Source organism: Ruegeria sp. AD9, from assembly GCF_056542305.1.
The window spans coordinates 281,797-337,397 of the sequence record NZ_JBQFZP010000002.1 but is presented as its reverse complement, the minus strand read 5'-3'; the positions used below and the strand labels follow the sequence as shown (position 1 = coordinate 337,397).

Genomic DNA, 55,601 nt, shown 5'->3' with positions numbered 1-55,601 from the left:
TGCGACACCGCCTTCCTTTTCAAGGCCGCCACAGATCCATCGGATCTTTTTGAACGCCATAAGCGCTTTCAGGGCGCTGTCGACATTGGTCGCCTTGGAGTCGTTGACATAGGTAACCCCGTCGGCCTCGGCGATGATCTGGCTGCGGTGGGGCAGGCCCGGGAACGAGTGCAGCGCGTCTTCGATCACGCGTGGCGCAAGGCCCAGCGACCGGCAGGCCGCATACGCCGCGCAGGCGTTCTGGTGGTTATGGGCACCGGGAAGGCCCTTGATCGCGCGCAGGTCGATGGACCCGGCCTGCCGCCCCTTGCGGTATTCCGACAAAAACCCCTTGCGCGCAAAGACCTGCCATCCCGGCCCCGTCAGCTTTCGCGTTACCGAGATACGAATTACGCGGTCATCCGCTGGCCCTTCGGCCAGTTGGCCAGCAAGAAAGGCGCCTTCGGTTTCATCGATGCCGACGATCGCGCGGTCCGGGCCGCCTTCGGCAAAGAGGCGCCGTTTGGCCGCGAAATATCCCCCCATGCCGCCGTGGCGGTCCAGATGATCTGGCGAAAGGTTGGTGAACACCGCCACATCCGGGGTCAGCGCACGGGCCAGTTCCGTCTGATAGCTGGAAAGTTCCAGCACCACGACCGAACCATCGCCACCCGGATCTATATCCAGGACCCCGCGCCCGATATTTCCGGCCAGCTGCGCCTCGCGCCCGGCCTCGGTCAGGATGTGATGGATCAGCGCCGCGGTGGTGGATTTCCCGTTCGAGCCGGTGACCGCGATGACCCGTGGTGGAGTGTCATAGTTGCTCCATTCCGGCCCCGCAAAAGAGCGGAAGAACAGCCCGATATCATTGTCCACAGGCACGCCTGCGTCCAAGGCTGCGGCAACCACGGGGTTGGGTTCGGGATAAAGATGCGGAATGCCCGGCGAAACGATGAGCGTGGCAATGGTGTCAAACGCCCCCTGTTTGCGCAGGTCGGCACAGGAGAATCCTTCGCCCTCGGCTGTGGCGCGGGTTGTCGGGTTGTCATCCCAGCACACCGGATCTGCCCCGCCTGCGCGCAAGGCGCGTGCGGTTGCCAGACCGGACCGGCCCAATCCCAGAACCGCAACTTTCTGCCCTGAAAAGCCTTTGACCGGGATCATTCTAACCACCTTCTTTGATTTGGATTTGGAGGCCACACTGCACTGAAGAAAATCACAATGACAAGGGGCGTGTCAGGCTCGCGCGGCGGCGCGAGCCGGGCCCAACAGGTGGCAGGAGGGCCGCAGGCCCTTCGAACCTGGCGGGAGCGTCACCGGACCTTCAGCGTTGCCAGACCGATCATCGCCAGGATCAGCGAGATGATCCAGAAGCGGATGACGATGGTAGGCTCGGCCCAGCCCTTTTTCTCATAATGATGATGGATCGGGGCCATCAGGAAAACCCGCTTGCCGGTGCGTTTGAAGTAGAGAACCTGAATGATCACGCTCAACGCCTCGACCACGAACAGGCCGCCGACGACGGCCAGAACCAACTCGTGCTTGGTGGCCACGGCAATAGCGCCCAGCGCGCCGCCCAGTGCCAGCGATCCGGTATCCCCCATGAACACCGCCGCCGGGGGGGCGTTGTACCACAGAAATCCCAGACCCGCACCAAAGAGCGCAGAGGTGAAGATAAAGATCTCACCCGTGCCCGGCACGTAATGCACGTCGAGATATTCGGTAAAGTCGACGCGGCCCACGGCATAGGCGATCACGCCCAGCGTCGAGGCGGCGATCATCGCTGGCATGATGGCCAGACCGTCCAGACCGTCGGTCAGGTTTACCGCGTTGGCGGCCCCTACGATCACGACAATCGAGAACGGGATATAGAAGATACCCAGATTGACCAGCGTGTCCTTGAACACCGGCACGGCCAGTTGATTCTGCAACGCTTCGGGGTGGTGCAACGTCGCCCAGAGCGCGGCCAGCACCGCGATGATCACGCCCAAGGCAAGGCGCATCCGCCCCGGAACGCCCTTGGTGTTCTGTTTCGACACCTTGGCATAGTCATCCGCGAATCCAATGGCCGCATAAGACAGGGTCACGAAAAGCACCATCCAGACGTAAGGGTTGTCCAGACGTGCCCAGACGAGGGTCGAGGTCACAAGAGCACCGACAATCAGCAACCCGCCCATTGTTGGCGTGCCTGCCTTGGAAAAATGCCCCTCGGGGCCATCATTGCGGATCGGCTGGCCCTTGCCCTGCTTTCTGCGCAGCACGTTGATCAGGGGCTTTCCGAAGATGAACCCAAAGATCAGTGCCGTCATGAAGGCACCGCCTGCGCGGAAGGTGATATACCGGAAGAGGTTCCAGAAATCCCCGCCATCCGACAGGGCGGTCAACCAGTACAGCATGACAATACCTTTCTCACACTAGGCGCATGGGCGTGATCACCCATCAAGCGCGCCCCCTTGCCCCATTTTGCGCAGACCGTCAACAATCGAGGCCAATCCCATGCTTAGAGAGCCCTTGGCCAGAACAGTATCGCCGTCCCTGACCAGCGACGGCAACCGTCCGGCCATCTCGGCGCTGGTTTCGGACCAGAGACCGCGTTTGGCAGGGGGCAGCGCGTGGTGCAGTGCCCGCATCAACGGGCCGATACAATGCACCTGATCGACATGTGCCATCGCTTCGGCATCGGCCATGGCGGCGTGCATCGCCACTTCCTGTGTGCCCAGCTCTTTCATGTCGCCCAGAATGGCGATGCGGCGTTTGCCTTGTGAGGCAGCGAGTACATCCAGCGCGGCCTCCATCGAGGTCGGGTTGGCGTTATAGCTGTCATCCAGCAGTTCGATCTGCCCGCCGCCGGGCAGAGGAATGCTTTCCCGTACGCCGCGCCCCTTGACCGGGGACCATGCGCGCAGACCTGCGACGGCGTCATCGAGATCAACACCCAATTCAACGCAGGCTGCCAAGGCCCCCAGCGCGTTCATGGCGAAATGCGTACCGGCAGAGTTCACCTCAAATCGGATTACCTGTTCACCAACGGCTGCCTCGGCTTTCACGGTGTTCGCCGCCTGCTGAACGTCGGTCAGCCGGTAATCCGTTGCGCCTTGGCCGAAATCCACGATCCCGGCCCCCTGCCCAAGCGCCGTTTGGCGCAGGATGTCTGCGTGGTCGATATCTGCATTGACGATTGCCGCGCCACCGGGTTCGAGCCCTTCAAAGATCGCTGCTTTTTCATGGGCGATACCAGCGACGGACTCGAAGGCTTCCAGATGCACCGCCGCCACGGTTGTAACCAGCGCCACATGCGGGCGGGCCTGCCGGGCCAGCGGGGCAATCTCGCCCGGATGGTTCATTCCGATCTCGATCACTGCGAATTCAGTGTTACACGGCATCCGTGCAAGGGTCAGCGGAACGCCCCAGTGGTTGTTGTAACTGGCCACGCTGGCATGGGTTTTGCCTTGTGTTTCGAGGATCACGGCCAGCATTTCCTTGGTCGACGTCTTGCCGACACTGCCGGTCACCCCCACCACACGCGCATTCGTTCTGGCGCGTGCCGCCTGCCCCAAAGCCTCGAGCCCCGCCTGAACATCATCGACGATCAGCAGTGGCGCATCAGGCGATACGTTGTCGGGAATATGCGAGACCAAAGCCGCGCCCGCGCCTTTCTCAAGCGCTTGGGCCACGAATTCATGCCCGTCCCGCGCCGCTTTCAGCGCAACAAACAGATCACCGGGTTGAAGGGTTCGCGTGTCGATGGAGACACCATCAGCGGTCCAATCGGTCGTGACCCGCCCGCCCGTTGCCTGAGCGGCCTCGGATGCTGTCCAGAGCGTCATGCGACCCTCCCGTCCAGCGCGGCGACGGAAATGCTGGCCTGTTCCACATCATCAAAGGGCAGTACCTGATCGCCGACGACCTGCCCGGTTTCGTGGCCCTTGCCCGCAATCAGCAGTGCGTCGCCGGGTTGCAGGGCATCGATGCCGCGCAGAATGGCTTCGGCGCGGTCGCCGACCTCGGTCACGCTGACGTCGCCCGCTGCCTCGAGTGCACCTGCCATGACGGCGGCGCGGATGGCGGCGGGGTCTTCGCTGCGCGGGTTGTCATCGGTGACGAAAACCATATCCGCATAGTTCGAGGCCGCCCTGCCCATCAGCGGGCGTTTCGTGGCATCGCGGTCGCCGCCCGCGCCGACAATGGCAATCAGGCGGCCCATCACATGCGGACGCAGCGCCTTGAGGGCGGTGGCCACGGCGTCGGGGGTGTGCGCGTAATCCACAAAAACTGTCGCGCCGTTGTCGCGGGTTGCGGCCAGCTGCATACGCCCGCGCACGGTGGTCAGATGCGGCAGTGTTTCAAAAACCCGTTCGGGGCTGTCGCCCGCAGCAATCACCAGACCGCAAGCCAGCAGGATGTTTTCGGCCTGGAACCCTCCGATCAGGTTCAGGCGGGTCTGGAAGGTTCGGCCCTGCCACGCAAATCGCAGGTCCTGCCCGGTGGCATCGAACCGCTGGTTGATCAGGCACAGATCGGCGTCGCCCAACCCGACGGTCAGCACCGATTGACCGCGCGCCTCGGCGATCCGGCGGACCCGAGACCCCTTGGGATCGCTCAGATTGATAACCGCGGTGCCATCCTGTGGCAGAACCCGGTCGAACAACCCGGCCTTTGCTGCGAAATACGCTTCAAAAGTCTCGTGGTAATCCAGATGGTCCTGCGTGAAGTTCGAAAACCCGGCAGCGGTCAGGTGCACGCCATCCAGGCGGCGCTGTTCGAGGCCGTGGGACGAGGCCTCCATCGCGGCATGGGTCACGCCGTTTTCGGCGGCTTCCGCCAGACAGCGATGCAAGGTGATCGGCTCGGGCGTAGTATGGGCCAGCGGCGCGGTCCATGCCCCTTCGACTCCGGTTGTCCCAAGGTTGACGGCCGCGTGGCCCAGTTCGGTCCAGATCTGGCGCACAAAGGTGGCAACCGAGGTTTTTCCGTTGGTTCCGGTGACTGCGACAATGGTCTGCGGCATCGCGCCGAACCACAGGGCGGCGGCCCCGGCCAGCGCCTGACGCGGGTCTTCGACAACCACCAGCGCCGCATCCGACACCGCAAGTTCAGCTGCTGCGATTCTCGCCCCTTCGGCATCGGTCAGGATGGCGGCGGCCCCCATGCGCAGGGCGTATTGGATGAACGAACCACCATGAACCCGCGTGCCCGGAAGGGCTGCGAACAGGAAACCGTCTTTCACCTCGCGGCTGTCAACGGCCAGCCCGGTGATCTCGGGGTTTACCCCGCCTCGCGCGGTCAGGGCCAGTTGGCTGAGTTTCTTTGACCTTGTGCCCATGACCCACCTCTTGCCGGACAGCCTAGTTTGAGGTCAGCGTTATAGCAGCGCCCGCCTCAGGCTCAAGCCGGGGACGCAAGCCCAGCAGAGGTGCCACGCGACCGATAAGTTCGGCAGCTACAGGCACTGCTGTCCAGCCTGCAGTTCGGCGTTTTTCACCGTAAGCCACGATCGAGGGTTCATCCAGCGTGACGATCAGAACATATTTCGGATCGTAGGCCGGGAAGATCGTTGCGAAAGTGGCGATGACCTTGTCTTCGTAATACCCGCCGCGTGGCTTGGGCTTGTCTGCCGTGCCGGTCTTGCCAGCCACGTCATACCCTTGCACTTCGCCAAAGCTGGCAGTGCCATCCGTCACCACCTTGCGCAGCATTTTCTGCGCCTGACGCGCGGTTCCCTGCGACATCACGCGGGGGCCGTATTGCGGACCGTTCTGGCGCAGGATGGTCGGGCTGACATAGTGCCCGCCATTGGCAATCGCCGCATATCCCGCCGCCAGATGCATCGGGCTGGTTGACAGGCCATGGCCGTAGGAGATGGTCACGGTGCTCAGCTCGCCCCATTTCTTCGGCATCAGCGGCACACCACCCTTGGCTTCGACAATCTCGAACGGAGTCGGTTCGAACATGCCGAGCGCATTCAGAAAGTCCTGCTGCCGCTGCGCACCGATCTGCAACGCCAGACGCCCGGTGCCACGGTTCGAGCTGTGGACGATCACATCCGCCACGCTGATCTTGCCGTAATTCTTGCCGTTAAATTCACCAATCGGGAAGCGCCCGATCTTCATCGGGCCGGATGTATCGATGATGGTGTTCGAGTTTACCAGCCCAAGCTCGACCGCCTGCGCGGCGGTGAAAATCTTGAAGACCGACCCCAGTTCGTACACGCCTTGCACATAGCGGTTGAACAGCGGGCTGTCTGAGGGATCAAACCCCGAGGTCGGCGGGCGCGGACGATCATTGGGATCGAATGAGGGCAGCGAGGCGGCGGATACAACCTCGCCCGTATGCGCATTCATCAGAACCGCCGACGCGCCCTTGGCATTCATGATCTTCATACCGCCATAGAGCACTTGTTCGACCGCGGCCTGAATGGTCAGGTCCAGCGACAGTTGCAGCGGCTTGTTGCCGTTGGCGGGATCGCGCAGATAGTCGTCAAACTGCTTTTCCACCCCGGCCACACCGATCACCTCGGCGGCGCTGACGCCCTCGCGGCCAAAGCCGGAGCCGCCAAGGATGTGCGCGGCCAGCTTGCCATTGGGATAGAGGCGCATTTCGCGCGGGCCAAACAGGATGCCGGGATCACCGATGTCGTGCACGGCCTGTTTCTGTTCGGGCGAGATGCGTTTCTTGATCCACAGGAACTTGCGGTTGCCGGTGAAGTCCTTGACCAGACGCTCTTTATCCAGATCGGGGAAGATCGCGACCAGCTGATCTGCTGCCGCAATCGGGTCGATCATCAGCGGTGGCTGCGCGTAGACGGAATAAGTGTCCAGATTGGTTGCCAGAATGCGCCCTTCGCGGTCGACGATATTGGCGCGCTGCATGGCAATCGCAGCCCCCGGCGCATTGGCCAGCGGCTCCTGCGCCTCGGACGTTGCCAACATACCCATGCGGACGCCAACCACCGTGAAAGCGCAAAAGAAGAACAACCCCAGCACCAGCAGACGCCCTTCGGCGCGGGCGCGGGCGCGGTCTTTCATGTCTTCGTGGCGCTTGCGGATGTTTTCACGCTCGATCGCCTTTGGGTTTTCGCCCCGGGCGCGGGCGTCAAGGATACGGGCCAGTGGGCGAAGGGGCGTGCGCGTCATGGGATCTGCACCTCGGCCAAGGCCTGAATGTCGGTGATGGCCTGCAATTCAATCGGGTCAACGATGGGCAGGTCAGGATCCTCGGCAAAGGCAATCTGGTCGGCGCGCCCGAACTGTTCGGCCCGCAGAGGCAGCAGACCAAGACGTTCAAAATTCAGGTCTGCCAGTTCTCGCAGCCGGTCCGGGCGGTTCAAATAGGCCCATTCGGCGTTCAGGACCGCCAGCCGCACCTGCGCCATGCCGATCTCGCGTTGCAGGGATTGCGTTTCCTTCACCACCTGTTGGGTGCGATAATTCTCCTGATAGGCCCAAAGCGCCAATCCGAACACGGACAGGGCAGTCAACACATACAAAACACTCTTCATCTTGCCCTTCCCCCAAGTTGAGGCGTTCCAATGGCGCGGGCCTCAATTTCCCCCGCCGGAGCATCGGTACGGATCGCAACACGCAGCTTGGCCGAGCGCGCGCGCGGGTTTTCCTGCAATTCCTGTTCGTCGGGCCCCACCGCCTTGCGGGTCTTCAGCGTAAATTGCGGCCGGTCCTGTTCCATCTCGGGCGCATAGCGGTTCGCACGCCCTGTCTTGCCCGCGCGCGACTGAAAGAACCGTTTGACCATCCGGTCCTCGATGGAATGGAAGGTGACAACGGCCAGCTGCCCACCAGGTTTCAGCGCACGTTCGGCAGCCATAAGGCCCTGAAACAGCTCTTCATATTCGGCATTCACCGCGATCCGCAGGCCCTGAAAACTGCGCGTTGCGGGATGCGATTGCCCCGGTTTCGGACGCGGCAGGCAGGATTCGACAATCTCGGCCAGTCGCAGGGTTGTTGTGATCGGCGCCTCGGTTCGTGCCCTGACAATCGCCTTGGCAATCCGGCGGCTGGCGCGTTCTTCGCCATAGTGGAACAGGATATCGGCCAGTTGCGCCTCGGTCGCGGTGTTTACCAGATCGGCGGCGCTTTCGCCTTGCTGGCTCATCCGCATATCCAGCGGACCGTCCTTCATGAAGGAAAACCCGCGCTCGGCCTGATCCAGCTGCATCGAGGACACGCCAAGATCCAGTACAACGCCGTCCAGGTCCTGCGCATATTCGTCCATGCGCGAAAATACGCCGGGCTGCATCACCAGCCGGTCGCCGTAATCCTGCGCCCAATCTGCCGCCATTTCAAAGGCCAGCGGATCTCGGTCTACACCGATGACCTTGTCCGCCCCGGCCTCCAACAGCCCGCGCGTGTAGCCGCCCGCGCCAAACGTGCCGTCCAGCCAGATGCCCGTGACCGGCGCAACCGCAGCCAGCAAGGGGCGCAGCAGAACGGGAATATGTGGTTTTTCTGATGAGGACGCAGCGCCGGCCATGCCGTTACGCATCCCCGGTGCCATCTAGGAACTGCATCGGATCAAAATCGTCCGGCAGATCATCCATCCATTCTTCGGTCTTGGCCAGTTCCTCGACCTCGTAGGTCTCGGGTTTCCAGATCTGAAAGGTGTCGCCTGCGGCAATAAAGAACGCCTCGCCTTCCAGACCGATCTTGCTGCGCAGCTTGGCGGGTAGCACAAGACGCCCGGTTTCGTCCACGTTGGTCGGGAAAGACTGACCATGGAACATGCGCTGCAACATCCGCCGCTGCATCGAGCCACGCGGCAGGGCATCGATCTTGGCATCAACCTCGTCAATCGCCTGCATGGTATAACATTCAAGGAACTTGCGGCGGTGGTCACCATAGACAATCACCAGTTCAGGGTTGTCACCGGGCTGCCAGTTGGGATCGGACGATTCAAGCACACGGCGAAACGAGGCCGGGATCGACACCCTGCCCTTCGTATCCACCTTGTGGTGGCTCTCACCTCTAAACCTGCGCGCCAAGACGACTGTCCCTTTCGCTTGCGCCCCACCTTGAATTCACGGTCCCCCCGGATGAAAAACGGCGGGTTGATCTGCTGCCACTGATCAACCCGCCGCATTGACCCGCTAAGCGGGATGTCCAGCTGCGCGCGCCACCTGGGGGGATGTCTGCTCGCCCGCGCGCCGGATCTCTTGGTTGATGAAAGCGAGATGCCTGTATGAAACCTGAATATTTTTGGTCGGGGTCGTTTGGTGCCCCTGCTGCCTCGTCCTCATCGGATGTATTAGGGATGACATGGGAATTCATGGAAATCAATAGGAAATTTGCGCAGCGTGTCATGCGGAACACGGCCAGAGCGGAATATCATTGAAGGATTCGAGCCCCACGACACCAGTTTTAGCGTGCGATGAAAAACACGCCCCAATATATAGAAAATTCTGCGGCCGAATTTTTTCCCGCGATTTCCCAAGAATTTTGCCAGCTTTTCTTTTGGACTGGAAATATTGGCCCCAAATGCACAATCAGCCCTTCGAATCGTTCAGAATTTCGGATCGCTTTCCAGTATTCTCCCCCGCGCGACCACATCGCCCCATGATTTCCCACGAGCGATTTACCCATGCCTTGTCAACATCAGAACGGATATGTTTTGCCCATTTTCCCGCCGAGTGCGCTCAATTCAAAGGCAGGCTATCGGGAAGGGCCAGATGCCGCCGACAAAGCTGACCTAGGGTCGACCCCATATTTTCAAGGCGCATCGCGGCAGGAAGAAAAAACTGAGCCAATCTATGCATTTGCTGCATAGCAGCATTGATGTCGTGACCTATTGTGCAATTGCAGCATTTGCCTATCTTCAGTCTCAAGCAAGGGCCGGACGATACCGGCAAGACAAAAAGATACGGATGAAGAGCATGGCAGTCGCAAGCACGCATACAGCAGTAAAGAACGCACCGGCGTTTGGTTTTGGCGCAGTTTTGGAAAACGCAAAGACCCGGTTCGTACGCTATCGCCTGTACCGCCAGACCGTCAATGAACTTTCCGCTCTGTCGAACCGCGAGCTAGCCGATCTTGGCCTGCACCGCTCGATGATCCGCCGCGTTGCCATGCAGGCAGCGAGCGAACAATCCGCGCGATAAGCGCAACACGCATACTGAGATCAGGCCCTTCCTCCTCCCTTAGGGTCTGTAATCAGCGGCAGCGTCTTCCTCCTCCCTGACGTTGCCGCACCTTATACCGGCCTCAACCTGCCGGACACGGATACATCGGGGCTTCCTCCTCCCTGCCTTGATGTTGAAAGCGCGCGGCGATGTCTTCCTCCTCCCTGACATCGCCGCGTCTTCCTCATACCGGGTTCAAACCCGGGTTCGCATACATCAGGGCTCTCCTCCTCCCTGCTCTGATGTTGACAAGACGGCGGTTCCCTTTCCTCCTCCCTGGGAACCGCCGTTTTTTGTTTTTCAGACACTGGTGTAGGATGGCATCCTGACTTCTGATGCGGAGGACGCCATGGCCGCCTATTTCATTGCGCAGATCAACATTCACGACCCCGACGGGTACCAGGGCTATCTGGCAGGTTTCATGCCGATCTTCGACCGCCACGGCGGTCGCCTGCTGACGGTCTCATCCAAACCGGTCGAACGGATCGAAGGCGATTGGCCAGAAGGCGGGATTGTGTTGATGGAGTTTCCGGATCTTGCAGCGGCGAAAGCCTGGAAGGACGACCCGGATTACATCGAACTGGCGAAGATCCGAAAGGCCACCGCAACCACCAATCTGGTTCTGGTCGACGGGATATGACGCCTCAGAACGGGACGTCATCCTTGTTGGTCAGAAAACGCGAGACCACTTTCTTGATGCCCGCCTTGTCGAAATCGACCTCGACCTTGTCACCTTCGATCCCGATCACCGCGCCATAACCGAATTTCTGGTGAAACACCCGCTCGCCCAGCGTGAAACTGGCCAGTGCGGTGGCGTCGATCACCGTGTTGCGGCTTTCGCGGGGTTGCGACATGCCATATTGGCCCTGCCGCGCCTGCAGCCGTCTCCAGCCCGGCGAGTTATAGACGTTGGCTTCGGCCGCGCGGGTTTCTATGCCCGCCGTCTGATGACCGCCACCATAAAGGCCCGGAGGTGTCAGCACCTCGACATGGTCCTCGGGCAACTCGTCAATGAACCGTGACGGCATCGAGTTCTGCCATTGCCCGAATACCCGCCGGTTAGCGGCGAAGGAAATCGTACAAACCTCTTCGGCGCGGGTGATGCCGACATAGGCCAGACGGCGTTCTTCCTCGAGTCCTTTGAGGCCGGTTTCGTCCATCGACCGCTGCGAGGGGAACAGCCCGTCTTCCCACCCCGGCAGGAAAACGACGGGAAACTCCAGCCCCTTGGCCGCGTGCAGGGTCATGATCGAGACTTTAGCGCCGTCACCATCCTGCTCATTGTCCATGACCAGGCTGACATGTTCCAGAAACCCTTGCAGGTTTTCGAAATTGTCCAGTTGGTTGACCAGTTCCTTGAGGTTTTCCAGACGCCCCGACGCTTCGGGGGTCTTGTCGTTCTGCCAATGGGCCGTATAGCCGGATTCGTCGAGAATGATCTGGGCCAGTTCGATATGGGTATGCTCGGGCGCGCCATATCGGATCGGCGAAACCCCATCATCGATAACAGTGTCATCATCGACCTCAATCCGGGGACCGCGTGTCATCGCATTCCACCGGGCCAACCCGTCGATCAATTCGCGCAGCGCTTTGCCGCCCTTGCCCTTGATCAGCCCATTGTCGACTGCGATCCGGGCACCTTCGACCAGAGACACGCCGTTCTCGCGCGCCACAATCTGAATGGCCTGCTGCGCCTTGTCGCCCAATCCGCGTTTAGGCGTATTCACGATCCGCTCGAACGCCAGATCATCCTCGGGGCTGGTCACCAGCCGGAAATAGGCCATGGCATCGCGGATCTCCATCCGCTCGTAGAAACGCGGGCCGCCGATCACCTTATAGGGCAGACCGATGGTCAGGAACCGGTCCTCGAAGGCGCGCATCTGGTGCGAGGCACGGACGAGAATCGCCATCTCATCAAGGTTCATCGGACGGATACCGCGCGTCCCGCCCTGCATCGCGTCGATTTCCTCACCGATCCAGCGGGCCTCTTCCTCGCCATCCCAATGGCCGATCAGGTTGACCTTGTGGCCGTCTTTGGCATCGGTCCAAAGCTCTTTACCCAAACGGCTTTCGTTGCCCCGAATGACGTTGGAAGCCGCCGCCAGAATATGTGGGGTCGAGCGGTAGTTTTGTTCCAGCCGCACCACGTAGGCACCGGGAAAGTCCTTTTCGAACCGCAGGATGTTGCCGACCTCGGCCCCGCGCCAGCCATAGATCGACTGGTCGTCATCGCCCACGCAGCAGATGTTCTTGTGACCCCCGGCCAGCAGCCGCAACCACAGGTACTGGGCAACGTTGGTATCCTGATACTCATCCACAAGGATGTAGCGGAACCAGCGCTGGTATTGTTCCAGAACATCCGGATGGGTCTGAAAAATCGTGACCATGTGCAACAGCAGGTCGCCGAAATCCACCGCATTCAACTCGCGCAGGCGGGTCTGGTATTGAGCATAGAGCTCAATGCCCTTGTTGTTATAGGCCCCGGCATCCGCCACAGGCACCTTGTCGGGCGTCAGCGCACGGTTTTTCCAGTCGTCGATGATCCCCGCCAGCATCCGCGCCGGCCAGCGTTTGTCATCGATATTGGCGGCCCGAACCAATTGCTTGAGCAGGCGCAGCTGGTCGTCGCTGTCCAGAATTGTGAAGTTCGATTTCAGATCGACCAGTTCCGCGTGGCGGCGCAGCAGTTTGACGCAAATGGAATGGAAGGTGCCCAGCCATGGCATTCCTTCAGCTGGCTGGCTCAGCAAGCGGCCTACTCGTTCCTTCATCTCGCGCGCGGCCTTGTTGGTGAAGGTCACCGACAGAATCTCGTTCGGGCGCGCGCGCGCCGTGTTGAGCAGATGCGCAATCCGGGCCGTCAGCGCCTTGGTCTTGCCAGTCCCCGCCCCGGCCAGCATCAGAACCGGGCCGTCCAGACGTTCGACCGCGTCACGTTGCGCCGGGTTCAGATCATCCAGATAGGGCGAAGGGCGCACGGCCATAGCCCGCGCCGACAGGGATGCGCCTTCGAAGGCGTCCATTTCGTCAAAACTGCTCATGCCCCCAAACTACGCCGGATGATCGCCAAGGGAAAGAGTTTGTTCACGGCTTGTTCGCGGGGATTTTTCACGTCTTTTTGCATTCAATTCTAAACAAAGATGCCGCTGCCCTGTAGGGCTGTTAACCCTCTGTCAAGTCCTGACCCGGATGCTGGTTCCATGGCTGCGGGAGTGGAACAGATGGAAGCGACGGAACTGGAGGGCGGGTCGTCACGTCTGAAACTTGTGGGTGTGACCTTGATTCTGATCGCGCTGACAGCGGCAGCGGGATGGGGGATTTATGCGACCCCTGCCCCGGTTGTAGACCGCATGTTGGAATCGGACCTGCGAAAAGACGCCATGCGGTTAAGCCGTCAGGTCGAAAGCCATCTGAACAATCTGGATGCAACGTTTCGGTTCCATGAGTTGAACGAGCATGACGCGGAATTCCTGATGCTGTTGCCCGAAACCTCGGATATTTATCGGTTCAAGCTGTTTGACGCATCCGGTCAGGTGTTCTGGTCGACCCGGGCAAACGATATTGGGGCCGTGAATACAAAACCTTACTTCCAGTCGGTCGTCGCCGCCGGAAGGGTCTACTACAACCACGAAGAAAAGCCCGCGACAGAGGTTGATTCATTTGACAACGACCCCGCCAAGCGAACCGGCCCGGGCAGCCGCCATGTGGCAGAAGTCTATACGCCGATCACCGTGGATGGCGTATTCCTGGGCGCTATCGAGTTCTATTCGGACATCACCGATCTCAGGACCCTGTTCATTACCCGTGTGCGTTGGTCGTTGGTGTTTCTTAGCGGTGTCGCGCTGCTAGCACTGACCACTGTCATACTGATTGTCCACCGCACCAACCGCCGCCAGATGCGTGATTTGCGCAAACGGGCCGTGAAAGAACGCGAACTGATGGGAGAGCAGCTTCGCCTGGCGCGTGAGGTGCGCCTGCTGGGCGAGTTGAACGAATGGCTGCAATCAAGCCGCTCACTGGATGAGCTTTTTGACATGGTGGCGCGCTTTATGACCCATATCCTGCCCGAGGCCGAGGGAAGCGTGTACGTCTATTCCAACTCGCGCGATGTGCTGGACGGATGTGCCAGCTGGAACGGGGGAACGCATAAATCTCATATCCATCCGGAAGGATGCTGGGGTTTGAGGCGCGGCCGGACTTATGAGTTCGGTGCCTCTGAGATCGATTTTGTCTGCGAACATGCCGAACCGCATGACGGGCGTCCCTATTTCTGTTTTCCCATTCTGGCCCACGGGGAAACCGTTGGTCTGTTGCATCTGCGTGCAGCTGAGGGGCGTGAGGCCTGTTTCCACAAAAGCCGCAAGCTGGCGCAGCTGTGCGCCGAACAGATCAGCATGGCAATCGCCAATGTCCGTATGCGCGATCAGCTGCATGACCAGTCGGTGCGCGACCCGCTGACCGGGCTGTTCAACCGCCGCCACATGACTGAGACATTGCGCAAGGCCATCAGCCGCAGCCAACAGACCGGCGCCGCGCTGAGCCTGATTGCCGTGGACGTCGATCACTTCAAGAAATTCAACGACACGCATGGTCATGACGCCGGAGACATGGTGTTGCGCGCGGTCGGCGCGGCGCTGGAACAGGGCTGCGACCGGGACGAGATCGCCTGCCGCATCGGCGGTGAGGAATTCATGCTGATCCTGCCCGACAACAGCCCCGAAGATGCCATGACCCGGGCCGAGCAGTTGCGCCAGTCGGTTGAGGCGGTCATTGTCCGCTATAGCGAAAAGGCCCTGCCCCGTATCACAATCTCGGTCGGGGTCGCGCATTACCCCGCCCACGGCACCATGCCGCAGGATCTGATGCGTGCCGCGGATGATGCGCTGTATGTCGCCAAGGACAAGGGGCGCAATCAGGTTCACGTCGCCGCCGGAGCGCTGGAGCAGGCCGGGCGCGTTCCCGCAACGGATAAACGCCCATCGCCGGAAGCCGCTTGAAAACCTTGCCGAATCGCCCCGCAGGTCGGATCAAACCTTATGGACCTGCACAGCACTTATCCCGGTATTCCCGATCTGAAACGCCGCGCACGCCGTCGGCTGCCGCACTTCGTATGGGAATACATCGACAGTGGCACCGGGATAGAAACGGCGCGGCATCGCAATCGAAAGGCGCTGGATGATGTCCGTCTGAGCCCCTCGATCCTGCATGGGGAGCTTGAATTCGATACGTCAGTGAAAATCTTGGGCGGCACCTGTCCTTTGCCCTTCGGTATTGCGCCGATCGGGATGTCCGGGCTTGTCTGGCCTGATGCAGAGCGGTTGCTGGCACAGGCCGCCGCCAAGGCAGGCATTCCCTATTCGCTATCGACGGTGGCCAGTCAGAGCCCCGAAGACCTGGCCCCCTATCTGGGCGAGAACGCGTGGTTCCAGCTGTACCCGCCAAGGGACCCAGAAATTCGCATGGACATGCTGAACCGGGCGCGCGGGGCCGGATTTCGAACTCTGGTTCTGACCGCTGACGTCCCTGTCGCCTCGCGCAGGGAGCGGCAGACGCGCTCGGGCCTGCGGCAGCCGCCGAAACTGACACCGCGCCTGCTGGCACAGATCGCCCAAAGACCTGCATGGGCCCTGGGCATGCTGCGCAGCGGCGTTCCGCACATGCGCACACTGGACAAGTATATCGATGACCCTGGTGATCTGCCGCCGACGGCCCATGTCGGATACCTGCTGCGGACCTCGCCGGATCTGGATTACGTCAAATGGCTGCGCGATAATTGGGACGGACCGTTCGTCGTGAAAGGCATACTGCGCCCCGAGGACGCAGACAGGCTGGAACAGGTGGGTGTGGACGCCCTGTGGGTGTCGAATCACGGGGGCCGACAGTTCGATGCAGCCCCGGCCAGCATCGAGGTTCTTCCCGCAATCCGGAGCGCGACCCGCCTGCCGCTGATTTTCGACAGCGGTGTCGAAGGCGGGCTGGATATCCTGCGTGCGCTGTCGCTGGGCGCGGACTTTGTCATGCTGGGGCGTGCTTTTTTGTACGGTCTTGCGGCACTTGGCGCCAAAGGCCCGGCGCATGTGATCGAAATCCTGAGGCAGGATCTGCACGCGAATATGGGCCAGATGGGACTGGCCGATCTATGTCAGTTTGAGACGAAACGCTAAATTATTGATGCTGCAACGCGGCATCCCTATAAGTGTGCCGAGGCCAAAGGGCGTTTGCGAGCGATAACATGCCGGTTCTACCCAGAAGAACGGATGTACCTGTGCGTATTCTCCGCCCAATAAGACGCCCAAACACCAAAGACCGGGACCTGATATGACAGACTTCAACAAGATCCTGATCGCCAATCGCGGCGAGATTGCCATCCGCGTCATGCGCGCAGCAAACGAGATGGGCAAACGCACCGTCGCTGTTTACGCTGAAGAAGACAAACTGGGCCTGCACCGGTTCAAGGCGGATGAGGCCTATCAGATTGGCGAGGGCATGGGTCCGGTCGCGGCGTATCTGTCGATTGACGAGATCATCCGCGTGGCCAAGCATTGCGGTGCGGATGCGATCCATCCGGGCTATGGCCTGCTGTCCGAAAACCCCGATTTCGTGGATGCCTGTGTCAAGAACGGCATCACCTTCATCGGCCCCCGGGCCGAGACCATGCGCGCATTGGGTGACAAGGCCAGCGCGCGGCGCGTGGCCATTGCGGCCGGTGTGCCTGTCATTCCGGCCACCGAAGTTCTGGGTGATGACATGGACGCGATCCGCAAGGAGGCCGCCGAGATCGGATACCCGCTGATGCTCAAGGCGTCCTGGGGCGGCGGCGGACGCGGGATGCGCCCGATCCAGTCGGAAGACGAGCTGGAAGAAAAGGTTCTGGAAGGCCGCCGCGAGGCTGAGGCCGCCTTTGGCAATGGCGAGGGTTATCTGGAAAAGATGATCACCCGTGCCCGCCATGTCGAGGTGCAGATCCTGGGCGACAAGCATGGTGAGATCTATCACCTTTATGAACGCGACTGTTCGGTCCAGCGCCGGAACCAGAAGGTCGTCGAACGCGCCCCTGCCCCTTACCTGAGCGAAGAACAGCGCGCCGAGATTTGCGAACTGGGCCGTAAGATCTGCGCCCATGTGAATTACGAATGCGCAGGCACTGTCGAGTTCCTAATGGATATGGAGACCGGCAAATTCTACTTCATCGAGGTGAATCCCCGGGTCCAGGTCGAACACACGGTCACCGAAGAAGTCACCGGGATCGACATCGTTCAGGCGCAGATCCTGATTGCCGAGGGCAAAACGCTGGCCGAAGCTACCGGTGCCGCAAGTCAGGCCGAGGTGCATCTGAACGGTCACGCGCTGCAAACACGGATCACCACAGAAGACCCGCAGAACAACTTCATCCCCGACTATGGTCGGATCACCGCTTATCGCTCGGCCACGGGCATGGGCATTCGTCTGGATGGCGGAACCGCGTATGCGGGCGGTGTCATTACGCGGTATTATGACTCGCTTCTGACAAAGGTCACCGCCTGGGCGCCGACGCCCGAGAAGGCGATCAGCCGGATGGACCGCGCCCTGCGCGAGTTCCGTATTCGCGGCGTCAGCACCAATATCGATTTCGTCATCAACCTGCTGAAGCACCCGACCTTCCTGTCGAATGAATACACCACTAAGTTCATCGACACGACGCCGGATCTGTTTGCCTTCAAGCGCCGCCGCGACCGGGGCACCAAGGTTCTGACCTATATCGCCGATATCACGGTGAATGGTCATCCCGAAACCAAGGGCCGCCCCGAACCTCGTGCCGACCTGAAAGTCGCCAAGCCCCCCGCGCCGAAGGCTGAGCCGCGGATGGGCACGCGCAACCTGCTGGAGCAGAAAGGCCCGCAGGCTGTGGCCGACTGGATGAAGGCGCAGCGGCAGCTGCTGATCACCGACACCACCATGCGAGACGGACACCAGTCGCTGCTGGCGACCCGGATGAGGTCGATCGACATGATCAAGGTGGCGCCAACCTATGCCGCGAACCTGCCGCAGCTGTTTTCGGTCGAGTGCTGGGGCGGTGCGACCTTCGACGTGGCCTACCGGTTCCTGCAGGAATGCCCATGGCAGCGACTGCGCGACCTGCGTGAGGCAATGCCGAACCTGATGACGCAGATGCTGCTGCGGGGTGCGAACGGGGTTGGTTACACCAATTACCCCGACAACGTGGTGCAGGAATTCGTGCGCCAGGCATCGAAAAACATTGATGTCTTCCGCGTCTTCGACTCGCTGAACTGGGTCGAGAACATGCGTGTTGCGATGGATGCTGTTATCGACAACGGCAAGATCTGCGAGGGCACCGTTTGTTATACCGGCGATATTCTGGATCCTGATCGCGCCAAATATAACCTGAAATACTATGTCGGCATGGCCAAGGAACTGCGCGACGCAGGCGCGCATATTCTGGGTCTGAAGGATATGGCGGGCCTGCTGAAACCAGCCTCGGCCAAGATTCTGATCCGGGCGCTGAAGGAAGAGGTTGGACTGCCGATCCACTTCCACACCCATGACACGGCCGGCATCGCCAGCGCCACCATCCTTGCCGCCTCTGAGGCGGGTGTGGACGCGGTGGATTGCGCAATGGACAGCTTCAGCGGCAACACGTCCCAGGCGACGCTGGGCACCGTGGTCGAGGCCCTGCGCCACACCGACCGCGACACCGGGCTGGACATCAAGGCCATCCGCGAGATCAGCGATTACTTCGAGGCCGTGCGCGGTCAATATGCGGCCTTCGAATCGAGCCTGCAGGCCCCGGCGTCCGAGGTGTATCTGCACGAGATGCCGGGCGGTCAGTTCACCAACCTCAAGGCGCAGGCGCGCAGTCTGGGTCTGGAAGAGCGCTGGCACGAGGTCGCGCAGATGTACGCCGATGTGAACCAGATGTTCGGCGATATCGTAAAGGTAACGCCGTCGTCGAAAGTTGTTGGCGACATGGCCCTGATGATGGTCAGTCAGGGCCTGACCCGCGAACAGGTCGAGGATCCGGCGACAGATGTGGCCTTTCCCGACTCGGTCGTCGACATGATGCGCGGCAATCTGGGTCAGCCTCCGGGAGGATTCCCGAACACCATCATCAAGAAGGTGCTGAAGGACGAGGCCCCCAACACCCAGCGCCCCGGTAAGGACGTGCCTGCCGTCGATCTTGAAGCCACCCGCGCCGAGTTGTCCAAGCAGTTGGAAGGCAAAGAGGTCGATGACGAGGACCTGAACGGGTACCTGATGTATCCCAAGGTGTTTCTGGATTACATGGGCCGTCACCGGATTTACGGCCCGGTCCGTACCCTTCCCACGCGCACCTTCTTTTACGGTATGGAGCCCGGCGAAGAGATCACGGCCGAGATCGACCCCGGCAAGACGCTGGAAATCCGGTGTCAGGCCATCGGCGAGACGGATGAAAAAGGCGAGGTCAAGGTGTTCTTCGAACTCAACGGCCAGCCGCGTGTGATCCGGGTGCCGAACCGGATGGTCACATCAACCACACAGGCGCGCCCAAAGGCCGAGGTCGGCAACCCCGATCATGTCGGTGCGCCGATGCCGGGTGTTGTGGCCACGGTTACCGTCACCGCAGGCCAGCAGGTCAAGGAAGGCGACATGCTGCTGACCATCGAGGCAATGAAGATGGAAACCGGTATCCATGCCGAGCGTGATGCGACAGTCAAAGCCGTGCATATCCAGCCCGGCGGCCAGATTGACGCAAAGGACCTTCTGATCGAACTGGAATAAGACGGAAAACAACCTAATGTTCGTCAGGCCGTGTGGGAGACCGCACGGCCTTTTTCTATGATTGAGCGGAGACCCATTATGCTTGCAATCACCCCGATCTATGCGGCCTTGGTCGCACTTCTCTACGTCGCACTCAGCGTCAAAGTGATCCTGCAACGACGCAGCGATAAGATCTCGGTCGGGGATGGTGGCAGCAAGCTGATGATCAAGGCGATACGGACACACTCGAACTGCGCCGAATACGCCCCGATTTCCCTGCTGCTGATTGCCATGGTTGAGCTTCAGGGCGCGGCCGGAATATTGGTCCATCTGCTGGGGCTGATGTTGCTGGCGGGGCGTCTTTTGCATGCGTACGGATTTGGGCGAACGCCGCAGATCGTCATCCTGCGGCAGGCCGGCATGAGCCTGACGTTCCTCGCCATTCTGGGGGCGGCTTTCGCAAACCTGATTCTGGCGCTTTAGGCCGTCTGGCGGGTGTTACCCTGCCAGAACGGTTGTTTCGATCTGCGGTGCACCCAGCAGAACCGGTGTGAACTGATCATGTTCATGCAGGTCCGGCTTCAGGATGGCAGCGCCGATCAGAATCATCGCGGCAAGTGTCACGATCTTCAGGTCTGCAACGGATATCATGACGGCACCTCCTGCCTGTGTTTTAATGATTTGCATTACGGGTTGAACGGATCACGGGCCGGATTCCGTCGAAAAGATTTTTCCCGCTTTTTGTGTTTTTCCGCTTGCAGCCCCGCGTGGGAATTTATACATCCCTCCTCACTCAACGGCGCGGGCGTAGCTCAGGGGTAGAGCATAACCTTGCCAAGGTTAGGGTCGGGCGTTCGAATCGCCTCGCCCGCTCCATTGAGAGGTCTTCGGACCACATGTGTATCTGATGCGGGCGTAGCTCAGGGGTAGAGCATAACCTTGCCAAGGTTAGGGTCGGGCGTTCGAATCGCCTCGCCCGCTCCAGATACCAAACCTTCCAAACATGCTGGTTCTTCTGCCCCGGTTGCGGCATTCTGAATGCAATTCGCAACACGGGATGTTCGCATGTCTAATTATGTTATCCGCCCCTTGTCCGCTGATGAGTTGCAGGAGGCTGTGGATTGGGCCGGGCGCGAGGGGTGGAATCCGGGTCGTCACGATGCCGAGTGCTTTCGTACAACTGATCCCGATGGGTTCTTAGGAGGTTTTCTGGATGGCGAATTGATCGCGTCTGTCTCGGCGGTGAACTACGACGATGATTTTGCCTTTTTAGGTTTCTACATCGTCAAGCCAGAATACAGACACCATGGCCACGGGCTTGAGATTGCGCAGCACGCGCTGGCCCACTGTGCCGGGCGCAACATGGGTCTGGATGGCGTGGTCGAGCAGCAGGACAACTACCGGAAATCCGGGTTCACCTTTGCCTATAACAACTACCGCTTTTCAGGGCGGGTTGCAGATATCCTAGGCGCGCTGGCACCGACCGCTGGTGTTGATGTGCTGAGCACCGTTTCAGATGCGTTAAGGGACTATGATCGTCAGCTTTTCCCAGCCCGGCGCGATGCGTTCCTGCATGGTTGGCTGAGCGCAAGCGGCCATGTGTCCCGCATGTTTACCGAAGACAGGCAGATCAAAGGCTATGCCACGCTGCGCCCCTGTCGGACCGGATACAAGGTCGGGCCGCTGTTTGCGGACCGCGCCGACATTGCCGAAGCACTGCTTGCAAGCATGTTGGCGGCACTGCCCGAAGATCAAAGTGGGCAAGAGGTGTTCATCGACATGCCACAACCCAACAACGCCGCCTTTGCACTGGCCGACAAGCTGGGTCTTACGAAAGTGTTCGAAACCGCCCGGATGTATTCCGGCGATCAACCGGATATCGACCTGACCCGCATCTATGGCGTGACAACGTTTGAGTTGGGTTAAAACGCCTTGAACGTCATCGTCGTCAGCGAGCGTTCGATATTGGGAATCACCAGCAGGTGTTCGTTGATGAAATGGCCTACATCCTCGGTTTCGGGGATGTAGAGCTTGAGCATCAGATCAAACTCACCACTAGTGGAATAAAGCTCTGAGTGTATTTCGCGCAGCGCGATTTCCTCGGCGACCTTATAGGTGGTGCCGGGTTTGCAGCGGATCTGGATGAATACGCAGGTGGACATGGCGTGGCCCTGTTGGTTCGTGTTGTCTGCAAGCTGACATGGTGCCGGGCCGGTTGCAATCCCTTGCAACAGTTTGCAGCGATTGCAACGCATGGTCTGGATCAACCGGCCCCACCCCGTCTATAAGCGCGCCTGTAGCAAAAGGAATTCGCCCATGCGCACCGCTTCGATCAGCCGCAAGACCGCCGAAACCGAAATTTCGGTCGAGGTCAATCTGGATGGCACCGGCACCTATGACAATCAGACCGGCGTCGGGTTCTTTGACCATATGCTGGACCAGCTGGCGCGCCACTCGTTGATTGATATGACAATCCGCGCCAAGGGTGACTATCACATCGACGATCATCACACGGTCGAGGATACCGGCATCGCCCTGGGTCAGGCTTTGACACAGGCCCTGGGCGACAAGAAGGGCATCCGGCGCTATGGCGAATGCCATCTGCCGATGGATGACGCTCAGGTGCGCTGTGCGCTGGACCTGTCGGGCCGTCCGTTCCTGATCTGGACTGTCGATCTGCCGACGCAAAAGATCGGTACGTTCGACACGGAACTGGTGCGCGAGTTTTTTCAGGCGCTCAGCACCCATGGCGGCATTACCCTGCATATTGACCAGTTGCACGGCTTCAACAGCCACCACATCGCCGAGGCTGCGTTCAAGGCTGTCGCGCGCGCGTTGCGTGATGCGGTTGAGACCGATCCGCGCAAGGCGGATGCGATTCCGTCGACCAAGGGCGCGCTGTAAATGCTGACAGCCATCATCGACTATGAAAGCGGCAATCTGCATTCAGCGGAAAAGGCGTTTCAGCGCATGGCGCAAGAGGTCGGCGCTGGTGACGTTGTCGTCACCTCTGACGCGGATGTGGTTGTGCGTGCGGACCGACTGGTTCTGCCCGGAGATGGCGCTTTCCCGGCCTGTGCCGCCGAGCTGCGCGGCCATAAGGGTATTTATGACGCGATGGTCGAAGCGGTCGAACAGAAGGGCCGTCCGTTTCTGGGTATCTGTGTTGGTATGCAGCTGATGGCAACCAAAGGCCATGAATACACAGAGACCGATGGTCTGGGCTGGGTGGCAGGTGATGTTGTTCGGATCGAACCGTCAGATGCCGCGCTGAAAGTGCCGCATATGGGCTGGAACGATCTGGTTCTGGAAAGCGATCACCCGATCTTTGCCGGGGTGAAATCAGGCGATCACACCTATTTCGTCCATTCCTACCACTTCCGTGTAAGCAACCCGGCGCAGCGGTTGGCTTATGTGGAATATGGGCAGGACGTCACGGCCGTGATTGGACGCGACACGATGGTTGGGATGCAGTTTCACCCCGAGAAAAGCCAGGATGTTGGCCTGCGCATGCTGGGCAACTTCCTGACCTGGAAGCCCTGAGGCTTACTGAACCCGCGTCCAGGTTTGCCCGCGACAGATCAGGCCGCCCGCCACGCATCCCTTGACGGTCAGCTTGTTCTGGCCGTCCAGTGACATCTTCGAGTTGTAGGTTTTGTCCCGGTCGGGGGCCCAGATTTTACCACTGTCATAGCTGCCGCCCCCTTCGGGAACCATCTCCCAGATGATCTTTTTGCCAAGGTTCTCATATTCCAGCTGCTGGTTGCCATCGGCGTCGAACGCGCTGTCGATGGTGCCGCAGATCGCACTGCCGCATTCGGAAATCGTCACATGCAGATAGCCACCTGTGTCGCCCGGCGCGGTTTTCCACAGGCCGTCAACCGGATCGTCTGCAAAAGCAGCTGTAGCAAGCAGCATCAGGCCCGCGGAAAGAGTAAAAGTCTTCATGATTTTCTCCCTGTTTTGAAGGCAGTCTGACCCGCCAGTGGGCGACGGGCAAGAATGACCCAGCGTCGCGTTGCATCCCCTGCCCTGCTTGTGCGATATCCCGCTCGTGTAACAGTGATATAGGGCCGCCCGACATGATCCTCTACCCCGCCATCGACCTCAAAGACGGCAATGCCGTACGCCTGCTGCGTGGTGAAATGGACAAGGCCACCGTGTTCAACGAAGACCCGGCCGCTCAGGCCCGTGCTTTTGTCGAGGCAGGGTGCGAATGGCTGCATCTGGTCGACCTGAACGGCGCATTCGCAGGCGAGCCGGTCAACGCAGCGCCGGTTGAGGCAATTCTGAAAGCGTGCAAGGTGCCTGCGCAACTGGGCGGCGGCATCCGTGACATGGCCACGATCGAAACCTGGATCGAGAAAGGGCTGGCGCGGGTCATTTTGGGCACTGTCGCTGTCGAAAACCCCGACCTAGTGCGCGAAGCAGCCAAAGCCTTTCCCGGCAAGGTCGCCGTCGGCATCGACGCACGCAACGGCATGGTGGCCACCAAGGGCTGGGCCGAAGAAACCGACGTTCAGGTCACCGATCTGGCCCGTAGTTTCGAAGACGCAGGCGTTGCGGCAATCATCTACACCGATATCAATCGCGACGGTGCCATGCAGGGCCCGAACATCGAAGCGACCGCTGCCCTGGCACAGGCCGTTTCCATCCCGGTGATCGCCTCGGGCGGTGTCAGTTCGCTGGACGACCTGATCGCCCTGCGCGATTGTGGCGTTGCGCTGAACGGCGCGATTTCGGGTCGGGCGCTTTATGATGGCGCGATTGACCTGGCCGAGGCCATCCGCGCCCTGTCGTGATCGGTTATTGCGCGGCTGCGGCGGTCAGCTTGGCCAGCGCACCGCGCATCTTTTCGATGACCGGTGATTTGTCGACATCGTTCAGGTCATCCAATGTCTCTTTCGGGTCTTCATAGATCAGCCACACCTGGCCATTGGCGTCTTCGTAAGCCTGCACCTTGAGAGGCAGAAACAGCCCGGCACGCGGGTCGATCTGCATGGCTGGCGTACCCAGCGCAGGGTTGCCGAAAATCAGTACCTGATTGGCGGGAATGGGCGTGCCGATCTTTTCCGCCCCGGCCGCGTGGTCGATGCGGGCAAACACGGTTGCGCCTGCATTTCCGACGGCAGCTTCCAGCGCGTCCAGCGCCTCGGCCACGGATTTGTCGGTTTGAACCTTTATGATGTCATCTGCCATAGCGGTCAGCGCGCCTCCGAACGAAAAAACACAAGCCAGTATCAGTCTACGCATATCGATATTCCTTCTGTGAAATTCACCCCAATTCTCACAGATTTGAGACCGCTCACAATCACAAGTCTGGCATCGGCAAGGCTTTGCCAGAATTGAAAACGCCCATTTTACCCTTGCTTTCGAGAACAATCCAACCAGAAGCCAAACATTTTACTGCGTTGAGCCATAATTCGGGCGGAATCTCCGCTTAACTCCTTCGTCAAACACAACAACCCGGGTGGCAAACGTGAGTATTTCCAACCTAGACGTTCCCAAAACGTCCAGATTCGGATCGGCAACCATTGCGATCTTCTGTGCGGCGGTTTTCACAAGCGCCAGTCTGCTGTTCTTTGTCCAGCCGCTTTTTGCCAAACTGGTTCTTCCCAAAATCGGCGGTGCCCCGGCGGTCTGGACAACCGCAATGCTGTTTTTTCAAGTGGTGCTGATAATCGGGTATGTTTACGCGCACCTGTTGACCAAGTTTCTGCCCCTGCGCTGGCAGATCATCACCCATTTTGCCTTCTGGGTGGCGGCGCTGACTTTCCTGCCGCTGTCCACCCGCGAAAGCTGGAGCTATGACGCTTCGACCTCGACCGCGCTGCAAACGCTTGGCCTGTTCGCCGTAGGTGTGGGTGTACCTTTTGCGGTATTGTCGGCAAATGCGCCCCTGTTGCAGGCCTGGTACGCCAAGTCGGGCGGGCCTTCGGCGGATGATCCGTATTTCCTTTACAGCGCCAGCAATGTCGGATCCTTGCTGGCGCTGTTGGCCTTCCCCCTGGTTGCAGACCCATTTTTTGGCGCTGCCGAGATCAGCCACGCCTGGCTGGTCGGCTTCGTGCTGTTCGGCGCGCTTTTGCTTGGCAGTGGCATGATCGCCTTGCGGGGATCACAGCATACAAAATCGTCGGTTCAAACGGCGCTTAAGGCCAGTTTTCCCGCCCTGCGGCAAATCGCTGTCTGGGTGTTCGTCGCCTTCATTCCCTCTTCCTTGATGCTATCCTTTACAACGCGGGTCAGTACGGATCTGGGTGCTCTCCCGCTGATCTGGGTAGTGCCACTGGCAGTCTACATCCTGTCCTTCATCATCGCCTTCGCCAAATGGAAGCACCTGACGCTTGACGCCTTGAACCTTCCCATGCTGGCGGCATTGGCAGCGGGTGTCGTACTGGTGTCCGACGTGGTCAGCGAGCATGACGCGCCGGTGGTTATTCTGCTCTATGTCCCGGTGTTGTTCGTCATCGCTCTTTATGCGCACCGCCTGCTTTACGACATGCGCCCATCCGCCGAGCAGTTGACCGTGTTCTACATCGCCCTTTCCGTGGGCGGAGCGATTGGCGGGCTGTTCAACTCGATCCTTGCACCGATTGCCTTCACACGTGAGTTGGAGGTGCCAATCACCATGATCCTGGCCGGAGGATTGTTCCTTGTCCGCACACCGGGATTTGCCTTTCGCCACGTCATCATGGGCATCGCGGCAAGTGTTTTCATCTTCGTCATCGCAGGTGCGACACGCGGCGTCGCGGCCCTGAGCGCGGACATCCCGCGTGCAGGTGCCCTGTTCGTGCTGATATTCGGAGTGCTGTATCTGTTCCGGGCACAGGCCATGCGTATCCCTGTGGTTCTTACCGTCGTTCTGCTGCCCGCATTTGCGGTAAAGAACAATCCTGTGTTCGAAGATCGCAGCTTTTTCGGCGTGCATTCGGTATATTCAAGCGAGGGCTACCGCGTCTACAAGAACGGCACCACGGTGCATGGCTGGCAACGCGAATCCGAATATGGCACTCGGCCCACACCGCTGTCCTATTATCACCCCGAAGGACCGATGGCACAGGTCATCACGTCGGACTTCGGCAAGCAATCCAACAGCATCGGAATTGTTGGTCTGGGAACAGGTGCACTGGCCTGCTATCGGCAGCCTTCGCAAAACTGGGACTTTTTCGAGATCGACGCGACCGTAGACCAGATCGCACGCGATCCTTCACTGTTCACCTATATGTCGGATTGCACGCCCGATTCCAAAACCCATCTGGGTGACGCCCGGATCGTTCTGAAGCAAAAGCCTTTTGCCTTCGATATCCTGGTTTTGGATGCATACAGCTCGGACGCGATTCCGCTTCACCTGATCACACGCGAGGCGGTAGAGATGTATACCAGCCGCCTGACTGACGATGGGGTTCTGGTGTTCCACATCACAAACCGGTTCTACGATCTGGTCCAGCCTTTGGCCCGAATTGCCGACAGCTTGAACCTGACCGCTGCGCATCAGCGGCTGGCCGTGGGTGAAGAGCAGGTTGAAACCGGAGCCGCCACCAGCAGCGTTGTGATCCTGAGCCCCGACAAATCCCGAATTGAGAATTTTGCGCAGGATGGAAATTGGCGAATTGTCGAGACCGACGGAGCGCTGCCATGGACCGATGACAAGGCAAACCTGCTTTCGGCGCTGACGCTGCTGAAGAACCGGGATCACTAAGCCCCCCGCGCCGCCCATGGCCATTGCTACCAGGGCCAAGGATGGCAAAACGTCTGTGGCATCGGCAGCGCTTTGTCGGTAAAGGTCCGGCAACGAAGGACGATCAGATGCTGAAAACCCGGATCATTCCCTGCCTTGATGTTGCTGATGGCCGTGTGGTCAAAGGCGTGAATTTCGTGGGCCTGCGCGATGCGGGCGACCCGGTGGAATCGGCCAAGGCCTATGATGCTGCCGGAGCGGACGAGATCTGCTTTCTCGACATTCACGCGACCCATGAGAATCGCGGCACCATGTTCGATGTGGTGCAGCGTACGGCGGAACAGTGTTTCGTGCCACTGACCGTGGGCGGTGGGGTGCGAACAAAAGACGATGTGCGCGCCTTGCTGCTGGCGGGGGCGGACAAGGTCAGCTTCAACTCGGCCGCGGTTGCCAATCCGGATGTGATTGCCGAAGCGGCAGATCAGTTCGGCAGTCAGTGCATTGTCTGCGCCATCGACGCCAAGACCGTCAGCCCCGGCAAGTGGGAGATCTTTACCCATGGTGGGCGCAAACCCACCGGCATTGACGCGGTTGCCTTTGCAAGAACCGTGGTCTCCAAGGGGGCCGGTGAAATCCTGCTGACCTCGATGGACCGCGACGGCACCAAATCCGGGTTCAACCTGCCGCTGACCCGCGCCATTTCCGACGCGGTGGATGTGCCCGTGATCGCCTCGGGCGGTGTTGGTACTTTGGACCATCTGGTCGAGGGCGTCACCAAGGGCGGTGCAAGCGCCGTGTTGGCGGCATCGATTTTCCATTTCGGCGAATACACCATCCGCGAGGCCAAGGAACATATGGCCGCAGCTGGCATCCCCATGAGGCTAACATGAGCATCTTGCACGATCTGGCCGCCACGATCGAGGCACGCAAGGGGGCTGATCCCGAAAGCAGCTGGACGGCCAAGCTGCTTGCGAAAGGCCCTGAGAAATGCGCCGAGAAATTCGGTGAAGAGGCCATAGAGGCCATCATCGAAGCCGTAAAAGGGGATCAGGTTAAGCTGACCTCGGAAGCGGCGGACGTGTTGTATCACCTTCTGGTCATGCTGGCCGCGCGGGACGTGGCGCTGGATGATGTTCTGGCCGAGCTGGACCGCCGTCAGGGCACCAGCGGTATCGCCGAAAAAGCTGCCCGCCCCAAAGGGTAACGTCCGGGTTCCGCACTGGCTCCTGGGCCGTTATACTCGGATGCCAGACTGTCAGGCTGAAGGCGCGATATGATCCGAGTTTTGATGCTTGTGGCAACCCTTGCCATCGTTGCTGGCTGCGCCGCGCCGCCGCGCTCGACCGGGGACGAGGTGCAGCGGCTCGCCTCGGAGATTCAGGGCCTTGGTCCGGATATCGACCCAGAGGAGGCCCAACGCGCGGCGAGAATCGCTTACGCCTATACCGCCCAGCTGGTCGAGGAATACCAGATCACAGACCCGCCCCTGATCCATAATATGAAGGTCAACAAGGGGCTGCGCCCGCGTGGGCTGTGCTGGCATTGGGCCGAGGATATCGAGCGGCGGCTGAAACAGGAAAACTTCCGGACGCTGGATCTGCACCGTGCCATCGCAAACGCGGACAACCCGACGCGGATCGACCACAGCACCGCAATCATCAGCCGTAAAGGCGCGACGCTGTATGACGGTGTCGTATTGGACCCGTGGCGTTATGGCGGCGTGTTGTTCTGGTCTCCGCTGGTCGAGGATACCCGGTATGACTGGGTCCCGCGCGACGTGGTGCTGGAAAAGCGGCGGAAGGAACAGGTCGCCCGCCTGAAACCTTACGTCCCCGCCAAACCCTAAAGCTTGGACGAAATGATCCCGGTCGAAAATCCACCCATGCGCAATTCGCCAAACAGGCGCTGATATTCAATTTTGGGGCAGCGGTTCATCACCACATCGACCCCACGGGCCTTGGCCTTTGCCGCCGCTTCAGGGTGTTCCACACCAATCTGCATCCAGATCGTACCGAGCGACGGAAACGCATCCAGCGCCTCGTCCACAATAGGTGGCACGGCCTCGGACCGCCGAAAAATGTCCACCATGTCCACAGGCTCGGAAATTTCTGACAGGCTGCCGCGAACCGTCTGACCAAACAGGTCTTTGCCCGCGTGGCCCGGATTGACGGGAATCACCTTGAACCCTTTCAGCGACAAATAGCGCGCCACGTAATAGCTGGGTCGCACCGGGTTCATGGAAACGCCGACAACGGCCACCGTCTTGGTGCGTTGCAAAATGGCCTTGAGGTACTGATCGGAATAGTCTGGCATGCCCTATCCTTAACAGGGTTCCAAAAAGAAAAAAGCGCCCAAGAATGCTTGGGCGCCAGTTGTTGGAACGAGGGACAGTGAAATGACCCGCGGCAGTTCCGTTCCGCGGTCACTGTGACATTTAAGCATGGATCCGTTAAAAAAAAGAGGGGTGGCGCATTTTTGTGATGACTTTTCACAATCAGCTGAACCTTGCCTACTCCCCATAGAGAATTGCGGGCCAGTTTTCTTCTGCCATCGCAATGTATCCTGTTTGATTCTGCTGCCAGATTTCCTCGACCGCGGGTGAATGCGTCAGGTAAAGACGCCCATCGACCACCTGCCACGCATTCGGATCCGTGCTTTTCAACACACCCATCGCCATCCCGTACGAGCAATAACCACCGAACTGCGGCGCAAAGGCGCGCGGGTTGCCTTCAAAGAGCTCGCGATTTGCCTGCGATTTGAAATGCCACCGGGCGCCCTTCCACATGACCGCGTTTTCGGGTGCCCCTTTTGAAGGCGCGTCGCTGTCAAAATAGGACACGGGATCATACCCTGCCAACGCCACACCGTCAGTGGCGTAATACACGGGGTTGTCCTGCGCAAACACGGCAGGAGCCAGCAATACAGTGCTCAGCGAGCTCATAAAAGTACGTCGGTTCAGCATCGTCATATGGGAATCTGCACATTCAAGACCATCAAGATGCAACTTTTCGCGTTTTTCGGAACCCCTGTTGACGCGGATGTGAACGAGTGTTCGCCAGTTGAAACTTAGTCAAAGATGTCTTCGATCACGTCCCATGCTTCGTCGAACACGCGCGCAAGCATGGTCTTCTTCCTCTTTTTGCGCTTTGCTTTCCGAGGGGCAGCATGAGACACAGCTACGCGCAGCGGTTCGGGTTTGTGTACTTTCCGCGCGGGCAGCATCTTCAGGTTGTGCAGCGGCGCTCCACAGTTGGAGCAGCTAAGCTCGTGCCGTTCCTTGCCTTTCAGGATCAAGGCAGCCCGGGTACCGCAATAGCAGCAGGTCGCGATTTTGGCAGGACCGGGAATGACGCTCTCCTTTGCTCAGGGTCGCGATGCATATAAGGCGATTGCCGCAGCATTTGAGACGTTCAGCGAACCAAATCCCCCGGCTGCGTCAATTTTAACCAACTGATCCACGGTTTCCTTTGTCTTCTGCCGCAAGCCCGGACCTTCCGCGCCCAGCACAAGCGCGACAGGGCGGTCACGGCCATCGCTTAGCGCACCTTCGATTGTCATGTCGGCTTCTCCGTCCAGCCCAAGGACCAGAAAGCCCATGCCCTGAAGCTCGACAATCGCGTCCGCAAGGTTGCGCACCCGCAGATAAGGCTGCCGCTCAAGCGCACCGCTGGCGGTTTTTGCCAGTGCCCCGGTCTCGGGCGCGGAATGGTGGCGTGTGCCGATCACAGCACTGGCCCCCAGAACTTCGGCCGAGCGCAGAATCGCCCCGACATTGTGCGGGTCGGTGACCCGGTCCAGCAGAATGACGCGAGGGTTTTCGCGACCGATGCAGTTATCTGCCAGACTGCCCCATTCCAACGGCTTGACCTCCAGCGCTGCGCCCTGATGCACGGATCCAGCATCGATGGGCGCAGAAAACTTGCGCGGGTCGACCATCTCGGCCTCGATCCGCGCAAATTCAATAGCTTCCGCCAGTTTGTCACACGCATTCCGCGTCACCATCAGGCGTAGTTTTTGCCGTTTTGGGTTCATCAGCGCATCGCGAACCGCGTGCAGGCCAAACAGCCAGACTGTTTCCGCAGCAGCAGCTTTGCGCGCCTGTTCCTTTTCGACGACCCATTTGGGTTTCTTCATTTTACGGGCCTCCGGGCCGGGAATTCGGTTTCCTGCGTCAAAGGGAAATTTTCCTGTTGACGCTCCTTTGGTGCGCTAGTAATCACGCCTCCACGTCAGGTGCAACGCCTGACAGTGGGCGACAGGCCGCAAGGTGTGGCAGGGGACTGTAACTCCCTCGCGGAGACGCACGCCTGGTTCGATTCCAGGGTCGCCCACCATCTTTCCAGCGTATTCCGAAGATGGTCAGGACTCGTGTCCCGCACTGCGTTATTGTCTGGCAGCTATGTTATTGCTGTTGGTCTGCCCCCATTCTCAGATGCGACAGACCTGATCCGTTTTACACATCTTAAACCGGCGCTAACGCGACCGGATTGTGAACGAAGGGTGCCGCGTGGCCTTCGCCACCACATGTCATGACGTTCAGATCAATGCGCCGGTCGATTGCGCACCTATTCCGCAGCCGGGCGCATCTGCGCTATGCGGTTGAACCAACGCACGATTTCGTCCAAGTCCGCAGGCAACTCCTCGGCCGCGCCTTCGGCGAAGGCGTTGAACTTTTCGGCGTTCAGCCCGTTCACGCCGACCAGCACCGGAATTTCCAGCGCCAGCGCTTCGCCGATCACCGGGCGGAACCCCCGCCCATCAGACTCATGTTTACCGAATTTGTTTATAATCAACAGGTCCGGCGCGTTCGCAAGCGAGGCGGTCACATACCCAACCGCCTGTTCCAGCGCTGCGGGGTCCAGACGGCAGCCACGGGACTGGGTGCCCAGTGATTGCGAGATACGGATGGTTTCGCCGTTAGGCAGCACGCGCACGTCCATATCGCATTTGCTGCTGTCGGTGCATTCTGTGTTTGTTTGCACGACACCGGCCAGTTTCGCGCCGGACGCCAGCAGACGTCCAGCAACAGCGCTGAGCAGGCGATCCGTCGCGCCGCGGTCGGTGGTGGTGACATAGGCCAGATGCATCTTGGACCTCTTGTAAATCGATTGTGACGTTTCAAATAGCACGCAAGGCGCTGCCCGACCACTCCCCCAGTCAAGGAAGCGGCGACAGACCAATCACAGGTGCGTGCAGGTGAAGAAGAACCGCATAAACGGCCAGTGCGGTCAGCCAGACCCAGGGGCGTGGCCAGGGTCGCGGTGAGCGGAGTGAGAACCGCGACGTATTTCGGGACAACCGGACCCATTCAAAGCCCATCTCACGCGATTTACGCCTGTCGATCAGGTCCATGCCCATAACAGAAAATCCGGCAAACAGGCCGAACAGAATCACATGTGACAGGCTTCCATTGGCCAGAAGATGCGCCAAGGACCACAACAGCAGCGCGGCTAGGATCGGGTGGCGGGTGGTGCGCAGAATACCGGGGTGTTCGGGGTCAAAAGGCCTTTTGCCCATCCCACCGAAAGAAAACGGGTTCTGGATCGCAAGCCCGGCCACAGCCAGCCAGCACACCACGGGCATGATCAGTATTGGCACCCAGCGCAAGACTGCGAACGGCGGAATGACCTCGACATAGGGGGCGTTTGCAGCGGCGACAATCAGCCAGGCCAGCACGGCCAGCGACAGAAGTGAATAGGCCGCGAAATACCCCCGGCGCCCGAGCGTGCCGATCAGCCAGCCCCGCACGGTGGGCCGTACAGGAATTGCATGGCTGAGCAGGAAAACGATGAGTGCTGCAAGAAATAGGCCCCAACCGGTCATGATATTCTCCAACGTGTTGGGGTCGGTCTAGAGTGAGAGGGCAGCGACTTCCTTGCCCGAAATCAAGTTGGGCCGCAGGGGCGGATACGCCGCCCCTGCCTGTATTACAGCCCAAGCGCCGCGCGGCGTTCTTCGGCAAAGCCCTGCACGATGCGGTCAGCAATCAGTGCCAGAATCGCCATCGCGGCCCCGGCAGATATGCCCAATCCTACATCCGCCTGACCCAGCGCCAGATAGATCGACTGGCCCAGACCGGTGGTCCCGATCAGTGCCGCGATGACCAGCATGGCAAAGGCATAAAGGATGGTCTGGTTCAGCCCCAGCAGGATGGTCGGGGCCGCATAAGGCGCCCGCACATCGCGCATGATCTGCCACTCGGTCGCACCGCTTGAAATTGCGGCCTCCATCATCTCATCCGGTGTATTGACCAGCCCGTGCCGCGTGTAGCGGATCATCGGGACAATCGCATAGGCACAGATGGCCAGAAAGGCCGAGAACTCGCCAATCTGGAACACCATCAGCACCGGGATCAGGAACACGAAAAGGGGGATCGTCTGCAACATGTCGCAGATCGGGCGAACCACGTTCCACACAGGCTGCCATACCGCGCTGGCAAGGCCGATCAGCCCACCCGCCAAAGCGCAGGTAAACACCGCTGCACCGCTGAGATAAAGCGACAGCAGCGCCCTTTCCCACAGGCCCGAGACGAGGATGGTGCAGAGCAGCCCCACACAGAGCGCGGCCAGACGCCAGCCCCCGGCGACCCAGCCCAGCGCGGCAGCGCCAGTCAGGACAAAGGGCCACGGCAGGTTCGCGATACCGGTTTCCAGCATTCCAATCAGAATCAGAACGACCAGCCCACCAGTCAGCCGTCCGCGCCACGCCATCAAAAGCGCAATCCCGGCACCGGCCGCGAACAGGCCAAAGCTCATGCTCGACGTCCACTGGAAGCCCCATGTGAAGGGCAGCACCGCCTGATCCAACCCGATCCGCAGCGGCAGCAGAATATAGAACAGCGAGTTGTTCTTGAGGGCGTCCAGCCACTGGCCGTTGGCCTGGGTAAATGCGGTCAGGCCGCTGTCCACGGCTTCGGCCATCGGGTCCAGCAGGGTCAGCTCCGCAGGGTTTGGCAACCACGCCCAGAAGGCCGCCGTGAAGACAACAGCAAAGCCCAGCATCGCCCAGACAACACGGCTGTCATAGCGTTTACGCTCGGTCGCCAAAGTGCCGCTCATCCGGTCGATCACCACGGCAAAGACCACGATAACCAGACCCGCCATCAGCGACTCGCCGAACTGCGCCTTGCGCATGGTCAGCAGAACCTCCCAGCCGATATCGTTGAACCCGCCGATGACGGCGGCGATGATAACCATCGACAGAGCAGCCATCAGGCATTGGTTCACACCGACCATGATCTGAGTGGTGGCGGCAGGGATTTCGACCTGGAACAGCTGCTGGAACCGAGTGCCGCCAGACATGATGGCCGCCTCTTTTATTTCGGGCTCTACCCGTTCCAATCCCAGCATCACATTGCGCGCCATTGGTGGTGCGGCATAGATGGCCGAAGCAATCAGACCAACAACAGGACCAAATCCAAACAGCAGCAGCAGCGGTGTCAGATAGGCAAAGGTTGGCACCGTCTGCATGATGTCCAGCACGGCCTGCACAAAGGATTTCACCTTTGGCACTTCGTTGGCGAGGATGCCGATGGCGCCCCCAATGACCAGCGCCACAGGGACAGACACGGCGACAAGCGCCAGCGTATTCATGCTTTCGGCCCAATAGCCCGAGGCCAAAACAAAGCTCAGGCCCAGAAAGCCAAGTGCGGCCATGGACAAGCCGCCCAGATACCAGCCCAACGCGGTCACGATCCCGATCAGAATGGGCCATGGCGTTTTGCCCAGCACGAAATTCGCCCAGTTCATTGGGTGGGTCATCAGGTCCGAAAACAGCCGCATTGCCGGTTTGATCAGGTTCAGAAACCAGTCCAGAAACGCGCCAACCCATTGGGTTGCAGGCAGTTCCCACGCGGCGGGCCACTTGACCAGCCACGGGGCGATACCCTCGAGCGCGAGGCAAACTGCACCGACGATAACCGTTATCAGGGCGGCCTTCGCACCTGCCGTCAACTGCGCGCTGCGCCGTGTCGGGAGGTCGGTTATGGCGGTCATGTCTCGTCCACCTGAAGAGCTGCGGCCAGATCGGACGGATGCACCGTGCCGACGACATTGCCCGCCTCATCCCGCACGGGCACGGGTTCATACAGCTCCATGCAATGCGCAAGGGCTGCGTCCAGCGTCATCGAGGTGGTGAGGCCGGGATCATCGGGGCCACATTCCGCCTCGCTCCGCATGACCGAGGCGACCTTGGCGTGTTGACCTTTGGCGACATCCTTCGAGAATTCGCGCACGTAATCATCCACCGGGCGCAACACGATATCAGTGGGCGTTCCGATCTGAACAATCTTGCCGTCGCGCATGATGGCGATGCGGTCGGCCAGCTTCAGCGCCTCTTGAATGTCATGGGTGATGAAGACGATGGATTTCTTCAGCGTCGCCTGAATGCGAAGGAATTCATCCTGCAACTGGCGTCGGATCAATGGGTCGAGGGCCGAGAACGGTTCATCCAGAAACCAGATATCGGGATTTACGGCGAGGCTGCGGGCAATACCCACACGCTGACGCTGGCCACCTGAAAGCTGGCGCGGAAAGCTGTCTTCGCGCCCTTCCAGACCGACCAGGGAGATCACCTCCTGCGCGCGCGCCAGCCGTTCCTTCTTGCCCACACCCTGCACGCGCAGCGGATAGGCCACGTTTTCAGAAACGGTCATATGCGGGAACAGGCCGAAATGCTGGAACACCATGCCCAGTTTTTTGCGGCGCAACTCGGTCAGCGCCTTTTTTGAGGCTCCGATGACATTTTCGCCATCCACCCGAATCTCACCACCTGTGCCCGGCAACAGCTGCGAGATGCAGCGGATCAGCGTGGATTTGCCCGAGCCCGACAGGCCCATGATGACGAAAAGTTCACCTTCCTGAACCTCGAAATTGGCATCCTGAACGGCGGGGATCAGCCCCTGTTCCCGAAGGGCGGCGGCAGCCTTGTCGGCGTCATTCCCTGACCGAGACAGCGCGTCGGTCAGGGCTTTGTCAGCGCCGGGGCCAAACACCTGCCAGAGATTCCGGCAGGCGATGGCTGGCATAGTCGTGTCCGTCACTTACGCGGGCTCACTGGGTTGCCGCGTCAACAACCGGACGCCACTTGCCTTCGTTTTCGGCCATCCAAGCGGCGACAACTTCTTCGACCTTTCCGCCGTCAACGTCGATCGCGCCCATCATCGGCTGCTGATCTTCAACCGCCAGCTGATAGTTGGTCAGGATTTCAAAGGCTGCTGGCCATTTCTCTTCCATACCGCTCCAGCCGGCCTTGAAGATGCGCGAGGGCGAGAAGTCGCAGTCATTGACAGCGTTCGGGTTCGGGCCCCAGGCCGGATCACTGAAGCACGCTTCTTCACCGGCGGGCAGTTCGACGAACTGAACGTCATAGGCCGACATCGCCCAATGCGGCTGCCAGAAGGTGATCAGCAGCGGCGATTTACGTTCGGTCGAGGCGCGCAATTCCGCGATCAGCGCCCCTTCGGACCCTGCTGGTACGGCTTTGAACGGCAATTCCAAACCGGTCATGCGATCCGCGCCCGGAGTACCCCAATCGGCCGGGTAGTCGACCAGACGACCACCGGGCAGAGTTTCCGCCGTCGCAAAGACCTGAGCGCAATCTTTCAGCGCTTCCCATGCGGGCAGGCCCGGGCACAGATCGGCCACATGCGCCGGGTATGCGATGCCTTCCTTGGCATCCAGACCCAGATCACCGATTTCAACCACAGTGCCTTCACCGATTTTCTTGGCGTATTCATCGGAAACGTTGGAAGACCAGATTTCCAGTGTCGCGTCGATGTCGCCATCGGCCAGCGCCTGGAACTGGTTCATCATGCCCGCGGTCACATATTCGACGTTGTACCCGGCAGCCTTGAGCATCTCTCCCGCCACATGCGTGGTGACATGCTGGCCGGTCCATTCGTTGATCGCCAATTTGATCGGTTCATCCACGGCACCCATATCCGCCGCCTGCGCTGCGCCTGCAACGCTCAGAGCCATTAGGCTTACACTTAGTTTTTTCATGGACTTAACTCCCTGTCATATTTGTTTTGCCCATCCCGGCAAGGATTCTCCCGCCGGTCTTTCTGTCTGATGACAATGCCATGCCGCAGCATGCACAAATTTGGCTGGAAAAGAACAGTGATCCGTTTCCAAATTGTGGAAAAGATCTTTCTGCCAGATTGTTCCCCCCTCCCGGCTCCCTTTACGCATCCAACCCGGCTTGCCTTGTTCCATTTCGCTAAGACGGGGCGTTGACTGACGAGTCAATCAGAAAACATTTTGCCACCTTTTGTCGAGAACTTCTTTCGAAAATCCGCATTTTTCTGCGAATCCAGTTATTCGTTGGGCTGCCTCAAATCTGGACACGGTCAGATTTTTCATTGCCAAACAAGAACAAAAGATAAACATTTATAGTCGGGCAACATCAAGGTTAGACAGATGCGAACGTTTGACGAAATCTTTGAAATCGCAGCCGCGCGCCACGGCGGTCCAGAAGCACTGGGCGCAAAACTGAGCAAACCGAAAACCCCTGCGGAACTGGCAGCGATGCCCGAGGATCGCTGGCTGTCGGTCATCACGAAATGCATCTTTCAGGCTGGCTTCAACTGGAAAGTCATCGAAAACAAATGGGACGGGTTCGAATCAGCCTTTAACGGGTTCGACGTGGGGCGATGCGCGTTCATGGATGATGAGAAGTTTGACACCCTTTTGCAGGATACGCGCATCGTAAGGAATGGAACCAAGATCGCGGCTGTACGGGATAACGCAGCATTCTTGCTTGAACTGCGTGAGGAAGGCGGCGCGGGTAAAGTGTTAGGCGGCTGGCCATCTGATGACTACGTCAACCTTCTGGCAATGCTGGCAAAACGCGGGGCCCGACTGGGCGGCGCTTCGGCGCAGTACGCAATGCGGTTTGCCGGGCGGGACAGTTTCATTCTGTCTCAGGATGTCACCGCCCGGCTGATTGCTGAAGGTGTGATCGACAAGCCTGCCACCTCGAAGAAAGCGATGGAGGCGGTTCAGAACGCCTTTAATACATGGATGGGTCAGTCCGGGCGATCACTTACGGAAATCAGCCGGGTTCTGGCCATGAGTCTGTGAAAACGGTTTGCGGAATACCCGCAGCGGAATAAGATTCAACTTATGGTTCTGCGTGTATTCATTGCTTCACTTTTGTTGCTGGCCGCCTGCGGTCGTGAGTTGACTGAGCAGGAGCGCGATTTTGCGGAAACCATTCAAGGGGAAACCCTGGAACTGGATCACATCCGTCTGGTCGAAGGTGCCCCGGTTACCAACGTGACGTATTTCCGCGAAGAACGCCCGCGACTGGCCTGCCGCGAGCGCATTCTGCCCCCGGTGGACCCCGGGCCGGTGACGGGCAAACCTGCCGCCGTGGCCCTGTTCAACAAAGTCTACTTTGCCCGCGACTGGTATCTGGAGGACTATATGTCGGAATTTCCGGATCAGATGAACCTGCTGGCCGCGATGCTTTTGGCCCATGAGCTGACGCATGTCTGGCAATGGCAGAATCGCCGGACCACGGGTTACCACCCCCTGCGCGCTGCGGCGGAACATGGAGGCCGGAGGGATCCGTATCTGTTCGACCTCGAAACCTCTCCGGATTTTCTGACCTACGGGTTCGAACAGCAGGGCGCGATCGTCGAGGAATACGTGTGCTGTCGCGCATTGGCCCCCCAGGCCAAGCGTACCAAAAGACTGCACGACATGCTGGGCACCCATTTTGATCTGTCGCCCCTGCCGGAACAAGGGCGCGAGCGCCCGGTCCTGATCCCATGGAGCGAAGCCAGGATCGAAGGGATTTGCAGTTAGTTCCGTGCGCGCTGCACGGTTTCCAGATATGCCACCAGATCAACGATCGGCTGGCTGGTCAGGATCGGCTGACCTTCCGGTGTTTTCATGGATGTGTCCTGCCCGTCGAAATAAGGGCCATAGACCGGCATCGGGCTGCCATGGCTGACCAGCGGGTCCCTACCGTCGATGCGGGCGACAACGCGGGCGGTCGGGAACACCCCGCTTTCGCCGGACAATGCGGTCAGATCGGACGGCTGAACAACCAGCACGCTGGCCATCGGCCCCTGCCCGGTTGCATCAATCCCGTGACAGGTCGCGCAGTAATGCAAATAGAGTTCCTCTCCGGTCGCGGCATCCTGCGCCCAAGCAGCTTGTGCGGTAGCAGCCGAAACCCCGAGAACCAGCATACCGATCGTTGCCTTGAACATCGTATCCTCCTGTCACGATTGACATTTGCAGGGTTGCCCGACAGGCATATGAGCGCAATGATCCAGATCAACGAAACAGGTGCAGAGGGTTCGGGCAATGACACAATACGCAGCCATCATGCTGGCCGCCGGATTTGGAATTCCGATACTGGCCGCTCTTAACGCGGCCCTTGGCAAGGTCATCGGATCACCGACAACGGCAGCTGTGGTGCTGTTTGCAATTGCCCTGGCCGCCTCGGTGCTGACCATGCTGTTGTTTCCCGGTTTTGCAGCCTTGTCCAAGGTTGCGCAGGCCCCGAAACACCTGTTGTTCGCTGGCATCCTGATTGCATTCTATGTGTTGTCGATCACCCATGTCGCCCCACATTTCGGCGTTGGAAACGCCGTGTTCTTTGTTCTGTTGGGGCAATTGATCAGTGCGGCGGCAATCGATCACTTCGGCCTGTTCGGCGCGCAGGTGGCACCCCTCACCCTGATGCGGGCGGGTGGTATCGCCGTCATGGCCATCGGTGTTGCGATCACTCAACTGGCCTGAGCACGCCGCCCTCAAGCCGGACCATGCGGTCCATGCGCGCCGCCAGTTCGAGATTGTGGGTCGCGATCAACGCCGACAAACCGTCGTCCCGCACCAGTGTCATCAGGGCATCGAACACCTGATCCGAAGTATCAGGGTCCAGATTGCCTGTCGGCTCGTCCGCCAGCAAAACACGCGGCGCGTTGGCAAGCGCCCGGCAAAAGGCCACGCGTTGTTGTTCACCGCCCGACAGCGCCGCAGGGCGGTGGCTGGCGCGCGGGGCGACGCCCACACGGTCCAGCAAGTCCAATGCCCGTGCCTGAGCAGCTTTTTCGGACGCGCCATTGGCCAGTTGCGGCAATGTGACGTTTTCCAGCGCCGTAAACTCGGGCAGCAGGTGATGGAACTGATATACGAACCCGATATCCTGCCGACGCAACGCCGTTCTGGTTCGGTCGCCCTTGCCGTTCACATTCTGCCCCCCGATTTCGACGGTTCCGTCGTCAGGCCGATCCAGCAGACCGGCAATGTGCAGAAGCGTCGATTTGCCTGCCCCTGACGGCGCAACCATGGCCACAGCTTCACCTGCGCGCAGTTCGAGGTCGACCCCACGCAGAACCTGCACCTCGCCCGGTGTACCTTTGAGGTAGGTCTTGGTCAGACCGTTCAGACGCAAGGTGACTTCATTCATAGCGCAGCGCCTCGACCGGGTTTAGCCGCGCCGCGCGGCGGGCTGGGAAATAGGTGACGATGAAAGACAGGCCAAGCGACAGGCCCGTCGCCTTGAGCACATCGCTCAGATGCAGTTCGGCCGGCAGAGCGTAGATGCCGCGGATCGACGGATCCCACACGCCACCGCCCATCACGTAGTTCACGAATGAGAAGATCGGATCAATGTAGATTGCAAAGAGGCATCCCAGGATGACCCCCATTGCAGTGCCGATCAGGCCGGTGAACGCACCGCAGATGAAAAAGACACGCAGAACCGATCCTTCGCTCAGGCCGATCGTGCGCAAGATACCGATATCGCGCCCCTTGTTCTTGACCAGCATGATCAGGCCCGAAACGATGTTCATCGCAGCAATCAGAACGAGGATCGACAGGATGATGAACATCACGTTATCCTCAACCTCGAGCGCGCGCAGGAAGCCGCCGGATGCGTCCTGCCATGTCCAGATTTGACTGCGCTCGCCCGACGCCTCAAGAATGGGAATCAGGATCGGGCCGAGGTCTTCGGGCTTGTCCACCATCACTTCGATCTCATCCGCCACACCTTCACGGTTGAAAAAGCCCTGCGCCTGCGAAAACGGCATGTAGACGCGGGTGCGGTCAATGTCATAGCGACCGGCCGAAAACACATAGACAACGCGATAGGCATTCACGCGCGGCGACGTGCCAAAGGCGGTTTTGACCCCGTTGGGCGAGGTCAGTTTGACCACATCCCCGACAGTGACCCCAATACTGCGGGCCACACCCGATCCAATGGCGATTACATCCTCACCTGTCTGGAAGTCCGACAGGTCCCCCGCCGCCTGGTCCGCCTGCGCGATACCCGGCAGGTCGAACAGATCGTCTGGTCGGATGCCAAACACCTCGACCCCGCTGCTGCTGTCGCGGTTGGTGATCAGCACCTGCCCCTTCACCAGCGGTGCGGCACGTTCAACACCGGGCACCAGCGCAATGCGGTCAGTGCGTTCGTTGTAGTCGGCAATTGTCCGATCCACCCGGCCCTGCGCGTCAAATTCACCCGAGGAATAGACTGTCACATGCGCATTGGCGCCCAGAATGGTGCCGACGAATTCAGACCGAAAACCCGAACGGACGGCCAGCGTTGCAATCAGCGCGAACACGGCAAGCGTGATCCCGATCAGTGAGATCCATGTCATCACGCTGACGCCGCCTTCGGCCCTGCGCGCGCGCAGATATCGCCAGGCGATTTTCCATTCAAAAGGGGCAAAGGGCGGGGGTGTCTTGGCCATGCCTGCTCCGGGTTTTCTTGTTTGCGGCGACCCTTTCGGCATTTCGCCCAATGGTCAAGCCGGTTGTCACCCTGAACCGGTTCCTCAGCCTGAATGAGCCGAATCGTTTCGGGACATGACCAAAATACATGTGCAAAACAGGTGTCTTTCAATTCGGGCGCTACACCATGAGTTGTGAAGCGCATCACAGACAGAAGGTGATTGTTTCAGGTATGACGTTAATCATCGCGCATCGTGAGCCACTGAATCGTAAAGGCAACAATAAGTGCGAAATTTTATTACTCTTTTTGATTATTTTCAGAAACTTTGCCACCCTGACCATGGGGGAACACATTTAAAGAGCGGGGGTCGCTCAATGAATTTACAAATTTCAACCAATGGTGCGGGTGCAATTTCGACCCGTCAGGCTTCAACAGAATTAGATTGTGAAACCGCAGCCTTGCTGCGCGCGGCCATTCGGCCAATCTTTGTCACCGCGGCAAGCTGGGGCAATTTGGCAGACATCCTGAAAGACAAAGGATATCGTCTGGTTTTCCGGCAAGGCCGTTTGTGTATCACGGATCGGGCAACTGATGCGCGGATTTGCGGATTGCGCTTTCTGGATATCGAGTTTCGCGAACTGATCAGCCGCCTTGGCCGTCCGATTGTTGTGGCGACAGGTGACGGAGCCAACGGAAACGTCCTGGCCGAGCGCCCGACGTCGGATCAAAACTGAGAACCGACCGACTGACGCGGTCGGTATTCAGGTAGCTTGGGAAGGGCCGCCAGGTCTGAGCCTCCGGCACCCCATCCAGATCACAGGGTGAGTTTCAACACCACCTCGCAGCAGCAACTGATGGTCGCTTATGCGATCCGCTGGTAAATCTCAGCAACTTTGGTAACGGCCGCCTCGGGGCTCAGTTCCTCGTTTTCGCCAGTGCGGCGACAGGTCAGTTCAACCACACCATTCTTCAGACCACGCGGGCCAACCGTGATGCGCCAGGGCAAACCGATCAGGTCCATCGTGGCGAATTTGCCGCCAGCACGTTCATTGCGGTCGTCATAGAGCGGTTCCAGACCCAAAGCCGTCAGCGCCGTGTAGATCTTGTCACAAGCTGCATCGGCTTCGTCATCGCCCTGCTTGAGGTTGACGATACCGCAATGGAACGGGGTCACGCCCTCGGGCCAGATGATGCCTTTATCGTCATGGCTGGCCTCAATGATGGCTCCTACAAGGCGGCTGACACCGATACCATGGCTGCCCATGTGAACCGGAACCGGTTTGCCATCCGGGCCTTGGACAGTTGCGCCCAAGGGATCGGAGTATTTGGTGCCAAAGTAGAAGATTTGGCCCACCTCAATGCCGCGAGCCACGCGGCGGCGTTCTTCGGGGATCTGGTTGAACAGAGCTTCATCGTGGGTTTCATCAGTGCGGGCGTATTTCGAAGTGAACTCTTCCAGAATGGCTTGACACTGTTCGCGGTTGTCATAATCGATTTCACGATCGCCAAAGGTCAGGTCGGTGACGGCGCTGTCATAGAAAACCTCGGATTCACCGGTATCGGCCAGAACCAGAAACTCATGCGTGTCATCGCCACCGATGGGGCCTGAATCGGCGCGCATCGGAATCGCCTGAAGTCCCATCCGTTCATAAGTGCGCAGATAGCTGACCAGATGGCGGTTATAGGCGTGCAGCGCATCTTCCTTGGTCAGGTCGAAGTTGTATCCGTCCTTCATATAGAACTCGCGCCCCCGCATCACGCCAAAACGCGGGCGGATTTCATCGCGGAACTTCCACTGGATCTGGTAGAGCGTCAGCGGCAGGTCTTTGTAGCTGTTCACGTGGCCGCGGAAGATATCTGTCACCAGTTCTTCGGCCGTAGGCGTGAACAGCATGTCGCGGTCATGACGGTCCTTCATCCGCAGCATCTCTTGACCGTAGTCATCATAGCGCCCGGATTCACGCCACAGATCCGCCGACTGGATTATAGGCATCTGAATCGCGATGTGACCGGCCCGCGCCTGTTCTTCGTGGACGATGTTTTCCAGCTTGCGCAGCACTTTGAAGCCCAGCGGCAACCAGGAATATATCCCGGCAGAGGCCTGCTTGATCATCCCTGCACGCAGCATCAGCCGGTGGCTGACGATCTGAGCCTCGGACGGGGTTTCCTTGAGAACGGGCAGAAAGTAACGGCTCAGGCGCATGGACGGACCTTCAAAGGTAAGAATTCGACTGGACAGGTGATTATGCCAAAGCCCTGCCGGGGGCAATCGCGCATTGGTGTTTTCCGACCTTGCGGCAGTCGGTTTTTTGATTGACCCGCCAATCGGGACTGCCATGGTAGCGGAAACGCAAATTCCATGAGGCGCCGATGCAGACCATTCAGGAACCCGCACGCCAAATCCCCGTCATTCATCAAACCGATGTTCTGGTCGTCGGTTCCGGCCCCGCCGGGTTGGCCGCAGCGCTTGCAGCGGCACGTGCGGGGGCCGAGGTATCTTTGGTTGATCGTTTCGGCTGCATGGGCGGCAATATCACTGCCGTCGGCGTCGAAGGATTTGCCTGGTACCGGCACGAGCAAACCGTCGAGGCAGGCGGCATCGGGATGGAGTTTGAAACCCGCGCCAAGGAGATGGGAGCCGCCGTTCCGGAAAGCCAGTCCCTGAGCTATGAGCTGGACAGCGAAGGCTTCAAACTGGTGGCCGACAAGCTGGTCGAAGAAGCGGGCGTGCATCCGATGTTGCATCGGCAATTCGTGTCCCCGATCCTGGAAGGCGACCGGATCACCGGTGTCATCACAGAATCCAAGGCCGGGCGCGAAGCGATTTTGGCCAAGGTCGTCATCGATGCCACCGGCGACGCGGATGTGGCCCATCGCGCGGGTGCGCCGACCCACAAAACTCCGCGCGAGGACATGATGGCGGCCTCGGTCATGTTTCACCTGGCGGGCGTCGACAAGCGGGCCTTTATGGAAGGTGTAAAAGCTGACCCGCAGACCTACAAGGATTGGGGCGGCGGCGGAGAGTGGAACATTGAGACCTCGGGTAAAGAGGACGACATGTTCTCACCCTTCGTGCACAAACCGTTCCAGCAAGCAATCGATCAGGGGCTGATCCCGCCGCATCTGAACACCATCGCCGGCACCTGGGGCGCGATGCATGACACGGGCGAGCTGACATACATGAACCTCATCCATCTGGCCGAGGTTGACGGCACCGATCCCGACAGCCTGACGCGCGGCGAGATTGAAGGTCGCCGCCAGACCATGCTGGCCATCGAGGCGCTGCGACGGTTCATGCCCGGTTGCGAAAACGCTCGTTTGCGGAATTTCGGTATGACCATCGGCATCCGCGACACCCGCAAGATCGACGCGGTCTACAACATGACCGAAAACGATGCCCGCCATCAGGGCCGGTTCGAGGATACGATCGGCATCTATCCCGAGTTCATCGACGGCTATGGCATCCTGATCCTGCCAACTACGGGACGGTACATGCAAATCCCCTATCGGTCGATGCTGCCCAAGGGCATCAAAGGCCTGCTGGTTGCAGGACGGTCGCATGGCGCGGATCGGGTGGCACATGCCGCAACCCGAAACATGGCTTGTTGCGCGGTCATGGGTCAGGGCGCGGGCATCGCCGCTGCGGTCTCACTGAAAAGCAATCAGGAGCTGGACCAGCTGAATCTGGCACCGGTTCGCGCTGAATTGCAACGCCAGGGGGTGAGGATTCACTGATGGACAGTATCCCAACGATTGATATCGCGCCTTTGACTGCCCCGGGAACCGCAGCCTATGACGCGACGGTCCGTGACATCCTTGCGGCCTGTCAGGGGATCGGCTTTTTGTCGATCACCGGGACAGGCGTATCCCGGCAGACCGTGGATCAGGTGCGCCAGATCACCCGAGAGATTTTTGCCGTCGATGACGCGCAAAAATGGGATCAGGCCATCACCCGCGCCAACTATCGCGGCTATATACCCATGGGGTTTTTCACACCCAATGATGGCTCGGGCAAGGCCGACAAGTACGAGGGGTACAAACTGCATCACGAGGTCGCAGCAGACGACCCGGTGCGTGAGGATTGCGCGTTATACGGGCCAAACCTCTGGCCCGACGGTGTACCCGGTGCGAAAGAGGTCATTCTGGGTTACTGGCGGCAACTGGATCGCGTCACCGATCTGTTGCTGGGCGCGTTAGAGGCGGGACTGGATCTGAAAGCCGACGCGCTGCGCAGTGCATTCCGGGCCCCGATGACCAACATGACCCTGCTGCATTACCCGCCACAGGCCGAGGATGAGGCAGGCTATGGCATCCATCCGCACAAGGATACTGACGCATTGACCATCATTGCCCCCGATCCGGTGGGCGGGCTTGAGGTGCAGACCCGCAGCGGCGGCTGGATCACGCCCGACTGCCCGCCCGGTGGTTTCGTGGTGAATATCGGTGACATGCTGGAGCTGTGGTCGGGCGGGCGGTTGAAATCCACGCCGCATCGGGTTGTGAACCGATCGGGGCGGGAACGGTATTCTTTTCCCTATTTCGCGGTGCCCCGTCACGACATCGTCGTCGCGCCTTTGCTGCCGCCCCTGCCCGGCTTTGACCGTCCGGCGGTTCATTGTGGTCACTGGTCGGCCGAGATTTGGCGCACGAACTGGCCCGATGAGACCGCCACCGAAGACACACCTGAATTGGGAACCTTGCGCGGCTGACCCCTGCAAACCCAAGCGCCATGAACCGCTTGCATCATGGGCTTTGATGCGCCAAGAACACCTGCAAGGGCCTGAACAAGGGGATCGCCATGGCTTTGCCGGTTAAGGATCAGCTGAGATACTGGAGCATCGCCGCTGCGGTTTTCGCGTTGATCCTGTGGGCGCTTGGGGATGTCTTGCTGCCTTTTGTCATCGGCGGGGCCATTGCCTATTTCCTGGATCCGGTCGCTGACCGGCTGGAGCGGTTGGGCCTGTCGCGTATGGCCGCCACGGCAGTCATCACGGTCGTCGGTGTTCTGGGGTTTGTACTGGCAATTCTGATGGTGGTCCCTGCGTTGATCACCCAGTTGCTGGATCTTGTCGATGTACTGCCCGATCTGTTCAAACAATTGCGCAGTTTCATAGAAAAACAGTTCCCGTCCTTGCTTGACCGGGACTCGAGCACGCACGCGATGCTGGTGTCCTTTGGCGAAACGCTGAAATCCAAGACCGGGGACGTTATGCAGACGCTGCTGACCTCGCTGGGCTCCGCGATCAACATCGTTGTTCTGTTGGTCATTGTCCCGGTCGTTGCCGTTTACTTGCTGTTGGACTGGGATCGCATGACCGCCCGCATCGGAGAGCTGCTGCCACGTGACCACGCCCCCATCATCAGGCGGCTGGCGGGTGAGATCGACGCGGTTCTGGCCTCGTTCGTGCGCGGCATGGGAACGGTCTGCCTAATCCTTGGCAGCTATTACGCGGTCGCACTGATGCTTGCTGGCCTGCAATTCGGTCTGATTGTGGGCTTTATCGCGGGCTTGGTCACGTTCATTCCCTATCTGGGCGCCCTTATCGGAGGCTCGCTGGCCATCGGGCTTGCGCTGTTTCAGTTCTGGGGCGACTGGGCTCATATCGGGCTTATCGCGGGTATCTTTGCCATTGGGCAGGTCACCGAGGGCAATTTCCTGACACCCAAGCTGGTCGGCAGCTCTGTCGGGCTGCATCCAGTCTGGTTGCTGCTGGCCCTGTCGGTCTTTGGCGCGCTGTTCGGCTTCGTCGGCATGCTGATCGCTGTCCCGGTCGCCGCGGCATTGGGCGTGTTGGCCCGCTTTGCCACATCGCTATACCTCGACAGCAGATTGTACACTGGTCTTGAAGGTCTGGATCAGGAAACCGAGTAAATGGCCCGACAACTCAGCTTTGATCTGCCCGCCAAAACTGCGCTCGGGCGAGAGGATTTCTTTGTGTCACCGGCCAATGCGCTGGCGGTGGCAATGATCTCGGCCACGTCATGGCCCGGCAACAAGCTGGTACTGAGCGGGCCCTCCGGCGCGGGCAAAACCCATCTGGCCCATGTCTGGGCCGCTGAAACCGGCGGGCGTATCCTTCAGGCCAGAGACCTGCGATATGACGATGTGCCAGACCTGGCGCGTATGCCGATCGCGGTCGAAGACGTGCCTTTGATAGCCGGTGATCTCGAGCAGCAAAAAACGCTGTTCCACCTGCATAACCTTGTTCTGGCCGAGGGGCTCCCCTTGCTGATGACCGGCCGTCTTGCACCAAAATTCTGGGAGTTGCCGCTGGCCGACCTGCAAAGCCGGGTCGAAGGTGCCCATCACGTCGCACTGGATCCGCCCGACGACGCATTGCTGGGCGCGGTTCTTGCCAAGCTGTTTGTCGACAGGCAGCTCAACCCCGGCCCCGATGTCATCGCCTATCTTGTCAAGCATATGGACCGGCGGTTTGAAAGCGCAGCCGACGTTGTATCCCAACTGGACCAACTGGCCCTGGCGGAAAAACGCGACATTACACGCGCGCTGGCCATTCGCGTACTGAACACGGCTCCGGATGAGGTCGAGACCAATGATTGACCCGCTGACGTCAATTTCGCATCCTCAAACAGGACAATCTGGAAGGCACATGGATCAGACCGTCGAAACCGATATCCCGGACTGGGGAACAATCGGAAAGCCCCTGTTTGACAAACCGGATGCACGGGCACTATCCCGCGTCGGGGTTGTCGATGTCGGGTCGAACTCGGTCCGGATGGTCATTTTCGACGGGGCGGCGCGATCACCGGCCTATTTCTACAATGAAAAGGTCATGTGCGAACTGGGGGCAGGCCTGTCCGAAACCGGACGACTGAACCCGCGTGGCCGCGACCGCGCCTTGTCGGCCCTACGACGGTTCCAGCACCTGGCAATGGATCTGGATTTGCCCGGTTTACATGTTGTGGCCACCGCTGCTGTGCGCGAAGCCTCGGATGGGCCCGAGTTCTGCGATCAGGTGCAGGCTGAAACCGGTTTGCAGGTGGCCATCATTGACGGTGACGAAGAAGCCCGCCTGTCGGCGCAGGGTGTCTTGTTGGGGTGGCCCGGAGCTTATGGACTGATCTGCGATATCGGCGGGTCGTCGATGGAATTGGCCGAAATAGGCGGTGGTCAGGTCGGCCGCCGCGTGACCTCGCCGCTTGGGCCGTTGAAACTGCGTGACATCAAAGGCGGGCGACGTGCGCGAAAAGCGCATATCAAGGAAACGATGGAGGATCTGCGCAATCAGATGGGCCAGCAGCGGGACCGTTTATTTCTGGTCGGCGGCAGCTGGCGGGCCTTTGCGCGGCTGGACATGCTGCGGCGGGGCTATCCGCTGAACGTGCTGCATGAATACCGCATGACCACCAAACAGGTGCGCGAGACGATCAAATACATCGAAAAACACGATAGCGAAAAGCTGCGTGCTCAGGCGGGCGTGTCCAGTTCGCGCATGGCGCTTATCCCATATGCGATGGATGTTCTGGCGCGGCTGATCCGCACGTTCAAACCCAAAGATATCGCCATCTCAAGCTATGGTATCCGCGAGGGCTTGTTGTATGAGCAGATGCCGCAGGAAGTGCGCGACCGCGACCCGCTGATCGAAGCCAGCCGGTTCTCGGAAGCAAAGGACGCCCGCCTGCCCGGATTTGGCAGCAATCTCTATGATTTTGTCATCCCGCTGTTCAGATCCGCACCGCCCAGCAGGGTGCGCCTGATCAAGGCGGCCTGCCTGCTGCACGATGTAAGCTGGCGCGCGCATCCCGACTATCGGGCCGAGGTGTGTTTCGACAACGTCACGCGCGCCAATCTGGGTGGTTTGAAGCACTCCGAGCGTGTCTTCATCGGATTGGCACTGCAACACCGCTATCGCAACAAACGGGAAGGCAACCGGTTCTCTCGGCTTTACGAATTGCTGGATGAAAAAAGCCAGAAACAGGCCGAGATTCTGGGCAAGGCCATGCGGTTTGGCGCGATGCTGTGGATGCACAACGATGCCAATATGGGGCAGCTCAAGTTTTTCCCAAAAAAGCGAGAGCTGGAACTGTATCTGCCCGAGGCCGCAGCCCCCCTGTTCAGCGAAGTGGCAGAAGCCCGGTTAAGCGCCTTGGCAGCAGCGCTGAAATCTCAGACTCGCGTGATTGTCAAAGGCTGACAATTGAGTGGGTCAGATATCTGTAGGTCCTTCGTGCACCTCGATATCCCGCTTTTCAGGCTCAGATGGCTCTTGGGTCGGTTTTTTGCGGATAATGATATCGCCATTGGGTAGAATCTCGGGCGGCTCATAAACGCTCCAGTCCCTGACCTCAGCCGCCAGTTCAGCAAGCGCCGGGCCCATCTGCTGCAAGAATGACTGCATCGCCGGGCCAAGCTCTTCCGCCAGACCCAGCAAGTTTTCCAATGCCGGTTCCATTTCCTTGCGCAGACCTTCGAAAAACAGTTCGGCCCCCTGTTCCATCAGGGATTTTTCATTGTCTTCCTGCGCCATTGCAGGCGCGGCAAGGAACACTGAGATCGTACTGATCAGCAAGATGCGTTTCATACCTGACATATAAGGCCCGTGTGGCAGGCTGGAAAGGTCACAGTTCAATATCAAGCGTGACCGGAAAATGATCGGAGGCCGTCAAAAGCGCCTGCCGCAATTCCGGTTCAGCCCAACAGGCGGCATCCTGAAACGGGTGCCAGATACGCCAGGACGGGCGATATGCTTGCAGGTCCGTGGTAATCATTATGTAATCCAGCAAAGCGTCCAGAAACTTACCTTCCTCAGGACGGGCAAAACGCGCAGTGGCAGGCACCGGCCCGGGCCGAAACCTGTAGGCTGTGACGGCGTTCGGATCGAACAATCCGGCTTGCAGCAATACCTCGACCGACGAGCGGCCAAAGAGGTGCTCAAACTCATCCAGCCCGGGGCCATCGTTCAGATCGCCCAGCAAAATGACGGGCTGATTTTGCGCAACATGCCATTCGACGCGCCGTGCAAGCCAGATCGCTTGCGCCAGCTGCTTGCGGCGATTGGCAATCGAGATCCGGATCGCCTCGTCCCGCGATTCGGCACCGTGCGGTGCCTTGGATTTCAGATGTGCCCCGATCAGGCGGATGTTGTGCCCGGCTTGCGTCGTCACCGCCAGTTCCATCGGCGGTTTGGAGAACCGCACGACGTCCTCGGTCGCATCAATATCGAGGTCGATTTTGAACACGCCATCGAACCGGGGGGCTGCCGTATCTGCAATATCTCCCTTGGGGTCATGGCGAACACTCAGCACCGTTCTGTCATAGAGCAATGCCAGTTCCTGATGCGTGTCGTTTGCATAGCCCATCACCGCATCAGACGTGCGCAAGTTGAACGCTTCGGCAAAGGCTTGCAGGGCCCGAACCGTGTTCTGGCGTCTGCCGGTGTTGGGCGCCTCGACGATCACAATCGCATCAGCGTCAATTGCGGTCAGAACCTTGGCAATCGCTTCGACCTGCTGCGCTTTGGTGACGTCGTGCCTGCCAGACCAGCTGTCATCGACGATCAGCCTGTCTTTCTGGTCAAACAGATTGGCGAACCATTCGATATTATAGGTCGCCAGCCGCATCTGATCAGGCCCGCGCACCGTTGATTTCATCCCAGGCACGATTGATGTCGATCATCTTTTTCTCGGCCAGCCGGATCGCCTCTTCGGGGACACCCCGGGCCATCATAGCGTCGGGGTGCGTTTCCCGAACCAGCTGCCGCCAGACCTTGCGAATATCGGGCAGCGGCATGTCATGCGGAACGCCCAGTACCGTATAAGGATCGTTTGGCGCATCGGGGACAAAACGCGCCCGCAGTGCTTTGAACTGCGCGTCGGTTTGTCCGAAGATCTGGCTGACATCTTCGAGAAATGCGTTTTCGTTCGGATGATAGAAACCGTCCGCCATCGCAATGTGAAAAAGCCCCTCCATCAAGTCACACAGGGTTGTGCTGTCTTCCGAGAACATGCGTGCGATTTTGCGCGCGTAGTCCTGATATCCCGCCACGTCCGTACGGGCCATGTTGAAGACTCGGGCTGCACCTTCCTCATCTTCGCGCGCGATCTGAAACACGTCGCGAAAGGCGGTGACCTCATCACGGGTCACCTGACCGTCTGCCTTGGCCATTTTGGCACCCAGTGCGATGACCGCAATCGTAAAGGCCACGGACCGCTCCGGTGGCGAGCGTAGTTCTTCAAAAACTGCGGTCAGGCTTTCGCCTTGTGCAAGCGCGCTCAGCGCATCGGATATGCGAGTCCAGATCGACATGACCGCACCCTAGCGTCACAATTCGGGACTGTCAGGTGCAACAGGTCATTCAGCACCAAGAATTTTCTGCATCAGCACAAGGTCCAGCCGCTGGCCGAACTTAAAGCCGACTTCGGGCATCACCCCGACTTTCGAATAGCCAAGTGCGGCATGAAACGCCTCAGCCCCCGGATTGGCCGAGGATATGCCCGCGACCAGAACATGAACGCCTTGGGATTGCGCGATTTCCTCCAGCTCTGACATCAACGCACGTCCCACCCCTTTGCCCCACGCATCCGGTGACAGCTGGATCGTATGTTCGCATGTTTGCGCATAACCGGGCCCGGTTCGGAAAGGGCCATATGTGGCAAAGCCGATAACGTGGCTGTCGTGCTCGGCAACCAGATAACCAGGCACGCGTGCCTTGATATCTTCGGCAATCTGGGCGGCGCTGCGCTCGTCCGTCGTGAAAGTGACCAAAGTGTCCCGGATGATCGCATTGGTGATCCGGGCAATGGCTGGTGCATCTGACGCTGTGGCCGGGCGAATGTTCATCCCAGCACCCGAAGCCCATGAGGTGTCTCGATCTCTGCCTGCAAAGCCGCGGGGCCGGTATCGAACACCACATGATCCAGTTCACCCAGTTGACGGGCCAGTGTCAGGGCGTCGGGGTGATAGACAACCAGGCGTCGCAACCGGCACGCGCTGTCCTGCAACATGTTTGCTGGGTGCAGGTCGCCTTTCCATTCGATAAGGGCGGGAAACAGATTGTCGAACGGCAAGCGCCCCGTTGGCGGAACCGCCATGCGCCATTGCAACGCGCCGCGGGTCAGGTCGATGGGCTCTCCGGTACCATCTGGGAAGATCGACAGCGTGGCCTCGATATCCTCGACCCGGCATATCCAGTTCGTCAAACGCGGGCCGCCCTGAAAATTGTCCAGATCGAACCATCGCGGCCTGCCCGGAGGTTGCGCCTGCGGATCGATGGCAATCGCTTCGAGATAGAGCCCATCCCTGAGACCCAGCAGCCTGTTATGTGTACCGAATTTTTCGTGTTTTCCACCGGGTTGCAGCGCAACGCCAAGCGCCTGTTCAATATGCGCAGACGCTTCTTCAAGCGTTTCGCCCGCAACGGCCAGATGATCGAGTAACATGCGCACCCTCCTGCGAAAAACGACCGGCCCCGAAGGGATCCGGTCGCATGTTTTCGCCATTGGCGCGGGATCACAAGAGCTTTCGTTGAAAGTCTTGCCTTGGGTCAGGGCCGTGCTTGGCGGATCAGGCGCAGAATGTCCTGAGCGGCCTCGGGAATGTTGGTGCCCGGACCAAAGATAGCCTTGACCCCATGGTCATACAGGAACTGGTAATCCTGCTGCGGGATCACCCCGCCACAGATCACGATGATATCGTCGGCCCCTGCTTTCTTCAGCTCTTCCACCAGCTGCGGTGCCAGTGTTTTATGCCCCGCCGCCTGCGAGGAAATGCCGACCACATGCACGTCATTGTCCACCGCGTCCTGCGCGGCCTCGGCAGGTGTCTGGAACAGCGGGCCAACGTCCACATCAAAACCGATATCAGCAAAGGCCGTGGCGATAACCTTGGCACCGCGATCATGCCCGTCCTGCCCCATCTTGACCACCAGCAGACGGGGGCGGCGACCCTCGGCCTCGGCAAAGTCCTCGATGGATTTCTGGATCGCGGCAAAGCCTTCGTCGCCCTCATAAGCAGCGCCATAGACACCGGCCAGGGTTTTCACCTCGGCGCGGTGGCGGCCGAATTCTTTCTCCATTGCCATGCTGATCTCTCCTACGGATGCACGGGCGCGGGCGGCTTCGACCGCAGCGGCCAGCAGGTTTCCGCCCTCTTGGGCGGTCTTGGTCAGGGCGTCCAGCGCGGCTTGGCACGCGGCTTCATCACGGGTCGCGCGAATGCGTTCCAGCCGCGCCACCTGCGCCTCGCGAACGGCGACGTTGTCGACATCCAGAATGTCGATCGGGTCTTCCTGTTCCTTGCGGTATTTGTTGACGCCGACGATCACTTCGTCGCCCCGGTCAATCATGGCCTGACGGCGGGCTGCGCTTTCCTCGATGCGCAGCTTGGGCATACCCGAGGCAACGGCCTTGGTCATGCCACCCATCTCCTCGACCTCTTGCATCAGGTCCCAAGCTTTTTCGACCAGTTCATTGGTCAGGCTTTCGACATAGTAAGAACCGGCCAGCGGATCGACCACATCAGTCACACCGGTTTCTTCCTGAAGCACAAGCTGCGTGTTTCGCGCGATGCGGGCCGAGAAATCGGTGGGCAGCGCAATTGCCTCGTCCAGAGCATTTGTGTGAAGCGACTGGGTGCCACCCAGAACTGCGCTCATCGCTTCATAGGCGGTACGGATGACGTTGTTGTAAGGGTCTTGTTCCTGAAGCGAAACGCCGGAAGTTTGGCAATGGGTGCGTAGCATCTTTGAACGTTCGGACTTTGCCCCAAACTCGGTCATGACGCGATGCCACAGCGTGCGTGCGGCGCGCAGTTTGGCGATCTCCATAAAGAAATTCATGCCGATGGCGAAGAAGAACGATAAACGGCCCGCGAACTTGTCCACGTCCATTCCGGCCTCAGTCGCGGCACGGACGTATTCGCGCCCATCGGCCAGCGTATAGGCCAGTTCCTGAACAAGGTTCGCCCCGGCCTCTTGCATGTGATAGCCCGAGATCGAGATCGAGTTGAACTTGGGCATCTCATTCGACGTGTATTCGATGATGTCCGAGATGATCTTCATCGACGGTTCAGGCGGGTAGATATAGGTGTTGCGCACCATGAATTCTTTCAGAATGTCGTTCTGAATGGTGCCGGAAAGGACAGACTTGTCGTGACCCTGTTCTTCACCCGCAACGATGAAACTTGCCAGGATCGGAACAACCGCGCCATTCATGGTCATCGAGACCGAGACCTTGTCCAGCGGGATGCCGTCAAACAGGATTTTCATATCCTCGACACTGTCGATCGCAACGCCTGCCTTACCGACATCGCCAACAACGCGCGGGTGATCACTGTCATAGCCGCGATGTGTCGCCAGATCGAAGGCAACCGAAACGCCTTGCTGGCCTGCTGCCAGGTTGCGTCGGTAAAACGCGTTCGATTCC

At 59.5% G+C, this 55,601-nt stretch carries 54 protein-coding genes and 3 tRNA genes (2 of these 57 only partly in view); 26 read left to right on the top strand and 31 right to left on the bottom strand.

Annotated elements, in window-relative coordinates; genetic code table 11:
* The 8 genes from murD to mraZ all read right to left on the bottom strand — a co-directional run.
* Positions 1 to 1,143: the 5' portion of a UDP-N-acetylmuramoyl-L-alanine--D-glutamate ligase gene (gene murD / locus ACR0AM_RS04680; protein WP_480622251.1), read on the bottom strand. 255 nt of this gene lie to the left of the window's left edge; only the first 1,143 of its 1,398 coding nucleotides appear in the window; the start codon lies at positions 1,141 to 1,143; its stop codon lies off the left edge, out of view.
* A 149-nt stretch (positions 1,144 to 1,292) separates the two neighbouring features.
* The gene (mraY, locus tag ACR0AM_RS04675) at positions 1,293 to 2,375 is read right to left on the bottom strand and encodes a phospho-N-acetylmuramoyl-pentapeptide-transferase (protein ID WP_480475931.1); all 1,083 of its coding nucleotides are present in this window, start codon (positions 2,373 to 2,375) and stop codon (positions 1,293 to 1,295) included.
* Between the two features lie 36 nt (positions 2,376 to 2,411).
* Entirely contained in the window at positions 2,412 to 3,806 is a 1,395-nt protein-coding gene (locus ACR0AM_RS04670; RefSeq protein ID WP_480516286.1) for a UDP-N-acetylmuramoyl-tripeptide--D-alanyl-D-alanine ligase, read from the bottom strand.
* Complete coding sequence (locus ACR0AM_RS04665; protein ID WP_480604459.1) at positions 3,803 to 5,302, bottom strand: UDP-N-acetylmuramoyl-L-alanyl-D-glutamate--2,6-diaminopimelate ligase; 1,500 nt, start codon at positions 5,300 to 5,302, stop codon at positions 3,803 to 3,805. The genes ACR0AM_RS04670 and ACR0AM_RS04665 overlap by 4 nt, the downstream gene beginning before the upstream one ends.
* A gap of 22 nt (positions 5,303 to 5,324) precedes the next feature.
* Positions 5,325 to 7,112, bottom strand: coding sequence for a peptidoglycan D,D-transpeptidase FtsI family protein (locus ACR0AM_RS04660; RefSeq protein WP_480554073.1), 1,788 nt, complete (start codon positions 7,110 to 7,112; stop codon positions 5,325 to 5,327).
* Entirely contained in the window at positions 7,109 to 7,477 is a 369-nt protein-coding gene (ftsL, locus tag ACR0AM_RS04655; RefSeq protein ID WP_480554072.1) for a cell division protein FtsL, read from the bottom strand. Before ftsL ends, ACR0AM_RS04660 begins: the two co-directional genes overlap by 4 nt.
* Positions 7,474 to 8,466, bottom strand: a complete 993-nt coding sequence (gene rsmH / locus ACR0AM_RS04650; protein WP_480622250.1) for a 16S rRNA (cytosine(1402)-N(4))-methyltransferase RsmH — start codon at positions 8,464 to 8,466, stop codon at positions 7,474 to 7,476. Before rsmH ends, ftsL begins: the two co-directional genes overlap by 4 nt.
* 4 nt (positions 8,467 to 8,470) lie before the next feature.
* A complete protein-coding gene (mraZ, locus tag ACR0AM_RS04645; protein WP_480475923.1) occupies positions 8,471 to 8,938 on the bottom strand; it encodes a division/cell wall cluster transcriptional repressor MraZ in 468 nt (155 codons plus the stop codon).
* A gap of 924 nt (positions 8,939 to 9,862) precedes the next feature.
* Here mraZ and ACR0AM_RS04640 point away from each other — a divergent pair.
* Both ACR0AM_RS04640 and ACR0AM_RS04635 read left to right on the top strand, forming a co-directional pair.
* The gene (locus ACR0AM_RS04640; protein WP_480516274.1) at positions 9,863 to 10,087 is read left to right on the top strand and encodes a DUF1127 domain-containing protein; all 225 of its coding nucleotides are present in this window, start codon (positions 9,863 to 9,865) and stop codon (positions 10,085 to 10,087) included.
* 370 nt (positions 10,088 to 10,457) lie between these two features.
* Positions 10,458 to 10,748: a DUF1330 domain-containing protein gene (locus ACR0AM_RS04635; protein ID WP_480475919.1), complete on the top strand. Its 291-nt coding sequence runs from the start codon at positions 10,458 to 10,460 to the stop codon at positions 10,746 to 10,748.
* 4 nt (positions 10,749 to 10,752) lie between these two features.
* Here ACR0AM_RS04635 and ACR0AM_RS04630 read toward each other — a convergent pair whose 3' ends face one another.
* Positions 10,753 to 13,149, bottom strand: coding sequence for an ATP-dependent helicase (locus ACR0AM_RS04630; protein ID WP_480622249.1), 2,397 nt, complete (start codon positions 13,147 to 13,149; stop codon positions 10,753 to 10,755).
* A gap of 180 nt (positions 13,150 to 13,329) precedes the next feature.
* Between ACR0AM_RS04630 and ACR0AM_RS04625 the strand changes: the two genes are divergently transcribed.
* The 4 genes from ACR0AM_RS04625 (at position 13,330) to ACR0AM_RS04610 (ending at position 20,326) form a co-directional block, all read left to right on the top strand.
* A complete protein-coding gene (locus ACR0AM_RS04625) occupies positions 13,330 to 15,105 on the top strand; it encodes a sensor domain-containing diguanylate cyclase (protein WP_480622248.1) in 1,776 nt (591 codons plus the stop codon).
* A 39-nt stretch (positions 15,106 to 15,144) separates the two neighbouring features.
* Positions 15,145 to 16,272 carry an alpha-hydroxy acid oxidase gene (locus ACR0AM_RS04620; RefSeq protein ID WP_480622247.1) on the top strand — a complete coding sequence of 376 codons (1,128 nt, stop codon included), beginning with the start codon at positions 15,145 to 15,147 and terminating at the stop codon, positions 16,270 to 16,272.
* Positions 16,273 to 16,426: 154 nt separating this feature from the next.
* Positions 16,427 to 19,864 (top strand): pyruvate carboxylase, encoded by a 3,438-nt coding sequence (locus ACR0AM_RS04615; protein WP_480622246.1) that lies wholly within the window; start codon positions 16,427 to 16,429, stop codon positions 19,862 to 19,864.
* Between the two features lie 78 nt (positions 19,865 to 19,942).
* Positions 19,943 to 20,326, top strand: coding sequence for an MAPEG family protein (locus ACR0AM_RS04610; RefSeq protein WP_480516262.1), 384 nt, complete (start codon positions 19,943 to 19,945; stop codon positions 20,324 to 20,326).
* A gap of 15 nt (positions 20,327 to 20,341) precedes the next feature.
* On the opposite strand, the gene ACR0AM_RS04605 is transcribed toward ACR0AM_RS04610, so the two are convergent.
* The gene (locus ACR0AM_RS04605) at positions 20,342 to 20,494 is read right to left on the bottom strand and encodes a hypothetical protein (RefSeq protein ID WP_480475907.1); all 153 of its coding nucleotides are present in this window, start codon (positions 20,492 to 20,494) and stop codon (positions 20,342 to 20,344) included.
* A gap of 150 nt (positions 20,495 to 20,644) precedes the next feature.
* Here ACR0AM_RS04605 and ACR0AM_RS04600 point away from each other — a divergent pair.
* The 3 genes from ACR0AM_RS04600 (at position 20,645) to ACR0AM_RS04590 (ending at position 21,769) form a co-directional block, all read left to right on the top strand.
* Positions 20,645 to 20,719, top strand: a tRNA-Gly gene (locus ACR0AM_RS04600).
* 33 nt (positions 20,720 to 20,752) lie between these two features.
* Positions 20,753 to 20,827: transfer RNA gene (locus ACR0AM_RS04595), tRNA-Gly, on the top strand.
* 81 nt (positions 20,828 to 20,908) lie between these two features.
* Positions 20,909 to 21,769, top strand: coding sequence for a GNAT family N-acetyltransferase (locus ACR0AM_RS04590; protein ID WP_480622245.1), 861 nt, complete (start codon positions 20,909 to 20,911; stop codon positions 21,767 to 21,769).
* Here the strand turns inward: ACR0AM_RS04590 and ACR0AM_RS04585 are convergent.
* The gene (locus tag ACR0AM_RS04585; RefSeq protein ID WP_480482339.1) at positions 21,766 to 22,005 is read right to left on the bottom strand and encodes an Lrp/AsnC family transcriptional regulator; all 240 of its coding nucleotides are present in this window, start codon (positions 22,003 to 22,005) and stop codon (positions 21,766 to 21,768) included. The two genes, ACR0AM_RS04590 and ACR0AM_RS04585, sit on opposite strands and share 4 nt — an antisense overlap.
* Before the next feature lie 154 nt (positions 22,006 to 22,159).
* Here ACR0AM_RS04585 and hisB point away from each other — a divergent pair, with 154 nt between their 5' ends.
* Both hisB and hisH read left to right on the top strand, forming a co-directional pair.
* Positions 22,160 to 22,747 (top strand): imidazoleglycerol-phosphate dehydratase HisB, encoded by a 588-nt coding sequence (gene hisB / locus ACR0AM_RS04580; RefSeq protein ID WP_480516258.1) that lies wholly within the window; start codon positions 22,160 to 22,162, stop codon positions 22,745 to 22,747.
* Entirely contained in the window at positions 22,748 to 23,386 is a 639-nt protein-coding gene (gene hisH / locus ACR0AM_RS04575) for an imidazole glycerol phosphate synthase subunit HisH (protein WP_480622244.1), read from the top strand.
* Positions 23,387 to 23,389: 3 nt separating this feature from the next.
* On the opposite strand, the gene ACR0AM_RS04570 is transcribed toward hisH, so the two are convergent.
* Positions 23,390 to 23,791 (bottom strand): DUF2147 domain-containing protein, encoded by a 402-nt coding sequence (locus ACR0AM_RS04570; RefSeq protein WP_480622243.1) that lies wholly within the window; start codon positions 23,789 to 23,791, stop codon positions 23,390 to 23,392.
* Positions 23,792 to 23,925: 134 nt separating this feature from the next.
* Between ACR0AM_RS04570 and hisA the strand changes: the two genes are divergently transcribed.
* Positions 23,926 to 24,645, top strand: coding sequence for a 1-(5-phosphoribosyl)-5-[(5-phosphoribosylamino)methylideneamino]imidazole-4-carboxamide isomerase (gene hisA / locus ACR0AM_RS04565; protein WP_480493786.1), 720 nt, complete (start codon positions 23,926 to 23,928; stop codon positions 24,643 to 24,645).
* A gap of 4 nt (positions 24,646 to 24,649) precedes the next feature.
* Here hisA and ACR0AM_RS04560 read toward each other — a convergent pair whose 3' ends face one another.
* Entirely contained in the window at positions 24,650 to 25,096 is a 447-nt protein-coding gene (locus tag ACR0AM_RS04560; RefSeq protein ID WP_480622242.1) for a DUF302 domain-containing protein, read from the bottom strand.
* A gap of 226 nt (positions 25,097 to 25,322) precedes the next feature.
* Between ACR0AM_RS04560 and ACR0AM_RS04555 the strand changes: the two genes are divergently transcribed.
* The 4 genes from ACR0AM_RS04555 to ACR0AM_RS04540 all read left to right on the top strand — a co-directional run bounded on the left by ACR0AM_RS04555 (position 25,323) and on the right by ACR0AM_RS04540 (position 29,370).
* Positions 25,323 to 27,545 (top strand): fused MFS/spermidine synthase, encoded by a 2,223-nt coding sequence (locus tag ACR0AM_RS04555; protein WP_480622241.1) that lies wholly within the window; start codon positions 25,323 to 25,325, stop codon positions 27,543 to 27,545.
* Positions 27,546 to 27,652: 107 nt separating this feature from the next.
* Positions 27,653 to 28,414, top strand: coding sequence for an imidazole glycerol phosphate synthase subunit HisF (hisF, locus tag ACR0AM_RS04550; RefSeq protein ID WP_209504552.1), 762 nt, complete (start codon positions 27,653 to 27,655; stop codon positions 28,412 to 28,414).
* Complete coding sequence (locus ACR0AM_RS04545; RefSeq protein ID WP_480481906.1) at positions 28,411 to 28,728, top strand: phosphoribosyl-ATP diphosphatase; 318 nt, start codon at positions 28,411 to 28,413, stop codon at positions 28,726 to 28,728. The genes hisF and ACR0AM_RS04545 overlap by 4 nt, the downstream gene beginning before the upstream one ends.
* A 69-nt stretch (positions 28,729 to 28,797) precedes the next feature.
* Positions 28,798 to 29,370, top strand: a complete 573-nt coding sequence (locus ACR0AM_RS04540) for a hypothetical protein (RefSeq protein WP_480622240.1) — start codon at positions 28,798 to 28,800, stop codon at positions 29,368 to 29,370.
* Here ACR0AM_RS04540 and ACR0AM_RS04535 read toward each other — a convergent pair.
* The 3 genes from ACR0AM_RS04535 to rlmB all read right to left on the bottom strand — a co-directional run bounded on the left by ACR0AM_RS04535 (position 29,367) and on the right by rlmB (position 31,658).
* Positions 29,367 to 29,837 (bottom strand): CoA-binding protein, encoded by a 471-nt coding sequence (locus ACR0AM_RS04535; RefSeq protein WP_480622239.1) that lies wholly within the window; start codon positions 29,835 to 29,837, stop codon positions 29,367 to 29,369. The genes ACR0AM_RS04540 and ACR0AM_RS04535 overlap by 4 nt on opposite strands.
* 196 nt (positions 29,838 to 30,033) lie before the next feature.
* Positions 30,034 to 30,465: a YHS domain-containing (seleno)protein gene (locus ACR0AM_RS04530; RefSeq protein WP_480622238.1), complete on the bottom strand. Its 432-nt coding sequence runs from the start codon at positions 30,463 to 30,465 to the stop codon at positions 30,034 to 30,036.
* Positions 30,466 to 30,887: 422 nt separating this feature from the next.
* Positions 30,888 to 31,658: a 23S rRNA (guanosine(2251)-2'-O)-methyltransferase RlmB gene (gene rlmB, locus ACR0AM_RS04525; protein WP_480622237.1), complete on the bottom strand. Its 771-nt coding sequence runs from the start codon at positions 31,656 to 31,658 to the stop codon at positions 30,888 to 30,890.
* Between the two features lie 116 nt (positions 31,659 to 31,774).
* Here rlmB and ACR0AM_RS04520 point away from each other — a divergent pair.
* Positions 31,775 to 31,858, top strand: a tRNA-Tyr gene (locus tag ACR0AM_RS04520).
* Positions 31,859 to 32,089: 231 nt separating this feature from the next.
* Here the strand turns inward: ACR0AM_RS04520 and ACR0AM_RS04515 are convergent.
* From ACR0AM_RS04515 to ACR0AM_RS04495, 5 genes are all read right to left on the bottom strand, one after another.
* Complete coding sequence (locus tag ACR0AM_RS04515; RefSeq protein WP_480622236.1) at positions 32,090 to 32,611, bottom strand: DUF2478 domain-containing protein; 522 nt, start codon at positions 32,609 to 32,611, stop codon at positions 32,090 to 32,092.
* A gap of 70 nt (positions 32,612 to 32,681) precedes the next feature.
* Entirely contained in the window at positions 32,682 to 33,347 is a 666-nt protein-coding gene (locus tag ACR0AM_RS04510) for an NnrU family protein (RefSeq protein WP_480622235.1), read from the bottom strand.
* A 104-nt stretch (positions 33,348 to 33,451) separates the two neighbouring features.
* Positions 33,452 to 35,518: an ABC transporter permease gene (locus tag ACR0AM_RS04505; RefSeq protein ID WP_480622234.1), complete on the bottom strand. Its 2,067-nt coding sequence runs from the start codon at positions 35,516 to 35,518 to the stop codon at positions 33,452 to 33,454.
* Entirely contained in the window at positions 35,515 to 36,564 is a 1,050-nt protein-coding gene (locus ACR0AM_RS04500; protein WP_480475875.1) for a quaternary amine ABC transporter ATP-binding protein, read from the bottom strand. The genes ACR0AM_RS04505 and ACR0AM_RS04500 overlap by 4 nt, the downstream gene beginning before the upstream one ends.
* A 10-nt stretch (positions 36,565 to 36,574) precedes the next feature.
* On the bottom strand, positions 36,575 to 37,525 hold the full coding sequence (locus tag ACR0AM_RS04495; protein ID WP_209504562.1) for an ABC transporter substrate-binding protein: 951 nt from the start codon (positions 37,523 to 37,525) through the stop codon (positions 36,575 to 36,577).
* A 417-nt stretch (positions 37,526 to 37,942) separates the two neighbouring features.
* Between ACR0AM_RS04495 and ACR0AM_RS04490 the strand changes: the two genes are divergently transcribed.
* Positions 37,943 to 38,605, top strand: a complete 663-nt coding sequence (locus ACR0AM_RS04490; protein ID WP_480622233.1) for a DNA-3-methyladenine glycosylase I — start codon at positions 37,943 to 37,945, stop codon at positions 38,603 to 38,605.
* A gap of 42 nt (positions 38,606 to 38,647) precedes the next feature.
* A complete protein-coding gene (locus ACR0AM_RS04485; protein ID WP_480554060.1) occupies positions 38,648 to 39,334 on the top strand; it encodes a hypothetical protein in 687 nt (228 codons plus the stop codon).
* On the opposite strand, the gene ACR0AM_RS04480 is transcribed toward ACR0AM_RS04485, so the two are convergent.
* Complete coding sequence (locus ACR0AM_RS04480; protein ID WP_480622232.1) at positions 39,331 to 39,744, bottom strand: c-type cytochrome; 414 nt, start codon at positions 39,742 to 39,744, stop codon at positions 39,331 to 39,333. The genes ACR0AM_RS04485 and ACR0AM_RS04480 overlap by 4 nt on opposite strands.
* 97 nt (positions 39,745 to 39,841) lie before the next feature.
* On the opposite strand from ACR0AM_RS04480, the gene ACR0AM_RS04475 reads away from it, so the two are divergent.
* Complete coding sequence (locus ACR0AM_RS04475) at positions 39,842 to 40,279, top strand: DMT family transporter (RefSeq protein ID WP_267366019.1); 438 nt, start codon at positions 39,842 to 39,844, stop codon at positions 40,277 to 40,279.
* Here ACR0AM_RS04475 and ACR0AM_RS04470 read toward each other — a convergent pair.
* Both ACR0AM_RS04470 and ACR0AM_RS04465 read right to left on the bottom strand, forming a co-directional pair.
* Positions 40,263 to 40,949 (bottom strand): ABC transporter ATP-binding protein, encoded by a 687-nt coding sequence (locus ACR0AM_RS04470; RefSeq protein ID WP_480622231.1) that lies wholly within the window; start codon positions 40,947 to 40,949, stop codon positions 40,263 to 40,265. The two genes, ACR0AM_RS04475 and ACR0AM_RS04470, sit on opposite strands and share 17 nt — an antisense overlap.
* A complete protein-coding gene (locus ACR0AM_RS04465; RefSeq protein WP_480622230.1) occupies positions 40,942 to 42,237 on the bottom strand; it encodes a lipoprotein-releasing ABC transporter permease subunit in 1,296 nt (431 codons plus the stop codon). The genes ACR0AM_RS04470 and ACR0AM_RS04465 overlap by 8 nt, the downstream gene beginning before the upstream one ends.
* 355 nt (positions 42,238 to 42,592) lie before the next feature.
* Between ACR0AM_RS04465 and ACR0AM_RS04460 the strand changes: the two genes are divergently transcribed.
* The gene (locus ACR0AM_RS04460; RefSeq protein ID WP_480622229.1) at positions 42,593 to 42,952 is read left to right on the top strand and encodes a hypothetical protein; all 360 of its coding nucleotides are present in this window, start codon (positions 42,593 to 42,595) and stop codon (positions 42,950 to 42,952) included.
* 128 nt (positions 42,953 to 43,080) lie between these two features.
* Here the strand turns inward: ACR0AM_RS04460 and proS are convergent, their stop codons facing one another.
* The gene (gene proS, locus ACR0AM_RS04455; protein WP_480622228.1) at positions 43,081 to 44,421 is read right to left on the bottom strand and encodes a proline--tRNA ligase; all 1,341 of its coding nucleotides are present in this window, start codon (positions 44,419 to 44,421) and stop codon (positions 43,081 to 43,083) included.
* A gap of 167 nt (positions 44,422 to 44,588) precedes the next feature.
* Here proS and ACR0AM_RS04450 point away from each other — a divergent pair, with 167 nt between their 5' ends.
* The 5 genes from ACR0AM_RS04450 (at position 44,589) to ACR0AM_RS04430 (ending at position 50,374) form a co-directional block, all read left to right on the top strand.
* Positions 44,589 to 45,953 carry an FAD-dependent oxidoreductase gene (locus ACR0AM_RS04450; RefSeq protein ID WP_480622227.1) on the top strand — a complete coding sequence of 455 codons (1,365 nt, stop codon included), beginning with the start codon at positions 44,589 to 44,591 and terminating at the stop codon, positions 45,951 to 45,953.
* Positions 45,953 to 46,927, top strand: coding sequence for an isopenicillin N synthase family dioxygenase (locus ACR0AM_RS04445; RefSeq protein ID WP_480622226.1), 975 nt, complete (start codon positions 45,953 to 45,955; stop codon positions 46,925 to 46,927). The genes ACR0AM_RS04450 and ACR0AM_RS04445 overlap by 1 nt, the downstream gene beginning before the upstream one ends.
* An 89-nt stretch (positions 46,928 to 47,016) precedes the next feature.
* A complete protein-coding gene (locus ACR0AM_RS04440; RefSeq protein WP_480475855.1) occupies positions 47,017 to 48,090 on the top strand; it encodes an AI-2E family transporter in 1,074 nt (357 codons plus the stop codon).
* Positions 48,091 to 48,780 (top strand): HdaA/DnaA family protein, encoded by a 690-nt coding sequence (locus tag ACR0AM_RS04435; RefSeq protein WP_480475853.1) that lies wholly within the window; start codon positions 48,091 to 48,093, stop codon positions 48,778 to 48,780.
* Between the two features lie 49 nt (positions 48,781 to 48,829).
* Positions 48,830 to 50,374, top strand: a complete 1,545-nt coding sequence (locus tag ACR0AM_RS04430) for a Ppx/GppA family phosphatase (RefSeq protein WP_480622225.1) — start codon at positions 48,830 to 48,832, stop codon at positions 50,372 to 50,374.
* A 12-nt stretch (positions 50,375 to 50,386) separates the two neighbouring features.
* Here ACR0AM_RS04430 and ACR0AM_RS04425 read toward each other — a convergent pair whose 3' ends face one another.
* From ACR0AM_RS04425 to scpA, 6 genes are all read right to left on the bottom strand, one after another.
* Entirely contained in the window at positions 50,387 to 50,761 is a 375-nt protein-coding gene (locus ACR0AM_RS04425) for a hypothetical protein (RefSeq protein ID WP_480622224.1), read from the bottom strand.
* Positions 50,762 to 50,798: 37 nt separating this feature from the next.
* The gene (locus ACR0AM_RS04420) at positions 50,799 to 51,800 is read right to left on the bottom strand and encodes an endonuclease/exonuclease/phosphatase family protein (protein ID WP_480622322.1); all 1,002 of its coding nucleotides are present in this window, start codon (positions 51,798 to 51,800) and stop codon (positions 50,799 to 50,801) included.
* A 4-nt stretch (positions 51,801 to 51,804) separates the two neighbouring features.
* The gene (locus ACR0AM_RS04415; protein ID WP_480622223.1) at positions 51,805 to 52,485 is read right to left on the bottom strand and encodes a TerB family tellurite resistance protein; all 681 of its coding nucleotides are present in this window, start codon (positions 52,483 to 52,485) and stop codon (positions 51,805 to 51,807) included.
* 45 nt (positions 52,486 to 52,530) lie between these two features.
* Positions 52,531 to 53,019 carry an N-acetyltransferase family protein gene (locus ACR0AM_RS04410; protein ID WP_480516224.1) on the bottom strand — a complete coding sequence of 163 codons (489 nt, stop codon included), beginning with the start codon at positions 53,017 to 53,019 and terminating at the stop codon, positions 52,531 to 52,533.
* Entirely contained in the window at positions 53,016 to 53,618 is a 603-nt protein-coding gene (locus ACR0AM_RS04405) for a VOC family protein (RefSeq protein ID WP_480622222.1), read from the bottom strand. The genes ACR0AM_RS04410 and ACR0AM_RS04405 overlap by 4 nt, the downstream gene beginning before the upstream one ends.
* Before the next feature lie 104 nt (positions 53,619 to 53,722).
* Positions 53,723 to 55,601 carry the 3' portion of a methylmalonyl-CoA mutase gene (gene scpA, locus ACR0AM_RS04400; RefSeq protein WP_480622221.1) on the bottom strand. Its footprint extends 248 nt past the window's final position, so only the last 1,879 of its 2,127 coding nucleotides appear in the window; its start codon lies beyond the right edge, outside the window; it ends in the stop codon at positions 53,723 to 53,725.

Excerpts from the sequence above, each read along its gene's own strand:
- mraY (WP_480475931.1), bottom strand. The coding sequence starts at position 2,375 with ATGCTGTACTGGTTGACCGCCCTGTCGGATGGCGGGGATTTCTGGAAC.
- ACR0AM_RS04670 (WP_480516286.1), bottom strand. The coding sequence starts at position 3,806 with ATGACGCTCTGGACAGCATCCGAGGCCGCTCAGGCAACGGGCGGGCGG.
- ACR0AM_RS04665 (WP_480604459.1), bottom strand. The coding sequence starts at position 5,302 with ATGGGCACAAGGTCAAAGAAACTCAGCCAACTGGCCCTGACCGCGCGA.
- ACR0AM_RS04660 (WP_480554073.1), bottom strand. The coding sequence starts at position 7,112 with ATGACGCGCACGCCCCTTCGCCCACTGGCCCGTATCCTTGACGCCCGC.
- ftsL (WP_480554072.1), bottom strand. The coding sequence starts at position 7,477 with ATGAAGAGTGTTTTGTATGTGTTGACTGCCCTGTCCGTGTTCGGATTG.
- rsmH (WP_480622250.1), bottom strand. The coding sequence starts at position 8,466 with ATGGCCGGCGCTGCGTCCTCATCAGAAAAACCACATATTCCCGTTCTG.
- ACR0AM_RS04640 (WP_480516274.1), top strand. The coding sequence starts at position 9,863 with ATGGCAGTCGCAAGCACGCATACAGCAGTAAAGAACGCACCGGCGTTT.
- ACR0AM_RS04635 (WP_480475919.1), top strand. The coding sequence starts at position 10,458 with ATGGCCGCCTATTTCATTGCGCAGATCAACATTCACGACCCCGACGGG.
- ACR0AM_RS04630 (WP_480622249.1), bottom strand. The coding sequence starts at position 13,149 with ATGAGCAGTTTTGACGAAATGGACGCCTTCGAAGGCGCATCCCTGTCG.
- ACR0AM_RS04625 (WP_480622248.1), top strand. The coding sequence starts at position 13,330 with ATGGAAGCGACGGAACTGGAGGGCGGGTCGTCACGTCTGAAACTTGTG.
- ACR0AM_RS04620 (WP_480622247.1), top strand. The coding sequence starts at position 15,145 with ATGGACCTGCACAGCACTTATCCCGGTATTCCCGATCTGAAACGCCGC.
- ACR0AM_RS04615 (WP_480622246.1), top strand. The coding sequence starts at position 16,427 with ATGACAGACTTCAACAAGATCCTGATCGCCAATCGCGGCGAGATTGCC.
- ACR0AM_RS04610 (WP_480516262.1), top strand. The coding sequence starts at position 19,943 with ATGCTTGCAATCACCCCGATCTATGCGGCCTTGGTCGCACTTCTCTAC.
- ACR0AM_RS04605 (WP_480475907.1), bottom strand. The coding sequence starts at position 20,494 with ATGATATCCGTTGCAGACCTGAAGATCGTGACACTTGCCGCGATGATT.
- ACR0AM_RS04590 (WP_480622245.1), top strand. The coding sequence starts at position 20,909 with ATGTCTAATTATGTTATCCGCCCCTTGTCCGCTGATGAGTTGCAGGAG.
- ACR0AM_RS04585 (WP_480482339.1), bottom strand. The coding sequence starts at position 22,005 with ATGTCCACCTGCGTATTCATCCAGATCCGCTGCAAACCCGGCACCACC.
- hisB (WP_480516258.1), top strand. The coding sequence starts at position 22,160 with ATGCGCACCGCTTCGATCAGCCGCAAGACCGCCGAAACCGAAATTTCG.
- hisH (WP_480622244.1), top strand. The coding sequence starts at position 22,748 with ATGCTGACAGCCATCATCGACTATGAAAGCGGCAATCTGCATTCAGCG.
- ACR0AM_RS04570 (WP_480622243.1), bottom strand. The coding sequence starts at position 23,791 with ATGAAGACTTTTACTCTTTCCGCGGGCCTGATGCTGCTTGCTACAGCT.
- hisA (WP_480493786.1), top strand. The coding sequence starts at position 23,926 with ATGATCCTCTACCCCGCCATCGACCTCAAAGACGGCAATGCCGTACGC.
- ACR0AM_RS04560 (WP_480622242.1), bottom strand. The coding sequence starts at position 25,096 with ATGCGTAGACTGATACTGGCTTGTGTTTTTTCGTTCGGAGGCGCGCTG.
- hisF (WP_209504552.1), top strand. The coding sequence starts at position 27,653 with ATGCTGAAAACCCGGATCATTCCCTGCCTTGATGTTGCTGATGGCCGT.
- ACR0AM_RS04545 (WP_480481906.1), top strand. The coding sequence starts at position 28,411 with ATGAGCATCTTGCACGATCTGGCCGCCACGATCGAGGCACGCAAGGGG.
- ACR0AM_RS04540 (WP_480622240.1), top strand. The coding sequence starts at position 28,798 with ATGATCCGAGTTTTGATGCTTGTGGCAACCCTTGCCATCGTTGCTGGC.
- ACR0AM_RS04535 (WP_480622239.1), bottom strand. The coding sequence starts at position 29,837 with ATGCCAGACTATTCCGATCAGTACCTCAAGGCCATTTTGCAACGCACC.
- ACR0AM_RS04530 (WP_480622238.1), bottom strand. The coding sequence starts at position 30,465 with ATGAGCTCGCTGAGCACTGTATTGCTGGCTCCTGCCGTGTTTGCGCAG.
- rlmB (WP_480622237.1), bottom strand. The coding sequence starts at position 31,658 with ATGAAGAAACCCAAATGGGTCGTCGAAAAGGAACAGGCGCGCAAAGCT.
- ACR0AM_RS04515 (WP_480622236.1), bottom strand. The coding sequence starts at position 32,611 with ATGCATCTGGCCTATGTCACCACCACCGACCGCGGCGCGACGGATCGC.
- ACR0AM_RS04510 (WP_480622235.1), bottom strand. The coding sequence starts at position 33,347 with ATGACCGGTTGGGGCCTATTTCTTGCAGCACTCATCGTTTTCCTGCTC.
- ACR0AM_RS04505 (WP_480622234.1), bottom strand. The coding sequence starts at position 35,518 with ATGACCGCCATAACCGACCTCCCGACACGGCGCAGCGCGCAGTTGACG.
- ACR0AM_RS04495 (WP_209504562.1), bottom strand. The coding sequence starts at position 37,525 with ATGAAAAAACTAAGTGTAAGCCTAATGGCTCTGAGCGTTGCAGGCGCA.
- ACR0AM_RS04490 (WP_480622233.1), top strand. The coding sequence starts at position 37,943 with ATGCGAACGTTTGACGAAATCTTTGAAATCGCAGCCGCGCGCCACGGC.
- ACR0AM_RS04485 (WP_480554060.1), top strand. The coding sequence starts at position 38,648 with ATGGTTCTGCGTGTATTCATTGCTTCACTTTTGTTGCTGGCCGCCTGC.
- ACR0AM_RS04480 (WP_480622232.1), bottom strand. The coding sequence starts at position 39,744 with ATGTTCAAGGCAACGATCGGTATGCTGGTTCTCGGGGTTTCGGCTGCT.
- ACR0AM_RS04475 (WP_267366019.1), top strand. The coding sequence starts at position 39,842 with ATGACACAATACGCAGCCATCATGCTGGCCGCCGGATTTGGAATTCCG.
- ACR0AM_RS04470 (WP_480622231.1), bottom strand. The coding sequence starts at position 40,949 with ATGAATGAAGTCACCTTGCGTCTGAACGGTCTGACCAAGACCTACCTC.
- ACR0AM_RS04465 (WP_480622230.1), bottom strand. The coding sequence starts at position 42,237 with ATGGCCAAGACACCCCCGCCCTTTGCCCCTTTTGAATGGAAAATCGCC.
- ACR0AM_RS04460 (WP_480622229.1), top strand. The coding sequence starts at position 42,593 with ATGAATTTACAAATTTCAACCAATGGTGCGGGTGCAATTTCGACCCGT.
- proS (WP_480622228.1), bottom strand. The coding sequence starts at position 44,421 with ATGCGCCTGAGCCGTTACTTTCTGCCCGTTCTCAAGGAAACCCCGTCC.
- ACR0AM_RS04450 (WP_480622227.1), top strand. The coding sequence starts at position 44,589 with ATGCAGACCATTCAGGAACCCGCACGCCAAATCCCCGTCATTCATCAA.
- ACR0AM_RS04445 (WP_480622226.1), top strand. The coding sequence starts at position 45,953 with ATGGACAGTATCCCAACGATTGATATCGCGCCTTTGACTGCCCCGGGA.
- ACR0AM_RS04440 (WP_480475855.1), top strand. The coding sequence starts at position 47,017 with ATGGCTTTGCCGGTTAAGGATCAGCTGAGATACTGGAGCATCGCCGCT.
- ACR0AM_RS04435 (WP_480475853.1), top strand. The coding sequence starts at position 48,091 with ATGGCCCGACAACTCAGCTTTGATCTGCCCGCCAAAACTGCGCTCGGG.
- ACR0AM_RS04430 (WP_480622225.1), top strand. The coding sequence starts at position 48,830 with ATGGATCAGACCGTCGAAACCGATATCCCGGACTGGGGAACAATCGGA.
- ACR0AM_RS04425 (WP_480622224.1), bottom strand. The coding sequence starts at position 50,761 with ATGAAACGCATCTTGCTGATCAGTACGATCTCAGTGTTCCTTGCCGCG.
- ACR0AM_RS04420 (WP_480622322.1), bottom strand. The coding sequence starts at position 51,800 with ATGCGGCTGGCGACCTATAATATCGAATGGTTCGCCAATCTGTTTGAC.
- ACR0AM_RS04415 (WP_480622223.1), bottom strand. The coding sequence starts at position 52,485 with ATGTCGATCTGGACTCGCATATCCGATGCGCTGAGCGCGCTTGCACAA.
- ACR0AM_RS04410 (WP_480516224.1), bottom strand. The coding sequence starts at position 53,019 with ATGAACATTCGCCCGGCCACAGCGTCAGATGCACCAGCCATTGCCCGG.
- ACR0AM_RS04405 (WP_480622222.1), bottom strand. The coding sequence starts at position 53,618 with ATGTTACTCGATCATCTGGCCGTTGCGGGCGAAACGCTTGAAGAAGCG.